This window comes from Pedococcus sp. 2YAF34, assembly GCF_052114585.1.
In the GTDB taxonomy this organism is placed as follows: Bacteria; Actinomycetota; Actinomycetes; order Actinomycetales; family Dermatophilaceae; genus Pedococcus.
In genome coordinates, this window is the sequence record NZ_JBFRFA010000024.1 from 1 (window position 1) to 55,658 (window position 55,658).

A 55,658-nucleotide genomic window follows, 5' to 3' on the forward strand; every position below is an offset into this window, starting at 1 on the left:
CGACGGGGCGCGCACCGCTGACCGCGCGCTGGGCCGCCCGCGTCGGGCGCCGCCCGCTCCCGTGGGCGGTCGGGGCGGCCGTGCTCATGCTGACCCTCGCCGTCCCCGCGCTCGACATGCGCACCTGGCCGCAGGACGCGAGCAGCGCCTCGACCGACCTCACCACCCGGCGCGCCTACGACCTCGTCGCGGCGGAGTACGGCGCCGGTGCCAACGGGCCCCTCACGTTCGTCGTGGACCGCACCGTGGTCGACGACGACGAGCTCGCCTCGGTGAGGACCTCCGTGCGGACCCACGCTTTCGTCAGCGCACTCACCCCGACCACGGTCTCGCCGGACGGCGCCCTCGCCGTCTTCGACGCCATACCGAGCCTGGCGCCCACCGACGAGCGCACCGGCACCCTCGTGGCCGCCCTGCGCGCGGACCTCCCGAAGGGTGTCGAGCTCACCGGCGGCACCGCCTTCTTCTCCGACATCGCCGACATGCTCGCGGCCAGGCTCTGGGTCGTCATCGTGTTCGTGGTGGCAGTGTCGGTCCTCCTGCTCGCGATGGTGTTCCGGTCGGTCGTGGTCCCGCTCAAGGCGGCAGCCATGAACCTGCTGAGCATCGGCGCCGCGTATGGCGTGCTGACGGCGGTCTTCCAGTGGGGTTGGGGCGCCTCGGCGCTCGGTCTCGACCACCCCGTGGCCGTCTCGAGCTGGGTCCCGATCCTCATGTTCGCGATCCTGTTCGGGCTCTCGATGGACTACGAGGTGTTCCTGCTCTCGCGGGTCCGGGAGGACTGGCTCCGCACCGGCGACTCCAAGGGATCGGTCGTCCGGGGACTCTCCTCCACCGGCCGGGTCATCTCCAGCGCAGCCGCGATCATGGTGGCCGTCTTCCTGGGGTTCGCCACCGAGGTCGACGCCGTCGTGAAGATGCTCGGGGTCGGCATGGCCGCGGCGATCCTGCTCGACGCCACCGTGATCCGCATGGTCCTCGTGCCGGCCACCATGTCGCTGCTCGGCGACCGCAACTGGTGGGTTCCCGGCTGGCTGGACCGGCTGCTCCCCGTCGTCCGCGCCGAGCTCGAGGACGACGACGTCGTCGCGGTTCCCACCGCGCCGGCGGACGGCTCCCCGACCCCGCTCGGCGCCCCCACCAAGGCCGTGAACCCGGCCCCGACCCACGACGACGAGCGCACGCCCGTCGGCACCTTCTGAGAGGAACCACCATGACGACGACGACCGACCCGACCACCCCTACCGCCACGAGTATCCACGACGTCCTGCCAGCCTGGCCCGAGCAGCTGCGCTTCCCGGGACAGACGGCAGCCCACCCCGGCCCGGTGGACATGACGATGATGTACGTGATGCACCACGCGTTCCGGCGCGACCTCACGGCCTTCGCGGCCGCGGCGACGGCCACCCCGGCCGGGGCGCGGACGACCTGGCGGGCGCTCGCCGCACGCTGGGACGCCTTCGCCGCGGCGCTGCACCACCACCAGAGCGGCGAGGACGCCGGGCTCTGGCCCCTCCTCCTCGACCGCACCGACGACGAAGGCCGCGAGACCCTCGAGGCGATGGAGGCCGAGCACGCCGAGATCGACCCGATCCTGCAGGCGTGCGCGGCAGGCTTCGCCCGGCTGTCGACGCACGCGGACGACGACGCCCGTTCGGCGCTGGCCATCCGGCTCACGGCGGCGAAGAGCAGCCTGGGCCGCCACCTCGAGCACGAGGAGACGCTGGCTATCGCCATCGTGCAGGAGGTCATGACCAACGAGGAGTGGCAGGAGCTGGAGGAGGTGCACTTCCGGTCCGGCCTGCGCCCCGCCCAGGTGCTGGCGCTCGTGCCGTGGGCGATGCACCAGGTGCCGGCTCCCTTGCGCCGCACCGTGTTCGGGCGGTCGGGACGTCCTCACCACCTGATGTGGCTGCTGACGCGGCGCCGCTTCGAGCAGCGCGAGCGGGTGGCGTTCGCCTATGTCGACCGCCCCTGAGGCCCGGTCCTCAGAACCGTCCTCAGAACCCGAACAGGTCCCGCTGGTCGCGCAACCACTGCGCCGCCAGCGGGACCTGCCAGTTCTCGCACAGCTCCAGCGCGCGCTCGGCATGCCGAGCGGCCACGTCCTTCTCCCCGCCCGCGGCAGCGGCGAGGGCGAGGAAGGCGTCCACCGGCCCCAGGGCCACCCCCGACCCGGCACAGCACGAGAAGTCCTCGTACGGCGCGAGCAGCTCGTAGGCCCGCACCCCGAGCTCGCGGTCGTCGAGCCCGAGGGCGACCTCGGCCGCCGAGCACCACGTGAGCATCGCGAACCAGTCATCGTGGCCGAGGTCGAGAGGGTGCCCGGCGACGTACTCCTCGGCCAGGTCCCTGCGCCCGCTGCGCAGGAGGAACATCGCCACGACGGCCGCCAGGGGCAGGGGGCTCTGGGCCTCGGCTGCCATGAGCCCGTCGGCCATCTCCGAGGCCCGGCCCTGCCAGACGCGCAGTGCCATCATCGCCCCGAGCGTCGCGTCGTCGGTCTGGTGCAACGACATCCGCTGGTCGAGCAGCCGGATGTTGGCCAGCCGCTCCTCGCACTCCTCGAAGTGCCCGGCCATGGCCAGCCACGGCAGCTCGAGGCTGTCGAGCACGATGATCCCGTAGGGGAGCCGCTGCCGCTCCGCCGCGTCACGGGCGACCGCGGCGTGCTCCCACATCTCGGCCGGGAGCCCGAGCTCGCCCGAGACGACGGCCCGCAGCGTCGTCGTCACGACGTAGGCGCGGTCGTCGCCGAGCTGGTGGGCCAGGAGCATGGCCTCGCTGACGTAGCGCAGCCGCTGGGGCGCGGTCCGCGGGCACCACAGGGCCACGAACGCGAGCTGGTAGCCGTCCAGGAGCAGGGCAGGGTCCCCGACCCGGTCGGCCATAGCCAGCCCCTCCTCGACCAGGGCGGTGCGCTCGTCGTACCCCGAGCCGTAGTACGTCTCGAGGGCCAGGCTGAGCATCACCCGACAGCGCAACGGGCTGTCCTGCTCCGGCAGCGCGGCGAGCACCCGACGCAGGGCGGAGACCACGACCTCGTTGACGGTGCCGTGCGGGCCCGACTGCCACAGCGCGCCCACGGCGGTCATCGTGGCGGCGCGGCCGACCAGCTCGACGTCCCCGATCTCGTCGGCGACCCCGATCGCCTCCTCGACCGCCTCGACCAGACCGGCCCAGTCGCCGGCCCAGCGACGCGCGTCGGCGAGGTCGCACAGCAGGTCGAAGCGCTCCCGCGGGGTGCCGTCCGGGTCGAGCGGGTGGGTGTCGAGCGCCGACACGAGCAGGTCCGTCGCCTCGTCGTACGCGTGCAGGCGCCGCGCCACCACGGCGGCGGACACGGCGGCGAGCCAGCCCCGGGCGGCATACGAGGGCCCGGCGGCGAGCCAGTGCCTGGCCAGCTCGGTCTCGCGCCCGGGCCTGCCCTGCAGCGCCGCGGCGACGCGCGCGTGGGCCCGCGCGCGGCGGGTGGCGGACAGGGAGCCGTAGATGGTGTCGCGCACCAGGGCGTGCCCGAAGAGGTAGAGCTCGATACCGTCCTCACGCAGCAGGCCGGCGTCCAGCGCAGGGTCCAGGCGGTCGAGGAGCTCCTCCTCCGGCGACCCCAAGACCTCGGCCAGGGTCGGCAGGTCGAACTGGCGACCGAGCACCGCGGCCCAGCGCAGCGCCGTGAGCGACTCCTCGGGGAGGCGCTGCAGGCGCCGTACGAGCACGTCGTGGACCGCCGCGGGCGGGTGCGCCTCACCCTCGAGCACGGCGAGGCCGCCCCCGTCACGGGCCAGCCGCGCATACTCCACGAGGAAGAACGGGTTGCCGTCGGTGCGGTGTGCCAGCTCCACGGCCTGCGTCGCCGTGGGCTCCGACCCGGCGACCGCCTCGACGACCCGGCCCACCTCGTGGGGGGCGAGCCCGTGCAGGTCCACCCGGAGCGCGTGCCGCCGTGCGAGGGCCTCGGCGACGTCGGCGAGCGCACCGGTGGGTTCGGGGCGGTTGCGCCAGGTCGACAGGACGAGCAGCCGCGCGTCGGTCGCGCTCTCCACGAGCAGCCGCAGCACCCGCAGCGAGGCGACGTCGGCCCAGTGCAGGTCGTCGAGGACCACGACCACCGCGCGGCCCCGCGCGGCCTCGACGACGTCAGCGACGATCTGCTCCCAGACCCCGAACGGTGCACTGCCGTCGTCCGGGAGCTCTGGCAGGTCGCGCCCGAGCCCGCGCAGGACCTGCAGCCACGGCCACAGCGGTGGTGCGCCGTCGTCCTGCGAGCACCGTCCCAGCAGCACCGCCGCGCCCCGTTCGCCGGCGCGCGTGGCCAGCTCGGCGGCGAGCCGGCTCTTGCCGATGCCCGGCTCCCCGACGAGGGCCACGAAGGCCGGTGACCCTGTCTCGGCCTGGTCCAGCTGCTCGAGGACCGCTCCCAGCTGGGACTCGCGCCCGACCATCGGCCAGGGCGGCAGGCTGGGCACGACCGACTCGATCTGGCCTAGCCGCACCGAGGACCGGGCGGAGGACCGTCCCGTGGCCAGACCAGGCGCCGGGGGAGAAGGGGCTGGTGCGGCTGCCGTGGCGCCGCCCGGTGCCCGCCACTCGAGGCTCGGGTCTTGGCGCAGCACGGCACCCTGCAGCTCGCGCAGGTCGGCGCTGGGTTCGAGCCCGAGCTCGTCCGCGAGCACCTCCCGCACCTGGCGCAGGGCCTCGAGGGCGTCGGCCTGCCGACCGGCGCGGGTCAGGGCCAGGGCCCGCAGTGCCCAGAGCCGTTCGCGCAGCGGGTGCGCGGTGGTGAGCGCCTCGAGCTCCCCAGCCACGGTGCCGTGGTGCCCGAGCTCGAGCGCGGCCACGGCGCGGTCCTCGAGGGCGACGAGGCGCAGCTCCTGCAAGCGCGCTCGCTCGGCCACCGCGGACGGAGCGTCCTCGAGGTCGGCGTACGGCTCACCGCGCCACTGCGCCAGCGCCGTGTCGAGCTCCGCCGTGATCTCGGCCAGCTCGGAGGCGGTGAGCCCGCGGCTGTCCTGCACCCGATCCGCGTGGCCGAGCCGCCGGTGGGCGCGGCTGACGGCGCGGTCGAAGCGGTGCGCGTCGACGTCGTCCTCGCCCAGGCGCAGCGCGTACCCGGGCGTGACGGTGACGAGCACGGTGGAGGGTGCCCGAGCGGCTCGGTCGGGTTCGAGGGCGCGGCGCAGCCCCGCGACGTACGCCTGGAGCGTGCCGGTCACGCCCGGTGGTGCGCCGACGGGCCAGAGCAGGTCGACCAGGGCGTCCACCGAGACAGGCCGGCCGCGGTTCATCGCGAGGGCGGCGACGAGCGCGCGCTGCTTGCGGGTGCCGAGGTCCACGGGCACGCCGTCCAGCTGGGCTTCAGCAGTGCCGAGGACACCCACTCTCACCCGGCCGAGGATAGGGCCGGGCAGGGCCGTGCCACTCGTCCTTTCGACGGATGCGAGACCGGTCCCGGCCCGTACGGCGCCTCGGCCCAGGTCGGTCCGGACAGCTGGTACGGCGCCCCGGCCCAGGTCGGTCCGGACAGCTGGTACGGCGCCCCGGCCGGACAGCTCGTACGGCGCCCCACCCAGATGGGGCGGGGCGCCGTACGCGCGTGCGGGCTCAGTCGGTGACGCGCTGGTTCTCCACGAGCCGCGGGATGCGGTGGTTGCCGACGAAGGTGCCGTGCGGGTCGACCGCGGACCGGATGCCCTTGAGCTGCAGCCAGGTCCGCTCCTCATAGCCGGACCTCGGGTCCACCGGGTTCTCCGCGAAGTTGAGGTAGCTGCGGCCGTTCGCCCACGGAGACAGGGCCTTGGTGAGCCGGTGGGCGTCCTGCTCGCCCTGCGCTGCCATCTCCGGCGTCGCGGCGATGGCGGCGGCGAAGGCGACGAAGGCACCGTCGAGGCGCTTCAGCGCACCGCCGCCCTCGTGGTCCCGACCGAGCGCACCGCCCAGCTGCCGCAGCTCGGCCAGCAGCAGCGACGAGCTCGCGCCGGGACCGACCTCGGACAGGAACGCGTCGACCCCGGCGTCGGGGAGGCTGCCGAGCATCGCCGAGTCGGAGACCGCCGGCGTCGGCCCCTCCGGGTCCATGTGCAGGCGCACCAGCGAGCGAGCCGGGACCCGGCCGAACGTGTCGATCTCCGGGGTCAGCGACCGCAGGTCCGTCAGGACCGCCTGCGCCTCGTGGTCCGCCGCGAGCACGGCACCGTCGATGACGACGACGGAGCGTCCGCGCAGCGGGGCCGGGATGTCAGGCAACGGCGGGAGGTTGAGGACACGGAACGCCGTCGTGACCTCGTCGGGCGCCCCGGCCGACCAGTCGACCCACCGGCGCAGGACGGGCTCGGCCTGCGCGACGTCCCAGACGAGCATGCCCGCGTAGGCCGAGGCGATGTCGTAGAGCCGGAACTCGAGGGCGGTGACCACACCGAAGCTGCCGCCGCCACCCCGCAGGGCCCAGAACAGCTCAGGGTTCTGCGTCGCGTCGGCGCGGACGTGCTCGCCGTCGGCGGTGACGAGCTCGACCGCGAGCAGGCTGTTGGTGGCCAGCCCGAGCTTGCGGGCGTACCACCCGATGCCGCCGCCGAGGGAGTACCCGGCGATTCCCACGTCGGGCGAGCTGCCGTGCAGGGCCGCCAGGCCGTGGTCGCCGGCCGGCTCGGTGGCGTGCAGCCACAGGGCCCCGCCCTCGACGCGCGCCACCCGGCGCTGCGGGTCGATGTGGACCCCCGTCATGGCCGAGGTGCGCAGCACGACGACGTCGTCGAGGCCCTGGGCGACGAGCGGGCCGGCGTTGTGCCCGGTGCTCTGCGGCGCGACCCGCAGGCCGGCGGCCACTGCGCGCCGGACGACCTCCTGGACCTCGGCGACGGTGCGGGGTGTCGCCACCGCGGCCGGGCGCTGGTCCAGCGCCACGTTCCACGGCAACCTGGCCGCGTCGTACGCCGCGTCGCCGGGCAGGTGGACCCCGTCAGGACAGGCGCCCCGCAGGGACGCGGCGCGCTGCTCGGAGAGGGTGGTGGTGATGCTCATGGTGCGTGCTCCTTGGTCTGCTGTGACTGTGTGAGCAGCCTGCGGCGGCGCGCTTGAGCAGGACTTGGGACCGACTTGGGGTCGGGATTCGGGCGGGTCCGCCGTCGGGTCGGGCGGAGGGTCGCGGGTCGGTCCGCCAGAGGGTCGCGGGTCGGTCCGCCGGAGGGTTCCGGGCCGGTCCGCGGCCCGGGGCAGGACGCCCGCCGTGGGCATACGATCCGGGGATGACGCCTCCCCGCGATGTCGCCCTGGTCACCGGAACGTCCAGCGGGATGGGCCTCGCAGCGGCCGTGGGCCTCGCCCGGGCGGGGCTGACCGTGGTGGCGACGATGCGCGACACGGGCCGGGTGGACGCGCTCCGCGACGCGGCCTCGCGAGCCGGCGTCGACGTCGACGTCCGGTCGCTCGACGTCACCGACCCCGAGAGCGCGGAGGCTGCGGTGCAGGGCGTCCTCGCCGACCACGGACGCATCGACGTGCTGGTCAACAACGCCGGCCGTGGTGCGGTGGCGACCCTCGAGCAGCTCACCGACGCCCAGCTCCAGGAGCAGCTCGACGTCAACTACCTCGGGGTCGCCCGCCTCACCCGGCTGGTGCTGCCCTCCATGCGGGCGGCGGGTCGCGGCCGGGTCGTGACGGTCACCAGCGTGGGCGGTGCCGTGGGGCAACCGTTCGCTGACGCCTACTGCGCGTCGAAGTTCGCCGTCGAGGGACTCATGCAGTCACTCGCCCCCGTAGCGGCCACGTTCGGCGTGGTCGTCAGCGTCGTCGAACCCGGTCCAGTGGCAAGCGAGTTCGTCGGCAACGTCCACCACGCGGATGCAGACGCACCGACCGACGACCCGTATGCCGCGCTCCTCGGCGCCAACCTGCGGCGCACCGCCGGCGCGTTCGACAACGCCCAGACCTCGGAGCAGGCGGCGGAGGTGATCGTCGAGGCGGCCACCACGGCCGAACCGAGGTTCCGCTGGCAGACCTCGGCCCAGGCCGCGGGGTTCGTCGGGATGTCGTTGAAGGACCTCGACGGCGCGGGTGTCCTCGGCGTCACCTCGACCTGGATCGCCTGACCAGCATCGCCCGTCGAGCGCTACCGCCGCGACGCGGCCGCCGGCGGTGGTCCAGCGTTGATCGAGACCTCACTGCGCGTTTCGGTGGAGTCGATCGCCGGCTCCGACTCCGCCTCGGTCAGGGTGCCGTCGTCGCGTTCGGTGTAGCGATCGTGCGTCTGGGGGCAGACCCACGTGCCGGACGCCTCCTGCTCGAGCGGCACGCCTGCCTTGCCGACCCAGCGGATCCGCCTGGCCGGGACCCCCGCCACGAGCGCAAAGTCCGGGACGTCCTTGGTGACCACGGAGCCCGCGGCGACCATGGCCCAGCGCCCGATGGTCACCGGGGCCACGCAGACGCTGCGGGCACCGATGGAGGCGCCCGTGCGGCAGGCGACGCCGACGGCCCGCCAGTCGTCACCGGTCTTCAGCGTCCCGTCGGGGCGGACCGCGCGCGGGAAGTAGTCGTTGGTGAACACCACCGCCGGCCCCACGAACACACCGTCCTCGAGGACGGCCGGCTCGTAGACCAGGGCGTAGTTCTGCAGCTTGCAGTTGTCGCCGATGCGGACGGCGGGGCCGACATAGGCGCCGCGTCCGATGATGCAGTTCTCGCCCAGCAGGGCGTCCTCCCGCACCTGTGCGAGGTGCCACACGACGGTGCCGTCGCCGATCCTGGCAGTGGGGGAGACGTCGGCGGAAGCGGTGATGCGAGGACCCATGGGTCATCCTCCTGGGGTCGGGTGCAGCGTTGGTGGGGTGCCGCCGGTCGGGCGGCCGGTTCCGGGCCGTGCCTGCTGGAGCAGGTGGGCGCGGTACCCGGCCCCGGCTCCGCTGGGGGTGCCGTCGTAGCGGCTCACCAAGGCGGGTTCCTTGGCGCAGTCGCCAGCGATCCATGACCATGCGAGGTAGCTCAGGTCGTGGGCGTCGGCCCAGTTCAGCAGCGGCATGAGCAGCCCCGAGGCACAGTCGTGCTCGCCCACCTCGCCGATGACGACGGGAGTAGTCGCAGCCAGCGGCTCGAGCGTCTGGGCCCAGCATTCGCTGGCGTAGCAGGGCGACCACTCCGGGTCGCTCGTGGTGTTGTAGTAGATGTGCACCGAGGCGGCCAGTTGTCCGGCGGGGTCGTGCGGCCGGTACTGCGCCCACCTCGTCAGGGAGCCGGCGTACTGGGGGCCGCCCACGAGCACGACGTTGGTCGCGCCTGCCCCCCGGACGGCGTCGAGCAGCTCCTGGGACCCGGCGGCGGTGAAGTCGACGCCAGGGCAGGCGCCGCCGTCCCGGACGCAGGTCCACGCAGCCTCGGTGTCGCGGTTGTCGTCGGGGTAGGGCTCGTTGTAGAGGTCGAACATCACCGCAGGGTGGTCCTTGAAGGCGGCGGCGACGCTCGACCAGAACGCCGGCGCGTGGTCGCGGTCGGCCATGGGCTGCTGGTCCATCGCCCTGGTGCCACCCGGAGCGTTCCAGTGGAGGTCGAGCACGACGTACATCCCGGCCCGGATGAGCAGGTCCACATAGCCGGTCACGGCCGACCGGTAGGCCTCGGCCGTGGTGGACGCGGGCAGGCCGTTGAGGCCCAGCCAGCACTGCTCGTTGAGGCTGACCCGTACCGCCGTCACTCCCCATGACGCGATGGCGTCGACGGAGGCCTGGTCGGACGGCCCGTCGAAGACGCCGTATCCCTCTACGCAGGCGTACTGCGTGCCAGACCGGTTCACCCCCAGCAGCCGCACGACTGCGCCGCCGGCGTCGACGAGGCGGTTGCCGGCTACCCGGACGGCGAGCGGCCTGGAGGGGGCCGCGGACGGTGGGTTCGGGGCGGGCGGAGTGGTCGCGGAGCCGGAGTCGGCCGTGGTGGCGGTGACCATCCCGGTGCGCGCGGTGCCGGCAGCCGGGGCCGGGGTCGCCCACAACCGTCCCACGCACGCGCCGAGGAGCACCGCGGCGAGGGCGGTCGCAACGACGATGTACCTCGAGCGCATGGGCCTCCTCTACCCGAGCAGCAGGATGACGTCGTCGGCGAAGAACGCGGTGGACCGCGCCGGGACGGCAGCGACCGAGGGGGTCAGGTCCAGCGCGGTGTTGCCGGGTTGCTTGACCGTGTAGCTGACCGTGACCAGCTGCCAGGACGTGGACAGCGTGACCGTCGCGGTGGCGGTGCCGACCACCGTGGTGCCCGACAGCTCCTTCACGCTCAGGACGAGCGGCTTGCCTGCGACGGCACCTTTGACCCACATGGACGCCGTGTAGGTGCCGGCCGAAGTCTTGCTGACCCGGTTCGGGGAGTCCGTCATCGAGGCCGTGGCCGAGATCCGGGCCGAGTTGTTGACTCTCGCCGACCAGCTGCCGGAGTGGCCGCCCGTCACCCTGGCGAGGGTGCTGTTGCTGCCAGCTGCCCACCCGCTGGTGTTGCTCTCGAAGGTGGCGTTGTTGATGATGTTCTGCTTGGACACCACTTGCGCGGTCGCGCTGCCGGTGAGGCCGGCAGAGTCCTTGGCCGTCACCGTCACGGTGAAGGTGCCTGCCGCCGAGTACGTGTGTGTGGCGGTCGCGCCGGCCTGGGTGACCGCGGCCGTCCCGTCGCCCCAGCTGAACGTGTAGGACACGATCGGCGTCGGGTCGGTGTCGGTCGACCCCGAGGCGTTGGCGGTCACCCCGAAGGGGGCGACGCCGCTCGTCGCGGACAGGGAGAGGGCCGCGACCGGCGGTGCGTCCGCGGCGACGGTGACGGTGACGAGCTGGCTCTTCGTGGCCTCCACGTTGCCTGCCTTGTCCCAGGAGCGGAACTTCACGGTCGTGGTCGCCCCGACGGACAGCGCCGTCGTGTAGGTCGGGCTGGCGAGGGACGGGTCGGTTCCATCGGTCGTGTAGTGCGTGCTGGACAGGCCCGAACTACCCGTCCCGTCCGAGGCCGCCAGCGTCACCGTGACGGCGCTGGAGTAGCTGCCGCTCTGGCAGGCGGTGCCGTTGCACGTGATCGTCGTGACCGGCGCGGTCTGGTCGACGAGGACGACCTGGCTCTGAGTTGCCTCGACGTTGCCCGCGTTGTCCCAGGAGCGGAACTTCACCGTGGTCGTCGTCGCGACAGGGAACGGCTGCGTGTAGGTCGGGCTGGTCAGCGTCGGGTCCGTGCCGTCGGTGGTGTAGTGCGTGCTGGCGACACCGAGGCCGTTGATGTCGGCGCTGGTGAACGACACGGAGGGCGGTGCCGCATACCCGGTTGCGCTGCAGGGGTTCCCGTTGCACAGGATCGAGGTCACCGGGGCGGCGTTGTCCACCGAGACCAGCTGGGTCTTGGTCGCCTCTGCGTTGCCCGCGACGTCCCACGACCTGTACTTCACGGTGGTCGTGGCCGAGATGGGGATGGGTCCCGAGTACAGCGTGCTCGTGGTGCTCGGGTCCGTCCCGTCGGTGGTGTAGCGCGTGCTGGCGACACCCGAGCCCCCGGTGTTGTCGGTCGCGGCCAGGGAGACCGAGGCCGGCGGAGCGTACGGGCCGGTGCCGCAGGGTGCGCTGTTGCAGGCGATGGTCGTCGTCGGGGCGACCGTGTCCGGGGCGGGCGGGGCCGCGTGGCACCCGCCGGTGCCCGAGTCAGTGAACGTGCCCTCGTCGGGGACGAACGACCAGTCGTACGAGCCGTTTCGGAGCGTCATCCGGATCACGCCGTGCGTCTGGGCGTTGAGCGCCTCGCTCGTGGGTTGCTGCGCGCCAGGGGTGCTGAGGCCGGCGCCACCGGTCCCGACGATGAACTCCCGCATGCCGTAGGTGTTGTCGCGCACCCCGCTCGCGTTCAGCGGCGCGAACCGCTCGTACCAGTGCGAGTCGCCGTTGAGCACCACGTCGACGCCACCCTTGTAGAGGGTGTTCCACAGCGCCTGGAAGGTCGGGTCGCCGCCCGATCCCGACTCCGTCGAGGCCCAGCGCGGGTTCTGGTAGTAGGCCAGCGTGCAGGAGGAGCTGTTGGCTGCCAGGTCCTGCTGGAGCCAGGTGTCCTGCGCGGATCCGGCGGCGCAGGTGGCGTCGTTGTCCGGGCAGGGTGCGGTGTTGAGCGCCACGACGTGCCAGCTGCCGAGGTCGTAGCTGTAGTAGCCTTTGGCCGGGTCACCGGCGGCGCTGCCGAAGTAGGAGTAGTAGCCCGCGCCGGGTGTGGTCGGGCAGCCCGCGCCACCGGTCAGGGAGTAGTCCTTGTCGCCAGGCACCGGGCGGGTGATCGACTTCTTGGTGCCCCATGTGGGGCCGTAGGACTGCTCGAAGGCCGACGGTGCGCCGCACTCGTACTGGATGTCGCCGAGTGGCAGCACCGCGTCGACGCCGTCGAGCAGGCCGACCGTGTGGGAGGCGCGGCAGTCGGTGTCGGTCCCGAGCCCGTTGTTGAAGGCCGGGGCAGCGGGGTCACAGGCGATGTCGCCCGCGGCGCCGATCACTGGGTCGGTGTTCGGTTGCACCTGGACCTGGACGCTCTGCACCGGCTCGGTGTTGCCGGCGTTGTCGACCGAGAAGAACGTGAACGTCGTGTTCTGCCCGAGGGTGAACGAGCGCGTGAACGTCGGGCTCGAGGTCGTCGGTGTGGAACCGTCGGTCGTGTAGTAGGTCGCCTTGACACCCGAGCCGCCCGGGTCGGTCGCGGACACGTCGACGGTCACCGAGCCGCGGTAGGTGGTGTTGGTGCAGGGCGACTCGTTGCATATGAGCTTGGTGACCGGGTTCAGCTGGTCGGGTCCGACCAGGACGTCCGACACGGTCTGGACCGTGGTCCGGGCCGGTGCGCCGCCGGGCTGCCCTGCGGCGCCGAGCCAGTCCAGGAACGCGTTGAGCGTGTCGAGCTCGATGGGTCCGTAGTCGCTGATGCAGCCGCTGTAGTTGTCCGGGTCGTAGGCCTGCGAGCAGACCTGGTGGAAGACCAGCGGCACCCAGCCGCCACCGTGCTGCGACGCGGCGATCACCGAGTCCTGCAGGTGGGAGAGGCTGATCGGCGGCAGGTTGGGCGGGTTGCCCGACGGCGGGTCGTACACCGTGCGTGTGGCGAACATGTCCTTCGGTGGCACGGTCTCGCTGTAGACCGGTCCTGCTCCGGTGCCCGCCACGTCGATGCCACCGGCTGCCCGGGCGGTCGAGTAGCCACAGCCCTGGACGATGGACTCGGCCGTCGCGTCGTAGGCGCCCTCGGGGTAGGCGAAGCTGCTCGGGTAGAAGCCGTGGGCCAGCAGGGCCTGCCGGTCGTCACAGACCTCCTTGACCTTGGTGTTGTAGTCCGTGGTCGTCTTGAGGTTGGTGTGGTGGGCGGTGTGGCCGCCGACCTCGTTGCCCCCGTTGTTGACCGCGGTCAGCTCGGCCCACGTCATGTGCTGTGGGTCCACGTCCTGCAGCCCGCTCACGTCGTAGAAGGTGCCATGCATGCCCCGCGGCTGCAGGGCCTTCCGGAACGCGAGGTCGTAGTGCGACTTCAGGCCGTCGTCGAAGGTCAGCGACACCATGGTCTTGGGCGCCAGCACCTGGACGTCGACGCTGTTGACGGGCTCGGTGTTGCCGGCGAGGTCCGTCGAGAAGAACTTCACGGTGTAGGTCGCCGGGGTGGAGAGCGTGAAGGGGCTGCTGTAGACGCTGCTCGACGTGGTCGGGGTCGACCCGTCGGTCGTGTAGTAGGTCTTGTCGACACCCCAGCCGCCGCCGTCCGCAGCGGCGAGCGTGATGGTCGTCGCACCGTTGTATCCCGTTGCGGTGCAGGGAGACCCGTTGCATGCGATGGTGGTCGTCGGCGGGGTCTGGTCCGGCGGCAGGAAGACCGGGATGGAGACGCTGCCCGCCGACTCGACGTTGCCGGCGTTGTCCCAGGAACGGTACTTCACGGTGGTGTCCGAGGTGAGCTTGACCGGAGCCGAGTACGTGGGGCTGCTCAGCGAGGGGTCGCTGCCGTCGAGCGTGTAGTGGGTGCTCGACACCGCCGAGCCGCTGTCGGTCGCGGCCAGCGTCATCGAGACCGTGCTGGTGTAGGCGGTCGAGCTGCACGGCGCGCCGTTGCAGGCGACGGTGGTCACCGGCGTGGTGGTGTCGGCGGCGGTCGCCGCGGCCCGCACGGTGGTGAGGATGGCGCCCGCCGGGGCCCCACCGGTGGAGCCGGCGTTGCCCATCCAGTCGAGGAAGGCGTTGAGGTCAGCGAGCTGGACCCACCCGGCGGAGGCGGTGCACGCGGCGTACGGGGTGGGCTCGAGGGTCTGGTCGCACACGCGGCCGATGACTACCTGGCTGAGGCCACCGCCGTGCGTGGCCGCGCCGTTCACCAGGGCCTGGAGGTTCGCCAGGGTCACCTGTCCGGTGGGGGCGTAGGCACGCGTCGCGTACCAGTCCCTCGGTGGCAGGGTCTCGGCCCAGGTCGGGCCGGTCGGCGAGACGGAGCCCGCCGTGCGGCCGCTGCCGTAGCCGCAGTTCTTCACGATGTCTTTGACGGTCGTGTTGAGGGCGCCGCCGGGGTAGGCGAAGGCGACCGGCTTCAGGCCGTGCTGCACGAGATTGGCTCGATCCGTGCAGACCTGGGTCGTCGGGTCCGGGTCGGTCGTCAGGTTGGTGGCGTTGACCGACTTGCCGCCGACGTCCTGGGCGTCGGTGTCGAGGGCGCCCACCTGGGTCCAGGTCATGGTGTTCGCCGAGGCGCCGATCGTGCCGGAGTTGACGAAGAAGGTCGCCTGGGCGCTGTGGGGCTTCAGGGCCTTGGTCCAGCCGAGCGTGTACTGGCTCACGGTGCCGTTGTCGAAGGTGAGTGCCACCTTGGTCGTCACCGGTGCGACCTTCACGGCCTGGGTCTGCACCGCCTCGGCGTTGCCGGCCTTGTCGGTGGAGAAGTACTTGACGGCGTAGGTCCCTGGGCCGAGCTGGATCGGGACCGAGTACACCGGGCTCGTCGTCGTCGGCGTCGTGCCGTCCGTCGTGACGTAGGTCTTGTCGACTCCGGAGCCACCGGTGTCCGTGGTCGCGAGCGTCACCGTCACCGTGGCGACGTAGGCGGACGCGCTGCACGCGCTCGAGTTGCACGCGATGGTGGTCGTCGGCGCGGTGGTGTCACTGGGCGCCTCGATGACCTGTGTCTGCGTCGCCTCCTGGTTGCCTGCGTAGTCCCAGGTCGCGAACTTCACGGTCGTGGACGTCGAGGACCCGTTGACGGTGAACGGCGCCGAGTAGAGCGGGCTGGAGAGCGTGGGCTCGGTGCCATCGGTCGTGTAGTGCGTGCTCGAGACGCCCGAGCCCACGTCGGTCGGGGACAGCTTGACGGTGACCACGCCCGTGTACGGCGTGGACGTGCAGGTGGCGTCGTTGCAGGAGATCGCGGTGGCCGGCGCAGCGGTGTCGCTCGAGGACAGCACCGAGCGCACGGTGTTCAGCGTGGCCCCTGTCGGTGCTCCGCCGGTCTGGCCGGCCGCGGCCATCCAGTCGAGGAACGCGTTGAGGTCGGCCAGCTCGATGTGGCCGCTGGCCGCGCTGCAGCTCGTGTAGTTGGCCGGGTCGCGGGTCTGGTCGCAGATGCGGCCGATGACGATCTGGCTCCACGCGCCGTTGGAGGTCGAGGCCCCGGTGACGAGTGACTTCATGTTCGCGAGGGTCACCGCGGACGGTGCGTAGGCGCGCGTGGCGAACCAGTCGGTCGGCGGGAGGGCCTCGGCGTACGTCGCGCCGGTGGCCGACAGGCCACCCGCCGTGCGGGCGTTGCCGTAGCCGCAGCCCTTGACGACGGCCTTGACTGTGGCGTTGTTGGCGCCGCCGGGGTAGGCGAAGGCGACCGGCGTGAGCCCGTGCTGCAGCAGTGCCGCCCGGTCGTTGCAGACCTGGGCGGTGGGGTTCGGGTCGGTGGTGAGGTTGGTGGCGTTGACCGTCTTGCCGCCGATGTCGATCCCGGCGGAGGCGAGCGTGCCCAGCTGCGCCCAGCTCATGAAGTTGGCGCCGCTGCCTACGGTGCCGGAGTTGACGAGGAACGTCGCCTTGGCGCCGTGCGGCTGCAGCGCCTGCTGGTACCCCAGCGTGTAGTGGGTGATCGAGCCGTTGTCGAACACCAGGGAGACCTTCACCGCGGACGCGGCGGCAACGGGCGTGGTCACCAGCGCGGAGACCCCCAGTGCGAGGGCACAGGTCATCACCACACCGCGGAACCAGCGCCGCCGGTTGGCGGACGGGCGTCTCCTTGCGCCGGTGATGAGGCCGGCGCGGTGCGCTCGCCCGGGAACTGAACCATCTCGCCACTGAGCCACGGTGACCCCTCTGTGTCTCGGAAAACGCCGGCAAGTCGACAGGGAACGCCCTGGAGCGGGCAGCGACCGGCGCCTTCGGCAGCGTATGGCTGCCCGCTCGAGGAAGGCCTCATTCCCTTTGCTCGCAACGCCTGCGACGAATGGCCTCGCGGACTCTGCGACGAATGTCGTAGTTCTGCCGAGTGGTCAGGGGACAGGGCAACTGCGTGGCTCCGCCGGCGTAGTCCGTTACCACGTCGAGGACTACGTCCATGGGGTGACGCCGATTTCATGCATGGGGTGACGCCGATTTCATGCGCATTGGTGGAGTGCTGGCCCGCGAGGCTGGTCCAAGGTGAAAAGAGTTCACGGGGATGCCTCGTGCGGGGCCACTATGGGAGGACATCGAATGACTGAAGCACGCGGACTGAGGGTTGGCATCGTCGGCTGCGGCTACTGGGGATCGAAGCACGTGCGCGTGATGCAGTCGCTGGCGAACGTCGACGAGGTCGTCCTCATCGACGGCCGGGCAGACCGGATCGACAGCCTGCGCCGTGGACTGCCCGGCGCTCGTACCTTCGAGGACCTCCCCTCGGCGCTGCCTGCGGTGGACGCGGTGGTGCTGGCGACACCGCCGACCACGCACGCGCCGCTCGCGCTCGCCGCGATGGCCGCCGGCAAGCACGTCCTCGTGGAGAAGCCGATGGCCACCACGAGTGCAGACGGTCGCCGGCTGGTCGCCGCAGCGGGCGAGGCGGGCGTCACCCTTATGGTCGGCCACACGTTCGAGCACAACGCCGCTGTGGCCAAGCTGCGGCAGCTGATCCTGCAGGGCGACCTCGGCGACCTCTACAACATCGACACGGCGCGGCTGAACCTCGGGCTGTACCAGAGCGACGTCAACGTCATCTTCGACCTTGCGCCGCATGACATCTCGATCATCATCAACCTGCTCGGCCAGGCACCGGAGTCGGTCCAGGCGTGGGCTGCCTGCCATGCCCATCGACGGTTGGAGGACATGGCCTACCTGCGCCTGTTCTACCCGTCCCTCAACCTGACGGCGAACATCCACGTCAGCTGGCTCGACCCGTGCAAGGTCCGCCGGGTCACCGTCGTCGGTAGCAAGAAGATGGCGGTGTACGACGACCTCGCGGCGGACGAGCGGATTCGCGTCTTCGACCGAGGGGTCACCTCGCCGGTGGATGACGAGGACCTCACCCAGCCCCCGATGGCTTACCGCTACGGCGACATCACCGTGCCCTACCTCGACTTCGAGGAGCCGCTGATGGTGCAGGACAAGCACTTCGTCGACTGCATCCTCACCGGTGGTCGCCCTGCCACCCACGGCGACAACGGTCTGGCGGTCGTCGAGGTGCTCGAGGCCCTGCAGATCTCGCTGAGTGAGGGCCGTGCGGTGGCCCTCGACGAGCTGCGGCTGGGGGTCGGCCAGGACCAGTCCGGTCCCGACGAGCGGGGCGTACTGATCGGCAGCTCCCGGTGACCACGGTCGAGAGCGCCCTCACCGACGCCGGCCTCGACCCCGACCACGGGCGCGAACCCAGCCGCGGTCTTTCTGGTGGGGGGCTCCGGGTCCCGTTCGCCGACCTCGCCATGCAAACGGCGGAGGTGCGGGCCGAGCTGGACGAGGTGTGGACCGACCTCCTCGACAGTCACCGCTTCATCGGCGGCGACGTCGTCGAGGCATTCGAGCGCGACTGGGCTGCATACTGCGACACCGACTTCGCCGTCTCGGTCGCCAACGGGACGGACTCCCTGCACCTCATCCTGCGGGCGCTCGGCATCGGCAGCGGCGACGAGGTGGTCGTGCCGGCCAACACCTTCGTGGCGACAGCTGAGGCCGTCGTCCTGTCCGGGGCCGTGCCTGTGTTTGTGGACGTCCTCCCCGAAACCCTCCTCATCGACCCGGCGCAGGTGGAGGCGGCCCTCACGCCGCGCACGGCCGCCATCGTGCCGGTGCACCTCTTCGGACAGATGGCTGACATGACCCGGCTGAGCGAGATCGCGCAGCGGGCAGGCGTCGCCCTGGTCGAGGACGCAGCCCAGGCCCACGGCGCCTTCCACGAGGAGCGGCAGGCAGGGTCGCTCGGCGTCGCCGGTAGCTTCTCGTTCTACCCCGGGAAGAACCTCGGTGCCTTCGGTGACGGTGGCGCCGTGACGACCTCGGACCCCGCGCTGGCTGCCAGGCTGCGCTCCCTGCGCGACCATGGCCGCGGCCTGTCGGACCGCTACGTCCACGACCACGTCGGCATGAACAGCCGGCTGGACGCCCTCCAGGCCGGCATCCTGTCCGTCAAGCTCCGACACCTCGACGGGTGGACAGCCGCCCGGCGAGTGCACGCCGCGGCCTATCGCGCGCAGCTGCCGAGGGAGGTGCAGATGGTGCAGGAGGCGGTGCGGACGCCCAGCGTGCACCACCTCGCCGTGGTCCGGACAGACCGGCGGCAGCAGGCCATGGAGGGACTGGCCCGCTTCGGCGTCGACACGGGCATCCACTACCCCGTCCCCTGCCATCTGCAGGAGCCGTACGCCGTCTACGGGCGCGGTCCGCTTCCCGTCGCGGAGGCCGCTGCAGCCGAGATCCTCTCCCTGCCCATGTTCCCGCACCTCACTCCGGACCAGGTCAGCCACGTGTGCCGGAGCTTGGGCGCGGTCCTCGCGTAGGTCCTGCAACGTCACGAGGGGAGGGGCGGGATGGAGGTTTCCACGGCACGGGCGGCGCGCAGGTCGCACGCCGACCTCGCACGGCGGCTTCGCTACGCCATACCGAAGCGGATGCTGGACCTGGTCGGTGCGGCGGTCCTGGTCGTCCTGCTGTCGCCTCTCCTGGGCCTGGTGGCGCTGTTGGTCAGGACCGGCTCGCCGGGTCCTGCCCTGTTCCGCCAAACGCGCGTCGGGCGCGGTGGCACGCCCTTCACGATGGTGAAGTTCCGCACGATGAAGACCGGCTGCAGCGACGTCCTGCACCGCGAGTACGTCAAGCGCCTGCTCGAGGACGACACTGCCGTCCACCCCACCGATGGGGTGTCTCCTGCCTCGGCCGTCTTCAAGCTGGATGAGGACCCGAGGCTGACCTCATTGGGAAAGTTGTTGCGCCGCACCAGCATCGACGAGCTCCCACAGCTCTTCAACGTCCTACGCGGGGACATGTCGCTGGTTGGGCCGCGTCCGGTCCTGCCTTGGGAGCGCGAGCTCTTGCGGGGTGAGTACGACGACCGGTTCGCCGTCCCGCCGGGGATGACCGGGCTGTGGCAGACCAGTGGCAGGAGCACGTTGACCATGCGGCAGGCGCTCGAGCTCGACCTGCAGTACGTGCAGCGGTGCGGCTTCCTGTTCGACCTGCGTCTGCTGCTCTTGACCGTGCGCACAGTCCTGAGGGTCTGGGATGCGGGGTGACCAGTATCGACCGCCCCACTGTGGTGTCCGGCGGAGGAGCCGACAGTCCCACACCGGCGGCCACCGACGTGTCGGTGGCCGCTGCCGACAGCATGACCGTGGCCGCCTGGACCGTGGTCAGCCGGGTCACGGGCCTCCTCAGGATCGCGGCCATCGGTGCGGTGCTCGGACCCACCATGCTGGGCAACACCTTCCAGTTCACCAACGCACTGCCCAACCTCCTCTACTACGGACTGTTGGCGGGGTCGTTGTTCCCCTCCCTCCTCGTCCCGGCGCTGGTCCACCACGCCGACATCGCCGACCGACGGGCCTGCGAACGCCTTGCCGGCGGCTTCCTCGGCGCCACCGCCGTCGCCCTGGCGGTCGTCGTGCCGTTGGCCGTCCTCACGGCGCCACAGCTGCTCGGCCTCACGGCTCCGCGTGGGCAGGGGCTCGCCGCGGAACAGGTGGACACGGCACGGCTGCTGTTCCTCATGTTCGCCCCGCAGGTCTTCTGCTACGCCGTCGTCGGCACGGCCACCGCGACCATGAACTCCCATCAGCGGTTTGGGCTCGCCGCGGCCGCGCCGGCCCTGGAGAACGTCGGCATCATTGCGGTCCTTGGTGTGACGGCACTGGTCCACCACGGCGCGGTGGGAGGCCGGGTACCCGTCGGAGAGCTCCTCCTGCTGGGTCTGGGCACGACCGGAGCCGTGGCCGCACACGCAGCCGTGCAGTGGTGGGGGGCCTGCCGCGTCGGTGTCGTCCTGGTCCCGCGCGCCGGCTGGCGGGACCCGGAGGTGCGAACCATCATCCGGCGCGCGCTGCCGTCCCTGGGGCAGGCGGGCGTCCTCGCCGTGCAGGTGGTGGCGCTGCTCGCCGCGGCCAACGCCGCCCGCGGCGGCGTCGTCGGGTTCCAGATGGCCTTGAGCTTCGTCTACCTCGTCGTCGCCGTGGCGGTGACGCCGCTGGCCTTGGGTTCGCTGCCGTGGCTGGCGCGGGCGTTCACCCGGGGGGAGTACGACAGCTTCCACGACACCTTCGTGCGGTCGCTCGCGCTCGCGCTCTTCGTGGCGGTGCCGGCCGCGGTGGGGTGTGTCCTGCTGTCCACTCCCCTTGCGCGCCTCGTGGCCGTGGGGAGGATGGCCGAGGGTGACGGCGTACGGGTCATCGCCGCCTCCCTCGCCGCGCTGGCGACCGCGGTGGTCGGCCAGGCCGTCTTCAGCATGTGCAGCTACGCCTTCTACGCCCGCCGCGACACGCACACCCCGCTCGTGGCCGCGCTGGTGCAGGTGGGCGTGTGCCTCGCGGGGGTCGGCTTGTCCCTGCACCTGCTCGACGGGGCTCGGCTGCTGCTCGGGCTGGGGGCGTCCTACAGCGCGGGCACCCTCGCCGGCGCGGCATGCATGGCCGTCATGCTCCGCGGGCGTCTCCACCGGGGGCCGGTGCGACTCGCCCCGGCGGTGGCCCGGACGGCAGTGGCGACCGCGGCGATGGGGGCGTCGGTGTGGTTGCTGGAGCGCACGGCGTCCACATGGCAGGGCAGAGGCGGCGCAGCCGCCGCCGTCGCCCTGGCGGTCGCTGCCGGGACCGCAGTCTACGCAGCCGTCTCCAGGCTGCTGGGTGCGCCGGAGCTGGCCTTGCTCATCGGCGCCCGTCGCCGCTCGGCGTCCACGGATCGTGTTGCGCCGCAGAGGGTAGAGCCGTGAGCGCGCCCGGGCGCGCGGCAGCACCTGCCAGGCCTCCCGTCTTCGCCGTCCATCCGGCGCTCGCCCCCACCACGGCAACGGCCGTCCTCGCGGCACCGCTGGCCATCTGGCTGAGCACCCACCACCCCGGTGTCGCGCTGGGTCTGGTCCTCGTCGGCGCGCTGGCGGCCTGCGTGGTCGCCAAGCCGGCCCTCGCCGCGTACTCGATCATCGTCGTGACGCCGCTGACCGCCGGCATCGACCGCGGCTCGGCCATCCCGATGATGCGCCCCAACGAGGCGTTGGCGGCGGTGGTCGGCGGGGCGCTCGCGGCGCGGGCGATCCTCGGAGCCCGGGCAGGCAGGCGGCCCGCCATCCGGCTGAGCCAGGTCGAGTGGGGGATGCTCGCCATGGCCGTCGCCAGCTCGGTGCTCCCACTGGCGTGGATGGCGGTGCGGCAGAAGCCGATCGGCATGGACGACCTGCTCTACGCCCTGGTGCTGTGGAAGCTCGGCGGGGTCTACCTCATCGTGCGCGCGAGCATCCGTACGGTCGAGGAGGTCAGGCGCGCCCTCTATCTGTCCGTCGGCGTGGCGGTCCTGGTCGGGGCCATCGCCATCCTGCAGGCGCTCAACCTGTTCGGCGTGCGTGCCCTGCTGTCGGGGTACTTCCTGCCGAACGGCAACGTCGGCGCCCTCGCCAACCCTCGGGGCGGCTCGACCCTCGCGCTGCCAGCCGCCGTGGCGGATCTCATGATCTGCAACCTCGCCCTGGTGGTCGGGCTGATCGCGCGGCGGGCCCGCCACGCCGTCATCCTGTCCGGGGCGTCCCTGTGCATGGTGCTGGCAGCGGTGTCGGCGGGTGAGTTCTCCAGCGCCCTCGGACTGGTGATCGCCGCCGGCCTGCTCGCCTACGTCATCCGCCGGCCGCGCCTCCTGCTGCTCGCGCTTCCGCTCTCAGCCGTCGTGGCCGTCGTCGCGTGGCCGGTCATCTCCGAGCGGCTGTCCGGCTTCCAGGGCACCTCCGGCATCCCCGTCAGCTGGGTCGGGCGGCTCCGCAACCTCAACAGCTACTTCTGGCCGCAGCTGGTCGACCAGGCCAACTTCCTGCTCGGGGTCCGCCCCAGCGCCCGGGTCGTGGTCTCCAGCCAGGCGACCGGATACGTCTGGATCGAGAGCGGTTACACGTGGCTGCTCTGGGGCGGTGGGCTCCCGCTGCTCTTCGCGTTCGCCTGGTTCGTCCGGGCCTCGGTGCGCCACAGCTTCCAGCTGGCCCGGTGGCGCCCGGACGCCGTGGGCGCCGCAGCCCTCGGCTACCTCGTGGGCATCGTCGTGATGGCCGTGCTCATGCTCTTCGACCCCCACCTGACCTACCGCGGGGCCGGCGACGCCCTGTTCATCCTCGCGGCGCTGGCCAGGTGGCCGGCGGGCGGACCAGAGACCGCGCCGGACACCATGACCGAGGGAGCCGTGAACCGATGACCACGTCCATACCGCGCGAGCTGGAAGGCACCCCTGGGTTCGCCCGTGGCTTCCTGCGAGCACACCTCAAGCTCATCCTCGCCTTCGCCGCGCTGGTTACCCTGGGAGCGGGGATGGCGAGCTACGCCCAGCCTGACGCCTACACCGCGGTGGCGCGGGTCGTCGTGGAGCCCAAGCTCCTGCCGTCCGGAGGCGTCCCACCGTTGCCCGACATGGGCACGGAGAAGGCGCTTGCGCTCTCCGGGACCGTCACCGGACCGGCCGCGCAGGCGCTCGGCCTGACCGAGGACCAAGCGTTGCAAGGGATCTCGGTGTCGGTGCCCGTGGACACGCACGTGCTCGAGTTCAAGGCCACCACGACGACGCCGGGCGATGCTGCCCGCCGGGCCAAGGTGTTCTCTGAGGCCTACGTCGAGGTCCGCTCCAAGGCGCCCGACGCGACGGTGCCCCGCTCGGTGGAGGTGATCACTCCGGCGACCGTGCCCACATCGCCGTCCGGGCCCAACCACCAGCTGCACCTCGCGGTCGCGCTCGTGCTCGGCCTCGCCCTCGGCACCGCGCTCGCGGCGGCGTGGGACCGCTGGGACCACCACGTGCGCGCGCCGGGCGAGCTGGTGGAGCTAACCCTCTCGCCGGTCCTGGCCGTCGTCCCGCGACCCCGGCTACGCGGCTCGGCCCGGCTCGTCGTCGCTGACCACCCGCATTCCTCGGTGGCTGAGGACTACCGCTTCCTGGCCACCCACCTGCTCGGCCTCGGCCGCCCCGACGGGCCCCGGACGCTGGTCGTCACCTGCGCCGGAGACATCGACCTGGAGGCGCGTGACGTGGTCGCGGCCAACCTCGCGGCTGCGGCCGCCGAGGCCGGTCACTCCGTCGTGGTCGTGCCGGAGGAGCAGGACGTCGAGGAGGCACAGGAGCTCCTGGGCTGGGTGCAGCTGCCCGTCGAGGTCTCCTCGGAGGGGACAGGAGCGGCGGCCGTCGGCTACCACCGCCTCATGAAGACCCACGACCTGGTCATCGTCCAGGCGGCCGCGGTCACCAAGTCGGCATCCACGCTCGAGGTCGTGCAGCGGTGCGACGTGGCCGTTCTCGTGGTCGACACCGAGCTGTCCGACCGGCGCACCGTCCGCGAGGCCCACCGGCTGGCGAAGAACTTCTCCAAGGGACCCGTCTGCTCGGTCCTCACCCACCGCAGCAGCCTGCGCAGCGCGGGCCTGCCGTCGTGGGCGCGACGCGTGCGGGGCGGGTCACCGCTGGACAGCCACGCCGTGGCCGGCACGCCGACGGCCAACGGAGACCTGGTGTGAGGCGGGCGGGGGAGCGTCCGGCCGGGGTCGGCCGGGGGGCGCACGTCGTCCTGGTCGTTGAGAACGTCTCGCTCGCGCACGACCACCGGCTGCGCAAGCAGGCAGCCTCGCTGGCCGCCGCGGGGTACGAGGTCACCGTCATCTGCCGCCGCGACCCGGGCAACCGCCGGCTGCCCGGCGTGCGGGTGCTGGACTACCCCGCCCCGCGTGACGCCGACGGGCGGCTCGCGTTCGTGTGGGAGTACGCGTACTCGTGGGTGATGGCCGCAGTGCTCATGTGGCGCTCTTGGCTCATCCGTCCGTTCGCCCTCATCCAGATCTCCGGGATGCCGGACGTCTACGCGCCACTCGCGGTCCCCTTCCGGTGGATGGGGGCGGTCATCGTCCTGGACCAGCGTGATCTGGCCCCGGAGGTCTACCTCGCCAGGTTCGGCGGGCGCGGCGGGCTCGTGCACCGGATCCTGCTCGCCTGCGAGCGCACCAGCTTCCGCACCGCCGACCACGTCGTCACGGTGAACGAGTCCTGTCGTGCGGTTGTCCGCGACCGCGGCGGCCTCCCCGAGGAGCGGATTACGGTGGTCGGCAACGGTCCGCACCTCGCCCGGGTGCGACCCGCTCCCCGGGACCGCCACACCGACATCGTCCCGGCGGGTGGCGTCGTCTGCTGGGTCGGGGTCATGGGCCCGCAGGACAGTGTGGAGCTGGCCCTGCGTGCCGCGGCGCACCTCGTGCACGACTGCGGCCGCACCCGACTCGAGGCGGTCCTCATCGGTGACGGTGACCAGCGACCCTCCCTTCAGCGGTTGGCCGACGACCTCGGCATCGCGGCCAACGTCCGGTTCACCGGGTGGCTCGACGAGGAGGACGTCTTCGCGCAGCTGGCGGCGGCGGACGTGGGCCTGGAGCCCAACCTCGAGGCGGTCGTGAGTCCAGTCAAGGTCATGGAGTACATGGCGTGCGGACTTCCTTTCGTGGCCTTCGACCTCCCGCAGACCCGGTCGCTCGGTGGCGCGGGGGGCTTGTACGCGGAGCCGGGCGATGTGCCTGCGTTCGCCGATGCGGTGCGGCGTCTGCTCGAGGACGCGGACCTGCGTGCCGCCTCCGGCGACCAGGGCCGCAGACGCGTTCTCGACACCGTGGCCTGGGAGCACCAGGAGGCCGTCTACCTCGAGCTGTTCGCCTATCTGCTGCCTGCCCGAGAGCTCGAGAGGAGCCTGTGATGACCCGTCCGGCCACCACCTCACCCGCCCGGCGCGCGCGCCACCTCGCCCGGATCTACCTTTCCGAGAGCCCGACCCTGTACCTCCCGCTCGCGCGCCGGCGTTACCCCGGGCCGAGCCCTGAGGTCATCGGCCGCGACACCGAGCTCGTCATCGACGGCTACACCCGATGCGCGAGCACGTTCGTCGTCCACGCCTTCCAGCTCGCGCAACCCCGCCCCGTACGCCTCGCCCACCACCTGCACGCCAGCTCCCAGATCGTCGAAGCCGTGCGCAGGGGCGTACCCACTCTCACGGTCATCAGGGAGCCGCGGGGGGCGGTGCTCTCCCAGCTCGTGCGCGAGCCCGACGTCGACCTGCGCGATGCGATGCTCGCCTACGCCCGCTTCTACGAGCAGCTGATGCCCCACCGGGACGCCATGGTGGTCAGCGACTTCCCTGAGTCGACGCACGACCTCGCCACGGTCGTCCGGCGGCTCAACGGCCGGTTCGGCACCACTTTCGCCACGCCGTCGCTCGACGCCGACATGCGGGAGGAGGTCGCCGAGCTCGTGCGCGCCCGGCCAACGTTGTCACCCGTGGTGCTCGGGTTCGAGTCGGGCCTGGTCAGCCACGACGAGCTGCTGGCCTCGCGGGGGGTCGTGGGCGGGGCGGTCACCTACGGCGGCGTCAGCCCCGCAGGCAGCCCCGAGCTGTGGGCGCCGTCCGCGCAGCGGGACCAGGAGAAGGCGGCGCTCGCCGGTGCCTGGACCGCGGCGCCAAGGCGGCTGCGCGAACGTGCTCTGTGCGCGTACGCCGCCTTCACGGTCGCCCCGGGGGCCCAGGCGCCGCGAGAGTCGCACCGATGAAGCCTGCTGCTGCGCGGAAGCCGCGGGGCGCACGATCCCCGCCCCCTGTGCCATCCAGGTGTCCCCGCGAGCCTGCGCAGCGCCGCCTCGGCTGGGACACTGGAGGCGATGAGAAACGAGCCCAGCGGCCGCCCCGGCCCGCGCCGACCTGCGTTCTTCAGCCCTGCCGCCATGGAGTCGCAGGGCGGCACCGTGCCCGACCCCGCCGAGGTGACCGAGGTCGCGCACGAGACGGCGGCCGTGCTCGTGGGCACCGGGCGTGCCTCCGACGACCCCCAGGTCACCGCGCGCCTCGTCGCCCTTGTGGACGACCTGGGCCTCTCGACGGTGGCCGAGCTCTGGGCCGACCGCCCACCGCGCAGCCTCCCGGGTGCGCTGTGGCGCCTCTACGCGCTGCGCGAGTGGGTGCAGCGCAGCCCCGAGGAGGCGGCCGCCGACTACGCCGCCGGTATGCGGTTCACGGACGTCAACCACGCGGTGGCGGGCGTGGCCGAACCCCCGGGGCCGTCGGAGCTGCGCCAGCTCACCGACGCGATCCTGCGCGGGGTCTTCGAGGGCGACCTGGCCGTCGCCCTGCAGCGCGCAGCGGCGTTCTGCCGCGTCGTGGCTGCCGGCCGGGCCGACCGGGCGCACACGACGGACGCCCAGGACCGCGACGCCGCCGGGCGGCAGACCGAGCGCGCCGCGTCGATGCTGTCGACCGCAGGTGACCTGGAGGCCTGTGCTGCGTTGTGGCGCGCCGGGGAGCTGCTCTGAGGTCGGCTCGGACCACCGCGGATTTCTTGTCCACAAGGGGCCGAACGGGGGAACAGACCCCGGGCCCGCGGGGTTAGAGTCTGGTGTGCGCCGGGCTGCGGTAGCCCCGGGTCCCAACTGAAGCCGCTACGAGCGGCCACGCGCCGTGAGGCGCTCCCAGCCCGGCGTACGACCCTCCACCGAGGTCACTCCTCCGGTGCCCCCGGGCAGCTGTCCGCATGGGTCGCCGCGTCCCGGTGCGAGGTGCTGCGCGCCCGGCGACCCGGGCCCAGCCAGCCGCACACGCGGCATACGCCATGGGTGAAGGACCCACGGTCCTCGACCTCTGTCGGAGCGACCCCCGGGCCTTCAGGGCCGTCCACCGCGCCACCACCGACCTCGAGCGCCATGGCCCCATCATCGGGCATAGGTGAAAGTGACTAGTCCTGATGGTGGGCACATGACCCATTCGGGTGGTTCGTGCGTGCCACTGGTCAAGACATCGCAAACTGGTGACGCGAACAGGTCACCCCTCCGTTAGCGTTTTGCCATGACCACCGATCCGCACGCCGGTGCAGAGCTCACCGACGACGCGCTCCAGGACGAGATCGAGCTCGTCGGGGACCTCGTGGTGGCCGCCTCCGCCAGCGAACGACCGCTCACCGACGACGAGATCGACCGTGCCCTCGGCATCCACCGCGGACACTGCGAGCCCGCCGGCGACCTCACCGAGCGTCCCCACCGGTCGGTCCGGCGCCTCAACGCCTGAAACACCGGGTGAACATCCGACCCCTACCGGGTTGCGCTTTCGAGCCGGGTTGCCCGTAGCATCGTCCCCGGCCATCCCCCCGCATGACCGGAGAGAACCGTGGGCTTTCGCCTCACCCCCCAGGAGAACAGCTTCTACGACCTGTTCGCCAAGTCGGCTTCGTACCTCATCGACGGATCCCGTGAGCTGACCACCATCCTGGGTGTCGCACACGCCGAGCGTGAAGCCGTGGCGACCCGGATGCGGGAGATCGAGCACGCCGCCGACGAGGCGACCCACGAGATCATCCGCAAGGTCAACAGCTCGTTCATCACCCCGTTCGACCGTGAGGACATCCACGGCCTGGCGTCCACGCTCGACGACTGCATGGACCTCATGGACGCGGCGGTCGACCTGATCGTGCTCTACCGCATCGGTGACCTCCCGGCCGGCGTGTCAGACCAGGTCGAGGTGCTGTCGCGGATGTCCGAGCTGACCGCCGAGGCGATGCCGCGGCTGCGCTCGATGAGGGACCTCTCCGAGTACTGGATCGAGATCAACCGCCTCGAGAACCAGGCCGACCAGATCTACCGCGGCCTGCTCGCGGCGCTCTTCAACGGCGAGTACGGCACCGACGCCATCACCGTGATGAAGCTCAAGGAGGTCATCGAGGAGCTCGAGGCCGCCGCCGACGCCTTCGAGGCCGTCGCGCACAAGGTCGAGAGCATCGCGGTCAAGGAGTCCTGAGCCCTCCCATGGAATGGCTTCCGGTCGGAATCGTCATCGCCCTGGCGATGGGCTTCAACTACACCAACGGTTTCCACGACGCGGCGAACGCCATCGCGACCTCGGTCTCGACGCGCGCGCTCACCCCCCGCGTCGCCCTCGCGATGGCCGCCGTCGCCAACCTGTTCGGCGCGTTCTTCGGCAAGAAGGTCGCTGACACCGTCGGCAAGGGCATCATCGACGCCCCGGTCGGCTCGGTCGGCCTGGGCATCTGCGCCGCCGCCCTCATCGGCGCGATCGGCTGGAACCTCCTCACCTGGTGGTACGGCCTGCCCTCGTCGTCGTCCCACGCCCTCATCGGCGGCCTCGGCGGTGCGGCGCTCGCTGCCGGCGCGACCGTGAAGTGGCAGGGGATCTTCGAGAAGGTCGTCATCCCGATGGTGCTGTCGCCGGTCGTCGGCGTCATCCTCGGCTACCTCGTCATGACAGCGATCCTGTGGCTGTTCCGCGGCGCCCAGCCGGGCCGCGTGTCGCGTGGTTTCCGTTACGCCCAGACCGCTTCCGCGGCCGCCATGGCGTTCGGCCACGGCCTGCAGGACGCCTCGAAGACGGCCGGTGTGGTCGTGCTCGCACTGACCGTGGGTGGCTACCACTCCGGCTCTGGTGTCCCGTGGTGGGTGCTGCTGATCTCCGCCATCGTCATCTCCCTCGGCACGTATGCCGGTGGCTGGCGGATCATGCGCACGCTGGGCCGGCGCATCATCCACCTCGACCCGCCGCAGGGCTTCGCCGCCGAGACGACCGCAGCGTCGATCCTCTACGTCGCGGGCCTCGCGTTCGGCGCCCCGATCTCGACGACCCACACCATCACCTCCGCGATCATGGGCGTGGGCGCCACGAAGCGCCTGTCCGCGGTCCGCTGGGGTGTCGCCGGCAACATCGTCGGCGCCTGGGTCCTCACCTTCCCCGGAGCCGGCATCGTCGCCGCCATCAGCTTCTGGATCATCCACCTCTTCCTCTGACCCGCGCACCCCCTCTCCCCGGCTTGTTGCCAGTGGGTGGTCACGGAAGGGTTGATTCGGCCGCGGCGTGACGAGCCATCGGCAACAAGTGGGTCGTGGACTGTCCACAGGTGGCGTGTGTGGTGACGGGTGTCCACAGCTGGTGCCCCATCGCCGCCGCAGCCACCGGATGCCCGTCACCGTGACCTGGTGCGCACCACACCCGTCGACGCATGGCTCAGGCTGCCGCAGCCGTTCCTGTCGCGCGAGGCCCACGCCGCGGGACTGAGCAGCACTGCGATCGCCGGTGGTGTCCGGCGCGGTGAGCTGGCGGTCCTTGCCCGCCATCTGTATGCCGCGCGTTCGTGTTGGTCACTCCTCTCGGCTACCGAGGCGCACACGGCCCTCGCGCGTGCCGCCCAGCTGTCCGTAGCAGGGTCCGTCGTGAGCCATACATCGGCCGCGCTCCTCCATGGGCCCCCGCGGCCGTGGGGTCCCACGGGTGCCGTATGCCTGACGGCCCGCGACTCGACGCGCACGGCGGCGCACGACGACTGGCGTCGTGTGCTCGACGGAGCCCTTCCGGGCGATCACATCACGGTGGTCGAGGGGGTGCCGGTCACGACGGTTGACCGGACGGTTGTCGACTGTCTGCGCACGCTCCGGCTCCGCGACGGACTGGCAATCGCCGACGCGGCCCTGGGCGCCGGAGCGACCGTCGTCCGGGCGCTGGAGCGGGTACGCAGGCAGCAGCGCGGGTGGCCGGGGGTCCGAACCGCGGACCTGGGGATCTCCTTGGCCGATGGACGGCGTGAGTCGTGGCTGGAATCGGCCTCAGTGGGCACAGCAGTGGCGCTGGGGTGGCCGGTGCCGCTGAGCCAGGTCGCCATCCACCGGCTCGACGGCGCCTTCGTCGGACGTGTCGACCTGCTCTGGGCGGACCTCGGCGTCGTGGGTGAGGCCGATGGGCGCAGCAAGTACCTGGGCCAGTTCGACGAGGCGTGGGACGCCGAGCGGGCGGCGGCCTTCATGGTTCGGGAGCGTGACCGCGAGCGCGAGCTGGAGTCCGTGGGCCTGGCCGTGGCGCGGTGGGGCAGCTCGGCCCTGCGTGCCGGAGGTGGCGGTCTCGAGGTTGCACTGCGCGCGGCCAGCCATCGCGCTCGGGCCGATCGGGTTCGGTGCCTCTGGCGGGACGAGGCGCAAGGCGAGCTGAGGGAGTGGTGCGAACTGCCGCCAGCGCCCCGTATCCCACGCCACTTGTTGCCGGTGAATCGTCACCCAGGGCGCCGAAGACCCGTTTGGTGACCAGCTGCTGGCAACAAGCGGGGTCTGAGTCGGGGAGAGAGGGGGGAGGGCCCCGGGGTCAGCCGAAGCGGCCGGAGATGTAGTCCTCGGTCGCCTTCACGCTGGGGTTGTTGAAGATGCGCTGGGTGTCGTCGATCTCCACGAGCTTGCCGGGCTTGCCGGTCGCGGCGAGGTTGAAGAACGCCGTCCGGTCCGAGACGCGGGCCGCCTGCTGCATGTTGTGGGTGACGATGACGATCGTGTACTTGCTCTTCAGCTCGCCGATCAGGTCCTCGATGGCCAGCGTCGAGATCGGGTCGAGGGCCGAGCAGGGCTCGTCCATGAGGAGCACCTGCGGCTCGACGGCGATGGCGCGCGCGATGCACAGCCGCTGCTGCTGCCCACCGGAGAGGCCGGCGCCGGGCTTGCCGAGCCGGTCCTTGACCTCCTTCCACAGGTTGGCGCCCTGGAGCGACTTCTCCACGACCTCGTCGAGCTTCTTCCTGCCCTTGACGCCGTTGAGCCGCAGGCCGGCGGCGACGTTGTCGTAGATGGACATCGTCGGGAACGGGTTGGGTCGCTGGAACACCATGCCGACCGTCCGGCGCACCGCCACCGGGTCGACGCTGGAGGCGTACAGGTCCTGGTCGTCGAGCATGACCTTGCCCTCGACGCGACCGCCAGGGGTGACCTCGTGCATGCGGTTGAGCGTGCGCAGGAACGTCGACTTGCCGCAGCCGGACGGCCCGATGAACGCCGTCACCGAGCGCGGTTCCACGGTCATCGTGACGCCTTCGACGGCCTTGAACCCGCCGTAGTAGACGTTCAGGTCGCTGACGTCGATTCGCTTGGCCATGAGGGGTGTTCGTCCTTCGCTTGCAGGGAGCTGGGGGAGGTTCGGGGAGGCGGTGAGGCGCGGGCGCCGCTACCGCTTGACGGAGCCGAAGCGGGCGACGACCCGGCCGGCGACGTTGAGCAGGAGCACGATGAGGATGAGGGTGAGCGCGGACGCCCACATGCGGTCGACGGCGGGCTGCAGCACCTCGGTGCGGTCCTGGTTGATCATCGTCGGCAGCGTGGGCATGAGGCCACCGAACAGGTCCGTCGCGATCGACTTCGTGTAGGGCCCGAGGATCAGCAGCGGGGCGGTCTCGCCCATGACGCGAGCCAGGCCGAGCAGCACGCCGGTGACGATGCCGGAGAACGCAGTCGGCAGCACCACCTTCATGATCGTCTTCCACTTCGGCACACCGAGGGCGTAGGAGGCCTCGCGCAGCTCGTTCGGCACGAGCTTGAGCATCTCCTCGGTCGAGCGCACCACCACGGGGATCATGAGGAGCACGAGGGCGAGGCAGACCGCGAAGCCGACGCGCTGCAGCCCGAACGTCGTCACCCAGAGCGCGTAGACGAACAGGCCGGCGACGATCGACGGGACGCCGGTGAGGATGTCGACCATGAACGACACGGCCTTGGCGAGCCGGCCGCGGCCGTACTCGACGAGGTAGATCGCGGTGAGGATGCCGATGGGCACGGAGATCGCCGCGGTGGTCAGGCCTTGGATCAGGGTCCCTTGGATGGCGTGGACGGCGCCCCCGCCCTCACGCCGGGAGGTGATCCCGCGCTGGGAGTTGGTCCACCACTGCGCGTCGAGGAGCAGGTGGTAGCCCTTGGAGCCGACGGTCCACAGGATCCACACGAGCGGGACGAGGGCGAGCAGGAACGCCGCCCACATCACCACCCGCGCGAGCTGGTCCTTGACCGCCCGCCCGCGGGCCTTGTGGCCGAGCTCGGTGGGCGCCGTACCGCGCGTGGACGGTGGCGTGGCAGCCGCACCGGTCGTCGCAGCGGAGGTCGCGCCGGCCCTGGAGGTGCCGGACGCGGAGGCACCGGCGGACCCGGCCGAGGGGCCGGGCGAAGCAGTGGTCGAGGTCGTCATTCGCTGAAGGCCTTCCTGCGCTCGATCACGACGCGCGCGATCGCGTTGACCACGAAGGTCAGGACGAAGAGCACGAGCCCGGCGGCGATGAAGGCGCCCGCCTTCTGCGGCGTGTCGAACTCGGCTGCGTTGTTGGCGATCCGCGAGGCGAAGGTCTCGCCACCGTTGAGCAGCGACCAGGTCCACTTCGCACCGTCGGGCAGCGTGGAGAGGATGATCGTCACGGCGATGGTCTCGCCGAGGGCCCGGCCGAGGCCGAGCATCGAGGCGGAGATGATGCCGGGCTTGCCGAAGGGCAGCACCGCGGTGCGGATCATCTCCCAGCGGGTGGCGCCGAGGGCCAGCGCCCCCTCCTTGTGCGTCACCGGCGTCTGCGCGAAGACCTCGCGCGACAGGGCGGTGACGATGGGCAGCACCATGATGGCCAGCACGATGCCGACGAACAGGATCGTGCTGCCGCCGCTGATGCCGGCGCCGGTGAACAGCGGGATCCAGCCGAGCGTGTGCTGCAGGAACCCCTGGACGGGCTCGAACACCGGCCCGAACGTCCGCAGGCCCCAGATGCCGTAGACGATCGAGGGGACCGCGGCGAGCAGGTCGATGAGGCTGGCCGCGGGGCGGGAGAGCCAGGCCGGCGCGTACTGCGTGATGAACAGGGCCACCGCCACCCCTACCGGCACGGCGATGAGCATCGCGATGGCGCTCACCGTGACGGTCGTCCAGAGCAGCTCGACGATGCCGAAACGCGGGTGCGCCCCGTCGACCGACCACTCGCGCGAGGTGAGGAAGTTGGCGTCGTTGCGGGCCAGGGCCGGGATGGCCTGCCACAGCAGGAAGACGCCCACGAGGGTGACGAGGGCGATGACGAGCAGGCCTGCGCCCTTGGCGGCGCCGCCGAAGAGGCGGTCGCCGAGGCGGCCCGTGCCGGCGCCGTCGCCGCTGAGCGGTGCGCTGCCGTGGGGTCCGGGGGTCTCGTCGGCCAGGGATACGCCGGTCACTGATGACACGTGATGCCTATCGCGGTTGGGGGAGGGAAGTGCAACAGCGTGCCGGGGGCCCGGTCAGCGGGCCCCCGACACGCTCGGTGGTCAGGACAGCGCGTCGATCGCCGCGTCGACCTTGGTGCGGACCTCGTCGGGGAGCGGCGCGTAGCCGATCTCCTCGAGGGACTTCTGGGTCTGCTCGGAGGCGAAGCTCTTGAGGAAGGACTTGACGAGCTTGGCCTTGGCCGGGTCCTTGCTCTTGGAGCAGACGATCTCGTAGGTCACCAGGTTGATCGGGTAGGCCCCGGCCTCCTTGGTGGCGTAGTCGAGCTTGAGGCGCAGGTCGTTGCCCTGGCCGTCGGACTTCGCGGTGGCAACGGCCTTCCCGACGGTCTCACCGGTGAGCTCGACCGGGCCGGCGCCGTTGTCGATCTGGGCGATGCCGAGCTTGTTGTCCTTGGCGTAGGACCACTCGGCGTAGGTGATGCCACCCTCGGTGGACTGCACCGCGCCGGCCACACCCGCCGACTTCTCCTTGCCCTCGCCCTTGCCGGTCCAGCTCTTGGCCGGCTCGGCGGTCCAGGCGGACGGCGCCGCCCCGTTGAGGTACTTGGTGAAGTTCTCGGTGGTGCCGGACTCGTCCGAGCGGAAGAAGACCTTGATGGGCTCGGAGGGGAGCGTGACGCCGGAGTTGATCTTGGCGATCGAGGCGTCGTTCCAGGTGGTCACCTTGCCGTTGAAGATGTTGGCGATGACCTCGGGGGTCAGGACGAGCTTGTCGACGCCCTTGACGTGGTAGGCGACGGCGATGGGGCCGGTCACCATGGGCAGGTTCCAGGCGGGGGAACCGCAGTACTTGGCGGCCTCGTCGGCCTCGACCTTGCCGTCCTTCTCCGTCGTCTTGAGCGCGGAGTCGGAGCCGGCGAAGTCGACCTGGCCGGCGAGGAACTGCTTGATGCCCGCGCCCGAGCCGGTCGGGTTGTAGTTGACGGTCGCCCCGGAGCAGGTGTCCTGGAAGGCCGAGATGGCCTCGTCGATCGCGTTCTTCTGGGCGGAGGAGCCCTCGGCGTTCAGGGTGCCCGTCGGGCAGTCGGACGAGCTGGAGCTCGACGAGCCGCCGGCGGCGGCGTCGGAGCCGTTGTTGTTGTCGGAGCCGCACGCCGTCAGGGCGATGGACCCGACCACGGCGACGCTGGCCAGCAGGCCGAGACGCTGGATCTTCACGGTGTTCAAACCTCTCAACAAGGGAACTCGGGTGGAAACTCGTGGCGGGCGTGGGTGCCCGACGTCAGCGAAGGTAGGCAGGGCGAATGACGCCGCGGCCCGTCGTGGGTGAACGCAGGGTGAACACCAGCCAGACATTGGAGGGCGTCACACCGACCCGTGGGCGGGTTCCACGTGAACGGCCGGTCAGCACCCGGTCAGCAACGGCCTGTCGGCTGGACGAAGCCGCTGGTCAGGGCACTGCGGTGCCGCCGGGGCAGGGGGCCACGGTTCAGGGCAGGTGGCGCTCCACGGCCACGACCCGGGCCGCCTCGCCCTGGCCGACGAGGTGCACCACGAGCGCCTCGCCCTTGCCCATGGCGTCCTCCCGGGCGGCTTGGAGGTTCGCCGCGACGGCGGCTGCATCCGGCTCGCCCGGGTGGACGCGCTCCAGGAGGCAGGCCAGCAGGTCGGGCAGCACCGGCCCGTGGCTGCACAGGGCCGACGGCGTACCGCGCTCGACGAGCCGGTGCAGGTGGCGCACCGCCCGCGTGGGGTCGGCTGCATACCCCTCCTCGCTGAGCCCGTCCTTGGTGCGCAGCGGGAGGCCGCGCTCCGCGGCGTACGGCGCGAGGGTGCGGGCGCAGCGCACCGACGGTGAGCTGACCAGCCGCCGCACCCCGTAGGCGCCGAGCAGGGAGGCGATCGCGGCGGCCCGGCCCTCGCCGACCTGGTCGAGCGGGCGCTGCGTGTCCTCGCCCTGCCAGGAGCCCCGGCCCACCGCACGAGCGTGCCGCACCAGCACGAGGGGCCAGGTCGTGAGGGTGCCCGCCTTGTCGGCGCGGACCAGGGCGCGCAGCTGTTCGCGGTCGCGCGCGTAGTCCAGCCGGTCGGACGCGGCAACCACGTCGAGCCACCGGACCTCGTCGATCTCGTTCTGCAGCGGGCCCGCCGGCTGCGTCGCCTCGGCGGCCCAGTAGTGCACGGTCTTGGTCGCCGGGGCGCCGTCGCCGTCGAGGACGACGTACTCCGCGGTCGGCAGCGGGCGGCCGAGGCCCACCGGCAGGGACGTCTCCTCGAGGGTCTCCCGGACCGCCGCGACGGGCCACGGCTCACCGGGGTCGAGCTTGCCCTTCGCCCACGACCAGTCGTCGTACTTGGGCCGGTGCACCAGCGCCACCTCGAGCTGGCCGCGCCGTCGGCGCCACGGGACGGTGCCCGCGGCGGGGATGGGGGCAGTCAACGCCGGCGGGCCTTGCGGCGGCGCTTCGCGTGGGCCTCGATCATGGCTGCCTGGAGGTCGGGGAGCGGTTCGCCGTCGGCGTCGAGCGTCACGCGCGTCCAGCGCCCGTCGCCGCCGAGCTCCCAGTGGGCGTACTCGTCGCTCATCCCACGGGCGAGCAGTGCCTGGAGGTCCTCGACGTGTCGGGGCTCGGCGAGGCGCACCAGCGCCTCGACGCGGCGGTCGAGGTTGCGGTGCATCATGTCGGCGCTGCCGATGTAGACCTCGGGGTCGCCGGCGTTGCCGAAGAGGAAGACGCGCGAGTGCTCGAGGAAGCGGCCCAGCACCGAGCGCACCCGGATGTTGTCGGACAGGCCCTCGACCCCGGGGCGCAGCGCACAGATCCCGCGCACCCAGACGTCGACCTGCACGCCGGTCTGCGAGGCGCGGTAGAGGGCGTCGATCACCTGCTCGTCGACGATCGAGTTGACCTTGATCTGCACGAGGCCGCCCTCACCCGCCTCGGCGTGGTCCATCTCGGCCTCGATGCGGTCGACGAGGCCGGAGCGGACCGAGCGCGGCGCCACGAGCAGGCGCTTGAACTTGCTGCGGGGAGCGAACCCCGACAGCTGGTTGAACAGCCGGGCCAGGTCGTCGCCGACCTGGGGGTCGGAGGTCAGGAGGCCGAGGTCCTCGTAGATGCGGGCCGTCTTGCCGTTGTAGTTGCCGGTGCCGATGTGGCAGAACCGCCGCAGCGTGCCGTCGGTCTCCTGGCGGACCACCATGCAGAGCTTGGCGTGCGTCTTGAGCCCCACGATGCCGTAGACCACGTGGACGCCGGCGTGCTCGAGCTTGCGGGCCCAGGAGATGTTGTTCTGCTCGTCGAAGCGGGCCTTGATCTCCACGATCGCCAGCACCTGCTTGCCGGCCTCGGCGGCGTCGATGAGGGCGTCGATGATGGGGGAGTCGCCGCTGGTGCGGTAGAGGGTCTGCTTGATCGCCAGGACGTTGGGGTCGGCGGCGGCCTGCTCGATGAACGACTGCACCGACGTGGAGAAGGAGTCGTAGGGGTGGTGCAGCAGGACGTCCTTGTCGCGCACCACGGACAGGATGTCGGCGGCCTTGGAGCTCTCGGCGGGCGACAGGTCGGGGTGGGACTGGCCACGGAACGGCTCGTAGCGCAGGTCGGACCGCTCGAGGTCGGCGATGAGGTTGAGGCCACGCAGGTCGAGCGGCGCCGGCAGCCGGTAGACCTCGCTCTCGCTGACCCCCAGCTCGCGCACCAGCATGTCGAGCACGTGGTCGTCGATTGTCTCGTCGACCTCGAGCCGCACGGGCGGCCCGAACCGGCGGCGTGTGAGCTCGCGCTCCAGGGCCGTGAGGATGTTCTCGGCGTCGTCCTCCTCGACCTCGAGGTCCTCGTTGCGGGTGACGCGGAAGGTGAAGTGCTCCTGCACCTCCATCCCGGGGAACAGCATGTCGAGGTGGGCCGCGATGACGTCCTCGAGCGGCACGAACCGCGTCGAGAAGAGGTCGGAGGTCACCGGGTCCCCGGCCTCGGGCTCGATGTGCAGGAGCCGTGGCAGCAGCGGCGGCACCTTGACGCGGGCGAAGTGCTCCTTGCCGGTCTTGGGGTTGACCAGCACCACGGCGAGGTTGAGGGACAGGCCGGAGATGTAGGGGAACGGGTGGGCCGGGTCGACGGCCAGCGGCGTGAGCACGGGGAAGACGCGGTCGGCGAAGAGCTCGCTCTGGAGCTCGCGCTCGGCGTCGCTCAGCTCGTCCCAGCGGACCACCGAGATGCCCTCGTCCTCCAGGGCCGGCTGCACCTTGTCCTTGTAGACCACGCTCTGCATCGCCTGCAGCTCGTGGGCGACCAGTGAGATCTGCTCGAGCACCTCGCGCGGCTCGAGGCCCGAGGCCGAGCGCACGGCCAGCCCGGTCGCGATACGGCGTTTGAGGCCGGCGACGCGCACCATGAAGAACTCGTCGAGGTTCGAGGTGAAGATGGCCAGGAAACGGGCCCGCTCGAGCAGGGGCACCGAGTCGTCCGCCGCGAGCTGGAGGACCCGCTCGTTGAACTGCAGCCACGAGATCTCGCGGTCGAGGAACCGGTCACTGGGCAGGCCGCTGGCGTCCGTCTGGCTGGGGCCGTGCACCACGCGCATGAACCGGCCGTTGGAGGCGCGCGGCTGGGCGCTCGCGATCGACACCTCCTGGCCGGCGACGTCCGCGGGCCCGCCGTCGAGGGCCTCGGCCTGCTCGGCGGTGCGGCTGGTCACGCTCATGCGCTCATCCTGACAGTGGTTCGTGAACTGCGTGCGAATACATGACGTCCACCATGATGCTGCGGAACCCGAGCGCCGTGTAGGTGTGTATCGCCGCGTGGTTGTCGCCGTCGACGTACAGGTCCACCTCTTCCAGCCCGAGGGAGGCGAGGTGCGCGAGCCCGAGCGCCGTGAGCGGACGGCCCAGCCCACGTCCCTGGTACCGCGGGTGCACGCCCACCACGTACACCTCCCCGGCGCTGTGGCTCGCTTCGCGACCCTCGCCGCCGTGGGCCCGCCCGACCGTCGGGGTGTCAGGGTCGACCTTGGTCCAGTGAAACGCGGCCACCTCGTCAGGTGCGTCGTCGGGTGCGTCGTCTGCGGTGACGATGACGAAGCCGGCCGCGTCGAACCACGGCTGCGCCATCCGGTCCTGCAGGTCCGCCAGCGTCATCCGGCCCTGCTCCGGGTGCTGGGCGAAGGCGGCGGCGTTGGTGGCCAGCCAGGGCTCCTCGTCGCGGCCGGGCTCGAACGTCCTGGCGCGGAACCCCTCTGGCAGGGCGACGGCCGCCGGGTCCAGGTCGGCAGGTGTGAGCGGCCGCGCCATCTTGTGCAGCTCCCGGACGGCTTGCAGCCGGAGGCGGTGCGCCAGGGCGGTGGCACCGGGGAGCTGCCCGTGCGACCACAGCCGGGCCGCGGGGGCGTCGGCCAGGACCGCCTCCGCGAGGGCGGTGCCCAGCCCGCGGCGGCGGGCTGCCGGGTCGACGACGAGCTCGCCCGAGGCGTCCGGCGCGGCGGCGTCGTCGAGCTGCGCGTAGGCCTGCACGGTCGCCTGGCCGCCGGCGCCGTCCTCGACCACGAGGTAGTGGCGCACCTCGCCCGGCCCTGCCGCGAGGGCGAGCTCGGTCTGCTCGGACAGCGGCCGCACCCCGTCCTCGGACGTCGCGCGACGCTGCAGCTCACGCACCTGCGCGCGCTCCGGGTCCGTCAACGTGTCGCTGCGGCAGATCTGTGATGAAGGCACGGAAAGCATTGCACCACGCATCTTCCTTTCCCGCGGTCGCGCCGTTAGCGTGCACGGGTCCGGCTACCGCCGGGGACACCCTTTCCGCACAAGGATGCATTCATGACCTCTCCCCGCCCCAGGCGCTTGTCGGGCGTCGTGGCCGTCGCTGCGCTCGCCGCGTCGGGCGCCGCCTTCGTCAGCGGCAGCTCGCAGGCCGCCTCGAACGGCCCGACCATCGACATCCAGCTCCTGTCCTTCAACGACTTCCACGGCAACCTCGAGCCCCCGGCGGGCTCCAGTGGCCGGATCATCACGTCGGACACCTACACCGAGACGTCCTCGACGAACCCGAGCACGGGTGTGACCTCCTACGCCGTGACGCCGACCACGGTCAACGCCGGTGGGGTGGAGTACCTGGCGGGCCACCTCAAGGCCCTGCGTGCGGGACACCCGTACACCGCCACCGTCGCGGCCGGTGACATCGTCGGTGCGTCCCCGCTGCTGTCGGCCGCCTTCCACGACGAGCCCAGCATCGAGGCCATGAACAGCCTCGGGCTCGACGTCACGGCCGTGGGCAACCACGAGTTCGACGAGGGCTACAAGGAGCTCCAGCGCCTCGCGAACGGCGGCTGCATCGACGACGGCGCGGGTGCGGCCAACCAGGACTCCTGCCCCGGCGGCAAGACCTTCACCGGCGCGAACTTCCCGATCCTCGCGGCCAACGTCAAGTACAAGGCCAACGGCCAGACCATCCTCCCGGCCACCTGGGTGAAGAACTTCAAGGGTGCCAAGGTCGGCTTCATCGGCATGACCCTCAAGGACACCCCCAACATCGTGACCGCCTCCGGCATCGAGGGCCTGGAGTTCACCGACGAGGTGGAGACCGCCAACGCGCTCGTGCCGCAGCTCGAGGCGAAGGGCGTCAAGGCCATCGTCGTCCTCATCCACCAGGGCGGCGTGCCGGCCCGCACGGCCACCTACCCCGGCGGCCCGCACACCAACCCGGCGACCGGCCTCGAGAACAAGTACGACTCGGCCTGCCCGACGGGCACCAGCGACGGCCTGAACGTCCCGGCCAGCCCGATCATCCCGATCGCGCAGAAGCTGTCGCCCCAGATCGACGTGATCATCAGCGGCCACACCCACACGCCGTACGTGTGCAGCATCCCCGACCCGGCCGGCCAGCCCCGACTGGTCACCTCCGCGTCGTCGTTCGGCCGGCTCGTCACCGAGACCGACCTGACCTTCGACCGGCGCACCCAGGACATCGTGCGCAGTGCCGTGTCGGGCAGCAACGTCGTCGTCACCCGTGACCCCGAGTTCAAGGACGCCGCCCAGACCAAGCTCATCGCCGACTACAAGACGCTCATCCGTCCGGTCGCGAGCAAGGTCCTCGGCAGCATCAGTGGCGACATCACGACCGCCTCGAACGCCGGTGGGGAGTCCAAGCTCGGCGACCTCATCGCGGACGCCCAGCTCGCCGACCCGTCGACCACGACCGGCGGCCAGCCCCCGGTCATCGCCTTCATGAACCCGGGCGGCATCCGGACCAACCTCACCTACAGCAACTCCCCGTGGGGTGAGGCGCCCGGCGACGTGACCTACGACGAGGCCTTCCAGGTCCAGCCGTTCAACAACTACCTCGTCTCCGTCTCGCTCACCGGCGCCCAGATCAAGGAGATCCTGCTCGAGCAGTGGGGTGGCGGTGCGAAGACCTCGCCCAACTCCACGGCCCGCCCGGTCATCCTCCAGGTCTCCAACGGGTTCGCCTACAGCTACAGCGACGCCTCCGGCAGCCGGGTCCTCGGCCCGGTGACGCTCGGCGGGTCCCCGATCAGCGACACCGCGACCTACCGGGTGGTGACGAACAACTTCGTCGCCGACGGTGGCGACGGCCTGCCCGGGTTCCGCGATGGCACCGGCCGGTTCTTCGGCGGGCTCGACATCGACGCGTTCGCCAACTACCTGCAGGCGCACTCGCCCTACAGCCCGACGACGGACACGCGCATCACGAAGAACTGACCGACCCGCTGTACGACGAAGGCGCCCCTCCCGGACGGGAGGGGCGCCTTCTCGCGTGTCGCGCGGTCGCGCGGCCGGACGCGGCCGCAGCCGCCACACGACGGCAGGAGCTGCCGGTGCTCAGGCGTCGGCGGCGACGTCCTCGGCAGGCACGAAGCGGTAGCCGACGTTGCGCACCGTGCCGATGAGCACCTCGTGCTCGGAACCGAGCTTGGCGCGCAGCCGGCGGACGTGGACGTCGACGGTGCGCGTGCCGCCGTAGTAGTCGTAGCCCCAGACCTCCTGCAGGAGCTGGGCACGGCTGAAGACGCGGCCCGGGTGCTGCGCGAGGTACTTGAGGAGCTCGAACTCCTTGTAGGTGAGGTCGAGCAGCCGTCCGCGCACGCGTGCCGAGTAGGTGGCCTCGTCGATGGTGACGTCACCGGAGGTGATCTGGACCTCCTCCGGCTCCTGGAGGTCCTGCAGGCGGCCGGCCGCGAGCCGGAGCCGCGCCTCCACCTCGGCGGGGCCCGCGGACTCCAGCAGCACCTCGTCGACACCCCACTCCGCGGTGATGCCGGCGAGGCCGCCCTCGGTCAGGACGGCGATGAGCGGCACGGACATCCCGGTGGCGCGCAGCACCCGGCACAGCGAGCGGGAGACCGCGAGGTCGCGGCGGGCGTCCAGCAGCACCGCGTCAGCGGGCGGGGCGTCCACGAGGGCGGTGGGCTCGGCCGGGAGGATCCGCACCTGGTGCGACAGCAGCCCCAGTGCCGGCAGCACCTCGGCGCTGGGCGCCAGGGCGTTGGTCAGCAGCAGCAGACGGGCCATGCCAGAGAAGGATACGGTGCCGGGGGTGCCGCCGAGATGGCGCACACATGCTGAGACCCCCGTCTCAGCATCAGGTCGAGGAGGGGAGAGCAGTGGGTACGCCGTCCGACCGCGCCGTGGGTGCGGTGACCATCCGCTACTGGGCCGGGGCGCGTGCCGCCGCCGGTGTGGAGCAGGACGAGCTGACCGACGTCACGACCGTGGGGGCAGCCCTCGCCGCCGTCGTGGCACTGCACCCGCCGCTCGAGCCCGTGGCCGCCGTCAGCACCCTGCTGCTCGACGGCAGGTCCGTGGACCGGGAGGCACCCCTCACCGGTGGGTCCGTCCTCGAGGTCCTGCCGCCCTTCGCCGGTGGGTGATGCGAGGATGCGGGCTGTGTCCGACGTTCCCGAGCAGCAGGCCCCCGAGGGTGCGGTGCCGCTGACCCGTCGTGAGCGTCGCGCCAGCAGCCGTCGCGGTCCGCAGGTGCTGCCCCGGCGAGCCCTGCTCGCCCGGCCGCTCACCATGGTCACGACCATGGCGTTCGCGGCCCTGGTCGGCCTGACCGCGTACGCCAGCCCGGGCTTCGTCGCCGTGTCCGTCGCGCTCGCAGGACTCGTCCTCGCCTGGGGCTGGCCCCAGCTGCTGAGCCTACCGAGCCCTCGGGGCACGAGCACCGTGCTGGCCGTCGGCACCGTGCTCATGACTGCCGCGGTCCTGCTCACCGACGAGGCGCCCTACCTCCAGTGGATGCCGGCCGCGATGGCCGTGTCGGTGATCGTGGCGTTCCTGCACCAGCTCATGCGCCGGGACGGCCGGCCACGGCTCGCCGAGTCGGTGTCGGCGAGCGTCACCGGGCTGGCGGTGATCTCGGCGGGGATCGCCCTGGCACCCATCCCCGAGGTGCTGCACGGCGACCACGCCCTGGCCGCCGCGATGGCGGGGCTCGGCCTCGGCGTCCTCGCGGACCCGCTCATCAAGGTGCCGAGGCTGCGGCAGTGGGCGCTGTTCATCTCGATGGTGCTCGGCGGCCTCGCCGGCATGCTGGTCTCGGTGGTTGCCGACCACCCGCGCCTGTGGCCGGCTGCCCTGCTGGGCCTGTTCTCGGCAGCGGTGTCGCACGCGGCGCGCCGCGTCATGGCCGTGCTCCCGGCAACCGCGATGGCGCGTGCCCAGCTGGCGGTCGGGGCGTCGTCGTCGCTGCTGGTGGGGGTCGTCGCCTACGTCGTGGTGCGCTACTTCGTCGCCTGAGCGACCTTTCCTGACGCGCCGTCCCCCGTGGACCGGGCGCCGGCACCGTGAAGGGGGCCGGCTCAGTACACCAGCGCCTGGGTGGCCGGCGCCATGACCTCCTCGACGAACGCCGCAGCGCCTCGCACCACTGCACCAGGGACGAGGTCGGCCTCGGTGAGCTCACGGCGGGCAGCGCACTGGCCGCAGACGGTGACCCGGCCTGCCGCCAGCACGGCGGCCATGAGGTCCGCAGCGGCTGCGGCGTGGGGCAGCTCGAACTCCTCGGCCCGGCCGGGCACGGCCATCCACGTGGCGTCGCCGGTGAGCCACAGGCTGACGTCGACGCCGCTGGCCGCCGCGGTCGCCGCGACGGTGAGGGCCTGGTTGAGGCGCTCGGGTGCGTCGGTGCCGCAGGTGGCCTTCACCACCAGGCGCGTGCTCGGGGTTGCCGGAGCTGTGGGGACGGTCATGGGCCACAGGCTACGATCTGGCTCGTGCACACCTTCTACATCGGCCTGCTCGTCGCCTCCGCCGTCGTCATCACCTGGTTCGCCGGGTTCGTCGTCTACCGCCTGGTCAAGACGCCCCGCTGATGGTGTTCCACCTCGACACCGACCTGCCGCGTGAGCTCGCGCCGCTGGCCTGGATGATCGGCCGCTGGGAGGGCGCCGGCGTCGTCGGCTACCCCACCATCGAGTCGGCGAACTTCGGCCAGGAGATCGAGGTCAGCCATGACGGCCGGCCCTTCCTGACCTGGCGCAGCCAGACCTGGCTGCTCAACGAGGCCGGGGAGCAGGTGCGCCCGCTGGCGACCGAGCTCGGCTTCTGGCGCCCCGTGGAGGGCGGCGAGGTCGAGCTGCTGCTGACCCACCCCACGGGCATCGTCGAGCTCTACTTCGGCAAGGCCGAGCCGGCCAAGATCGAGCTGCGCACCGACGGTGTCCTGCGCAGCCCGCACGCCAAGGAGTACAACGCCGCTACACGCCTCTACGGCCTGGTCAACTCCAACCTGCTGTGGGCCATGGACATGGCCGCCGCCGGCCAGAAGCTGCAGAGCCACGTGTCGGCCGAGCTCAAGCGCGTTGGTTGAGAGCTGGTGACGGCCACCGCGCAGATCCTCACGGTCTGCACCGGCAACATCTGCCGTTCACCCTTCCTCGAGCGTGCCCTTCAGGCTGAGCTGGATGGCTCCTGGGGGACCGGGGCGGCGCTGGTCAGCAGCGCGGGTACGGGTGCGCTGGCCGGCCACGGCATGGACGCGCGCGCCCAGGTTCGCCTCGAGGATGCCGGGTACGCCGCTCACGGCTTCGTCGCTCGTCAGCTCACGGCGTCGATGGTCGCCGAGTCGGACCTGGTGCTGACCGCGACCCGCGCCCACCGCGCCGAGGTCGCCCGGCTGCACCCCCGAGCCCTGCGCTACGTGTTCTCCTTCCGCGAGTTCGCGGAGCTCGTCGCTGGGGTCCCCGCCGAGCGGCTCCACGCCGCCACCGGGTCCGCCCGGGAACAGGTCGTGCGTGCCGTGGGACTGGCGGTCGCCCAGCGAGGGGCGCGCGCACCCCTGAGCGACCTCGATGCCGACATCGTCGACCCCTTCCGTCGCGCAGACGAGGTCTTCGACGAGATGAGCCGGCAGATCATGGAATCGCTGCCGAGCGTTGCCCACGCACTGGGCAGGGCCTGATGGGACGTCTCTCGGAGCGGATGGGCACCGTCGGCCTCGCCGTGCTGCTGGTCGTCGACGTCGTCCTGGTCGGGACCGCGCTCACCACCACCCATGAGCCGGTGACGGGCGGGGGAGCGCCGGTCGTGGCCACGCCCGTCGGGACCGGAGACGGCGCGGCTGCGCCGGGAGCGTCGGCAACCATCTCCTCCTCTTCGGCGGCCGAGGCTGTCCCGCTCGTGGTCGGGCTGACCGTGGTCAACCCGACCACCGCCGTCCGCTTCACGACCGGGACCTGCGCCGACGGGGGAGCAACGATGGCCCTGACGACGGACGGGGGCCGGTCCTGGAAAGCGCAGACGGCGCCGTTCGACGTGCTGACGAGGGTCAGGGTGCGGGCCAACGGGTCGGCCTTCGCCGTCGGAGCCGACTCCGGGGCTCGGTGCGCCGCCCGGATCCGGCAGGCCGACTCCTACTCGGGGAGCTTCGGGACCCCTCGCGCGGTGCAGGACGCGTGGTTCCGCGACCCGCACAGCGCCGGCTCCATAGGTCTTCCGACGGGTCACCTGGGGCGCCCGTGCGGCGGCGAGGCCGTCGTCGACCTCTCCGTGGTGGACGCCGGTGCGGTGGTGCTGTGCTCCGACGGGCGGGTCCTGTCCAGCGCCAGCGGTGACCACTGGAAGACCCGGGCGACGCTCGACGGCGCCCTGGCGGTCGCCCAGACGAACGGGGGGCGCGTGCTGGTGGCCGCCCCCGGCCTCGGTGGCTGTGCGGGAGTGGCGGTGGTCGACGCCGCGAGCCCCGACACCGTCCTGGGGTGCGCGGCGCTGGACACCGCGAAGGTCGAGCCCGGGACCGTTGCCCTGGCGGTCACCACCGATGGTGGATGGCTGGCCGTGGGCGACGACACCTACCGTTCCGACAAGGCCTACTCCACCTGGAAGAGCTGACGCTCGACCGGTGTGCCGGGTGCGGACGTGCCGGCGTGCCGCTGTGCCGCATACGGGCAGCCGGCTGCACGCCCGGCCGTCGCTGTCGGGTCCCGAGGCCTCCGAGGTCGGGTACCTCGCCGACCGTAGAGTGGGACCGTGTACGACGCAGGTGAGCGGTTGCGAGCCCACGGACTCAGGATGACCTCCCAACGCCAACGGGTGCTGGACGCGGTCGCGACCCTCGGGCACGCCACCCCGGACGACGTCGTGGCCCGGGTCTCGGCAGACGGGGGGACGCCGCTGGCCACCTCGACGGTGTACAGGGCCCTGGAGGCGTTGGAGTCCCTGGGTATCGTCGGCCACACCCACCTCGACCACCATGCACCGAGCTACCACCTAGCGGACCACGCCGACCACGTCCACCTCGTCTGCCGGTCGTGCGGCCGCGTGCAGCAGTGCGACCGGCAGGCGGCAGATGCCTTCATCGGGAATGTTCTCAGGGCCACGGGCTTTGTCGCTGACGTGACGCACATGGCGGTGCACGGCGAGTGCGCAGAGTGCGCGAGCGGCCCCGATGGCCACCAGAGCGCGAAGGAGCCCCAGCGTGGACCCACGCACGACCACTGACCCTGCGGACGAGACGACCCGCGAGCGCCTCCCCAGCGAGGCCCGCCCTGCAGCTGGCCCGACGGACGACCGCCGTCGCTCGGCGCTGTTGTCGCGACCGGGAGCGGTCGAGGGGGACGGGGCTGACGCGGGCGTCGCGGCCCACTACGGCAACCCCATGCGGGAGCAGCGCCTCCTGGTGGACGGCCTGGCGGTGGTCGACCTGTCCCACCGTGGCGTGGTCACGGTCTCCGGCCCCGACAGGCTGTCCTGGCTGCACTCGATCACGACCCAGCACCTCACTGGCCTGCCGCCGCTGCAGTCCCGGGAGTCGCTCGTCCTCAGTCCCAAGGGGCACATCGAGCACGACCTCCACCTGGTCGACGACGGCGAGACCACCTGGATCACGACCGAGCCGGGTACCGCGCCGGCCCTCACCGGGTGGCTGGCCTCGATGCGCTTCATGCTGCGCGTCGACGTCAACGACGTCAGTGACGACTGGGCCGTGGTGGGCGAGTCCTCCTCCGCCGAGGCCCTCCCGGGTGAGCACCTGGCGTGGCGCGACCCCTGGCCCGGGCTCGTCGGCGACACCGCCGCCTACGGCCCCGACGAGGGTCACCCGGCCCGGGGCCGCGCGTGGCGCGAGGTGATCGTGCCGATGGCAGACCTCGCGTCGGCAGTCGGCGACCGGGATCTTGCGGGCACGTGGGCGGCGGAGGCGCTGCGCGTGGCTGCCTGGCGCCCGCGGCTGGGCTTCGAGACGGACCACCGCACCATCCCCCACGAGACCGACTGGCTGCGTACCGCCGTCCACCTGCACAAGGGCTGCTACCGGGGGCAGGAGACGGTGGCGCGGGTCCACAACCTGGGGCGGCCACCGCGGCGCCTGACCTTCCTGCACCTCGACGGCTCCGGGCACGGCCTCCCCGAACGGGGCGGGGCCGTCCTGCTCGAAGATCGTCAGGTCGGGTGGGTCACCTCGGTGGCGAGACACTTCGAGGACGGCCCGATCGGGCTCGCCCTCCTGAAGCGCAACACCCCCGTCGACGCGACGTTGGAGGTCGACGGGGTGACGGCCAGCCAGACCGAGGTCGTGGCCCCCTGAGCGGAGGTGGCGAGGGTCAGAGCGGAGGTGCCGAGGGTCAGACGCTGGCGCTCTGGCGGTCCTTGGCGCGCTGCTTGCGGCTGCGGTCAGCCGTGAGCGGCGCGTAGCCGTTGCCGTAGTAGTAGGTGCCGGCGTCGGCCCCGCGGGTGGGGATGCGGTTGACCACGATGCCGAGCAGGTTGCCGCCGACGGTCTCCAGCGACTCGAGTGCCCGGTTGAGCTGTTCCTTCTTCACGACTCCGCAGCCGGCCACCATGACCACGCCGCCGGTGATGGTGCTCAACACCGTCGAGTCGGTCGCAGGCAGGACGGGGGGAGCGTCGATGATGACGTAGTCGAACATCTGCTCGAGCTGGCGGATGGTGCGCGACATGGTGTCCGAGCCCAGGAGCTCGCTCGGGTTGGGCGGGATCTGACCTGCGCCCAGCACCTGGATGCCGGTGTCCCCGTAGGGCTGCAGGACGTCGGCGAGGTCTGCCTGACCGATCAGCACGTTGGTCAGCCCGACCGCACCCTCCATGCCCATGTAGCGCAGGAGGCGGGGACGGCGGAGGTCACCCTCGATCACGCAGACGCGCGCACCTGCCGCGGCCATGCTGATGGCGAGGTTGGCGGTCGTGGTGGTCTTGCCCTCTCCAGGGAGGGAGGACGTGAAGACGATCGACCGCGGGTGCTTGGCGGCGTCGACGAACTGCAGGTTGGTACGCAGCGCCCGGAACGCCTCCGCGCGCGTGCTGTGGGGGTCCGACTGGACGATGAGCGGGTGCTTGGGCGCATCAGGGTCGAAGAGGATCCCGCCGATGACGGTCTCGTCCGTGGCGTCCTTGACGTCGCGCTCGCTCCGCACGGAGGTGTCGAAGGTGTCCCGCAGGAGCGCGGTGCCGAGTCCGAGCACGATGCCGAGGACGACCCCCAGGCCGATGTTGCGCACCGGGTTGGGGCTGATGGGCGCGGTGGGCACCGAGGGCGGGCGCACGACCGACACCTTGACCGGGCTGGGGGAGGTGTCGGACACCCGCTCCAGGTCGAGGATGCTCGCCGAGAACTGCTTGCCCACGGCGTCGGCGATGTTCGCCGCCGACTGGGGGTTGCGGTCGGTGACCAGCACGTCGATCAGGACCGTCTCGATCGGGACGCTCGCGGTGATCTTCTGCCCGAGGCTGTCGGCCGACATGTCGAGGCCCAGTTCCTTGATCACCGGGTCGAGCACGGCGGGCGTCGTGATCAGGTCGGCGTAGGACTTCACCCGCTGCTGGCTGAAGGTGTTGCCCTGGAGCAGCTGGGTGGAGTCGGCGCCCGCCGAGGTGGAGACGAACAGCTGGGTGCGCGCCTGGTACACCTTCGGACTGGTCAGCGTGAAGAGGGCGGCGAGCGCGACGACGAGGAGCGTCACGGCGGTGATGAGGCGCCAGCGCTTGCTGACCACTCGGTAGTAGTCGCGGAGGTCCACGGTCCTGCTTTCGTTGTGTTGCCGGTCGCCGGTTGTCGCCGCTTGTTCGAGTTTGCGGTCGGGCGCCCGCCAGTCTCCCACACCCACTTGCAGGGACGGTGCGCTAGAGGCGGCCGCAATGGCACGGCACTGCTGCCAAGATGTCCGCCATGGCCACGACCCCCGGCACCCTGATCACCGTCGCACCCACCGGCGCCGAGCTGTCCAAGGGTGACTTCCCGCAGCTGCCGACCACGCTCGAGGAGCTGGTCGAGACCGCCGTCTCGTGCGAGGCCGCCGGCGCGTCGATGATCCACCTGCACATCCGCGACGCCGAGCACCGCCCGACGCTCGACCACGGCCACCTCAAGGCCGCGGTCGACGCCCTTCGGGAGCAGACGACCCTGGTGGTGCAGCTGTCGACCGGTGGCAGCGTCCATGACCCGCTCGAGCAGCGGCTGACGGTCCTCGACGCCGAGCCCGACTCCTGCTCGCTCACCTGCGGCACCACCAACTTCGGGGACGACGTCTTCCTCAACCCCTACGGCTTCATGTCCGACCTCTACGTGCAGGCGCAGGAGCGCGAGGTCGTGCCGGAGTTCGAGCTGTTCGACCTCGGCCACGTCGCCGCCCTCGCCCGCCTCATCGACACCCACGGGCTGCCCTTCGGCGGCAAGGTGCACGTCGACTTCGTGACCGGTGTCCCGGGCGGCATGCCGGGGACGCCGGCCGCCCTCGTCGCCGGCGTCTCGATGCTGCCCGCCGAGGTCACCTCCTGGTCGGCGACCGGTATCGGGCGCACCCACCTGCCCATCGCTGCCGCGGCCCTCGCGGCAGGCGGCCACCTGCGCGTCGGGATGGAGGACAACGTGGTGTTCTCGCGCGGAGTCCAGGTCCAGCACAACCGTGAGCTCGTCGAGCGCGCGGCGCACCTCGCCGAGGTGATGCAGCGTCCTGCGATGTCGACGGATGACGCCCGCGCCCTGCTGGGCGTCAAGGACCGCCGCACCGCCTGACACCGGACGGGATGTGGTCACCGTCACGCTGCCTGCAGTTTGCATTTTGCTAACTAGAGCAAGCACACTGGAGGCATGAGCCGGATTCCGCTGGGACCCCTGGGAGGTGAGAGCCTCGGTGACTACCTGCGCGAGCAGCGCCAGACCGCCAGGCTCTCGCTGCGCCAGCTGTCCGAGCTGGCCGGGGTCTCCAACCCCTACCTGTCGCAGATCGAGCGGGGCCTGAAGAAGCCCAGCGCCGAGATCCTCCAGCAGCTCGCCAAGGGCCTCGAGGTCTCCGCCGAGTCGCTCTACGTGCGGGCCGGCATCCTCGACGAGCGCCAGGGCCACCAGGCCGAGGCGCCGGACACCCGGGCCGTCATCGGCGCCGACCCGCGACTCAACGCCCGTCAGAAGTCCGCCCTGCTGGACATCTACGACTCGTTCGTCGGTGGCGATGCCGCCCCGAGGAGCACCCGCACCCGCAAGGCCGCCTCCGGCACTACGCGCAAGCCCACGACCCGGGCAGCCAAGACCTCCACCACCCGCACCGAAGGAGAATGACATGGCACTCGTTGCCGACATCCGCAAGAACGTCATCGACACGACCCCGGTGTTCGCCGCCGTGGGCCTGACCGACCTGGCCGTCGAGAAGGTCCGCGAGGCCCGCACCCGCGCCGCGGCCCGCACCGAGGCGCTGCGCGCCGAGCTCGCCGCAGACCTCGACCCGGCCGCCCTCCAGACCCGCGCGCAGACCCGCGTCCTCGGTGTAGCCGAGCAGGCGCAGGAGCTGCCGGCCCTGGCGCTCAACCGCAGCCTCGTGCTGGCCGGCAAGGCGCAGGAGTCCTACGAGTCCGTCGCCGCCCGCGGCGAGCAGCTCGTCAAGCGCGTCCGCACCCAGAAGGCCACCCAGGACCTGATCGCCCAGGCCGGCACCACCGTCGCCCTCGGCAAGGGTGCGGTCACCACCGTGCGCAAGTCGGCCACCGACATCCAGCGCTCCGCCAAGGCCACGCTGACCACCGGTCGCAAGGAGGCCGCCACGGTCGCCGACGTCGTCGCGGGCTCGGTCGCCGTGGAGACCGCCGAGGTGGCCACGGCCGCCAAGGAGTCCGCCAAGCGCACCCGTACGGCTGCCAAGCGCACCTCGACCACCACCAAGAAGTCCGCCACCGCCACCAAGTCCGCCACCAAGCGCGCGACCACCGGTGCGAAGAAGACCGCGTCGACCGCGAAGAAGGCCAGCACCACCGCCGCCGCCAAGGTCGGCGACTGACCAGCGACTGACCAGCGACTCACCAGCGGGTGACCGGCGACTGAGCCGGGCCCTGCCCTACAGCGCCGCGAACGGCCCCCACCCCACACGGGGTGGGGGTCGTCCGTCGTCCGCTGACCGTGGCTAGGCTCGGTCGGGTGAGCACGCCGCATACCGCCACCCCGCCCGCCCTCGACGACGCCCCCGTCCTCGCGCACTACGTGCGTGGCGGGTTCGTGGAGTCCGCCCACCGTGCCTCCGTGGTCGCGACCGGGCCGGACGGTGCGCACCTGCTCGCGCTGGGCGCCGTCGACGACCCGGTGTTCCCGCGGTCGTCCAACAAGCCGGTGCAGACGCTGGCCATGGTGCGTGCGGGGCTCCGTATGCCCGCCCACCACCTCGCCATCGCGTCGGCGAGCCACTCTGGTGAGGACTTCCACCTCACGGCGGTGCGCGAGATGCTCGCCTCCGTCGGGCTCACCGAGGGCGCCCTGCAGAACACCCCCGACTACCCCGTGAACGACGACGCGCGCGAGGCGGTCCTGCGCAGCGGGGGCAGCAAGCTGCCCATCACCCAGAACTGCTCCGGCAAGCACGCCGCGATGCTCGCCACCTGCGTGGTCAACGGCTGGGACACCGCGACCTACCGCGACCCCTCGCACCCGCTGCAGCAGGCCATCGCGCAGACGCTGGCCGAGCTCACCGGCGACGAGATCACCTCCACCGCGGTCGACGGCTGTGGGGCCCCGGTGATGGCCGTGACGCTCGCCGGCCTGGCCCGCGCGTTCGGCGCCATGGCCTCGGCCCCGGCCGGCACCCACGAGGCCGAGGTGGCCGACGCGATCCGCGCCAACCCCGCCTACCTCGGCGGCACCGGCCGCGACGTCACCGCCCTCATCGAGCACACTCCCGGCCTCATCGCCAAGGACGGTGCCGAGTCCGTGTACGCCGTGGGGCTGGCTGACGGTCGCGGCGTCGCCCTCAAGGTCGCCGACGGCTACCCCCGCGCCAAGCCGGTCATCCTCGCTGCCGCCCTGCGGCGCCTCGGCGTCGACTCCCCGGCCCTCGCCCAGCTGGAGCACTCGCCGGTGCTCGGGCACGGCGAGCCGGTCGGCGCCATCGTCGCCGTCAACATCTGAGCCGGGGCCGACCCCAGCCGTGCGTGCCGTCCTGCAGCGCGTGAGCAGTGCCTCGGTGACCGTCGACGGGGTCGTCGTCGGCGCCATCGACGGTCCCGGGCTGGTGGCCCTGGTCGGCGTGACCCACGACGACGGGCCCGACCAGGTCGCCACGATGGCCCGCAAGATCAGCGAGCTGAGGATCCTGCGCGACGAGCGCTCGGTCGCCGACGTGGGCGCCCCGGTGCTCGTCGTCAGCCAGTTCACGCTCTACGCCGACACCCGCAAGGGGCGGCGCCCGTCGTGGAGCAACGCCGCCCCCGGGCCGGTCGCCGAACCCCTGGTCGACGCGGTCGTGCAGGCGCTGCGGGCCCGTGGGGTCGAGGTCGCCACAGGGCGGTTCGGCGCGATGATGGACGTCTCCCTGGTCAACGACGGGCCGGTGACCCTGGTCGTCGACGTCTGACGTCTAGGCTGTCGTCCATGTTCGGGACACTCGGAAGCCTGCAGGCCGTGGTGACGCTGCTGCTCAGCCTCGTGGCGTTCGCCGCCGAGGTCTTCGCCCTGGTCGACGCGCTGCGCTACCGGCCGGAGGTCTACGTCGCGGCGGGCAAGCGCACCAAGCAGTTCTGGACGATCATCCTGGCCGTCGCCGTCCTCCTGGGCTTCGTCTCGCTGGGGTCCTCCGGGCGGATCTTCTCGATCGGCCTCATCGCGTTCGTCGGCGCCGCGATCTACCTGGCCGACGTGAGGCCGGCCCTGAGGCAGATGGTGGGACGAGGGGGCGGGAGCCAGCACATGGGCCCCTACGGACCGTGGTGACCGCCGTGGCAGGTCAGGGGGAGGCCATGCGCGACCCGCGCGAGGAGATCTTCGTCCAGGAGCGCCCGTGGGGGCAGTTCGAGCAGTTCGTCTCCAACGAGCGCGTGACGGTCAAGATCATCACGGTCGAGCCGGGCCACCGGCTGTCGCTGCAGACGCACGAGCACCGCGGTGAGTTCTGGCAGGTGCTCGACGGGCCCATCGAGGTCACCGTGGGTGAGCGCACGTGGAGCGCCCAGCCGGGGGAGAAGGTCTGGGTCCCGCAGGGCGCCGTCCACCGGATGGCCAACCGGGGCGACGCCCCGGGGCGGCTGCTCGAGGTGGCGTTCGGCGACTTCGACGAGGCCGACATCGTGCGCCTCGAGGACGACTACGCCCGCTGACGCGACGCCCCACTGAAGCGACGCGCCTGCTGGCCCGACGCTCACCGGTGGACGCGCCACCGGCTGACCTACGCCGCCGGCGCCACCGCGTCCCAGGCGACGGTGACCTCGCCGAGCCTCCATCGGCTCGGGCCGTCGAGCACCGGCCAGCCCTCGTCGCGCAGGGCCTGCACCGTCGCGAGGAAGCGCTGTCGCCGGCCGAAGCTCCCGTGGTGGGCGGCGTGCGACCACGAGCGGTCCAGCGCCGAGAGCCACCCGTGCACGGCCTCGCCCGCGACGTTGCGGTGGATGAGCGCCTTGGGCAGGCGCTCGGCGACGTCCGACGGTGTGTGCAGCCCGCGCAGCCGCCACGACAGGGTCAGCGACAGCGGACCGTGGCGGTCGACCGCGACCCAGGTGCTGCGCCGTCCGAGCTCGTCGCAGGTGCCGTCGACGAGCAGGCCGTCGGGCGTCAGCCGGTCCTGCACGGTGGCCCACGCCTCGGCGACCTGCGACTCGTCGTACTGGCGAAGCACGTTGAACGCGCGGACCACCGTCGCCTGTCCTCCCCGGGGGAGCGGCACCTCGAACCCGCCGAGGGCGAAAGAGAGCCCGTCGCGCGCCAGGGCCTGGCCCAGGGCCACGCGCTCCGGCTCGATCTCGATGCCGACCACCTCGACGTCGGGGCGCACCCGGCGGAGGCGGTCGTGCAGCTCGACAGCGGTGACCGGCGAGGCGCCGTACCCGAGGTCGACGACGACGGGCGGCGGACCGGGGCGGCGCAGGCGCCAGGCCTGGGGGCCGGCGAGCCAGCGGTCCACGCGCCGCAGGCGGTTGGGGTTGGTGGTGCCCCGGGTGACCGTCCCGACCGGTCGCTGTCGCACCACGCGGGGCAGCCTACGGGCAGGCGCCACCAGGCCACGCCCCTAGGGTGATCCCGTGCCCGGGCGCCAGATCGACATCAGCCGCAGCATGGTCGCGCTGGTGGCCTCGCTCACGGCACTGGCGCTGCTCGGCCTCTCGACCCACCTCCCCGGGTGGCTGGGGCGCGACGAGGGGTTCGACGACATCTCCCCGGGGCTGCTCACCGTGGCTGCGGACGCCAAGGGCGTCGCCACCCTGGGTGGCGGGGTCTCGGTCTCGCTGTACCCCGACGGGTTGCGGATCCTGCGCGGCGAGGACCTGCTCACGCAGACGGTGATCGGCGGGTCGATGCTCTCGGCCCTCGAGGGGCGGGCGACGGGACGCGGGGTCGACACCGAGGAGAAGGTGACCCGGGTGCTCAGCAACGTCACCATCGACGAGCTCACCTTCCTGCCGGGTCGGGCCACCTACTTCGGGCACGTCTCCGACGGCGAGGTGACGATGCCCCTCGTGATGCGGGTGGAGCTCGCCGGCTCGGTGATCCGGCTCGGCGTCGACGTCAACGGTGCCGACGGCGTGGTCTGGCACCTCGACCACCGTCCCCTGACGACGGGGATCCGCCCGGCCCTGCCGTCGGTCAACCTGCGCAGGAAGGCGGCGTGGCTGGCGCCGAGCTCGGCGGAAGGGCAGGCGGCGTTCTCCACCAACCTCGGGACGAACGTCGGCGTCGGGCCGGGGCGCGTGGCGCGAGGGGTGGACGTGCGTGAGGAGGGTCGCATCGACGTCCACGTCTGGTCGAACGCCGCGTTCCTCACCATCTCGTCGTTCGCCCGGCCGCAGCCCGCACCGTCGCCGTCGACCTAGATGTACTGACCTGACAGGTTGGTCAAGCGGGTGATGGGTGGCTTGTTCCCGCAGGCGGTGTGGGGTCGGTGGTGGTTGTACTCGTGGATCCATGCTGGCAGGGCGGCCCGGCGTTCGCTTTCTGAGGTRTAGGCGCGGGCGTAGCCCCACCCGTCGGCCAGGGTGCGGTGAAAGCGTTCGATCTTGCCGTTGGTCTGTGGCCGTCGGGGCCTGGTGCGGGTGTGGCGGATGCCGAGTTCGGCGCAGGTGTCGCGCCACAGGTGGGACACGTACGGGGA

49 protein-coding genes are annotated in these 55,658 nt (G+C 71.8%); 32 read left to right on the forward strand and 17 right to left on the reverse strand.

The features are described 5' to 3' along the window. Both AB4Z02_RS13055 and AB4Z02_RS13060 read left to right on the forward strand, forming a co-directional pair. Positions 1 to 1,202: MMPL family transporter (locus tag AB4Z02_RS13055; protein WP_441971415.1), on the forward strand; the 1,202-nt coding region annotated here is incomplete at its 5' end. 11 nt (positions 1,203 to 1,213) lie between these two features. Beyond that, complete coding sequence (locus tag AB4Z02_RS13060) at positions 1,214 to 1,978, forward strand: hemerythrin domain-containing protein (RefSeq protein WP_441971417.1); 765 nt, start codon at positions 1,214 to 1,216, stop codon at positions 1,976 to 1,978. A gap of 22 nt (positions 1,979 to 2,000) precedes the next feature. Here the strand turns inward: AB4Z02_RS13060 and AB4Z02_RS13065 are convergent, their stop codons facing one another. Further along, positions 2,001 to 5,384 (reverse strand): BTAD domain-containing putative transcriptional regulator, encoded by a 3,384-nt coding sequence (locus AB4Z02_RS13065; RefSeq protein ID WP_441971419.1) that lies wholly within the window; start codon positions 5,382 to 5,384, stop codon positions 2,001 to 2,003. Positions 5,385 to 5,601: 217 nt separating this feature from the next. Then, positions 5,602 to 7,017: an FAD-binding oxidoreductase gene (locus AB4Z02_RS13070; RefSeq protein WP_441971421.1), complete on the reverse strand. Its 1,416-nt coding sequence runs from the start codon at positions 7,015 to 7,017 to the stop codon at positions 5,602 to 5,604. Between the two features lie 224 nt (positions 7,018 to 7,241). On the opposite strand from AB4Z02_RS13070, the gene AB4Z02_RS13075 reads away from it, so the two are divergent. After that, entirely contained in the window at positions 7,242 to 8,084 is an 843-nt protein-coding gene (locus tag AB4Z02_RS13075) for an SDR family oxidoreductase (protein WP_441971423.1), read from the forward strand. Positions 8,085 to 8,104: 20 nt separating this feature from the next. On the opposite strand, the gene AB4Z02_RS13080 is transcribed toward AB4Z02_RS13075, so the two are convergent. Genes AB4Z02_RS13080 through AB4Z02_RS13090 form a run of 3 tightly spaced genes read right to left on the reverse strand, consistent with a single transcriptional unit; the run spans position 8,105 to position 16,183 of the window. Beyond that, positions 8,105 to 8,785 (reverse strand): acyltransferase, encoded by a 681-nt coding sequence (locus tag AB4Z02_RS13080; protein ID WP_441971425.1) that lies wholly within the window; start codon positions 8,783 to 8,785, stop codon positions 8,105 to 8,107. 3 nt (positions 8,786 to 8,788) lie between these two features. Then, positions 8,789 to 10,045, reverse strand: a complete 1,257-nt coding sequence (locus tag AB4Z02_RS13085) for a glycoside hydrolase family 5 protein (protein WP_441971427.1) — start codon at positions 10,043 to 10,045, stop codon at positions 8,789 to 8,791. Positions 10,046 to 10,054: 9 nt separating this feature from the next. Further along, a complete protein-coding gene (locus AB4Z02_RS13090) occupies positions 10,055 to 16,183 on the reverse strand; it encodes a chitobiase/beta-hexosaminidase C-terminal domain-containing protein (protein WP_441971429.1) in 6,129 nt (2,042 codons plus the stop codon). Positions 16,184 to 16,685: 502 nt separating this feature from the next. On the opposite strand from AB4Z02_RS13090, the gene AB4Z02_RS13095 reads away from it, so the two are divergent. The 13 genes from AB4Z02_RS13095 to AB4Z02_RS13155 all read left to right on the forward strand — a co-directional run bounded on the left by AB4Z02_RS13095 (position 16,686) and on the right by AB4Z02_RS13155 (position 30,728). Beyond that, on the forward strand, positions 16,686 to 17,777 hold the full coding sequence (locus AB4Z02_RS13095) for a Gfo/Idh/MocA family protein (protein WP_441971431.1): 1,092 nt from the start codon (positions 16,686 to 16,688) through the stop codon (positions 17,775 to 17,777). After that, positions 17,774 to 18,958: a DegT/DnrJ/EryC1/StrS family aminotransferase gene (locus tag AB4Z02_RS13100; RefSeq protein WP_441971433.1), complete on the forward strand. Its 1,185-nt coding sequence runs from the start codon at positions 17,774 to 17,776 to the stop codon at positions 18,956 to 18,958. The genes AB4Z02_RS13095 and AB4Z02_RS13100 overlap by 4 nt, the downstream gene beginning before the upstream one ends. Before the next feature lie 30 nt (positions 18,959 to 18,988). Beyond that, entirely contained in the window at positions 18,989 to 19,690 is a 702-nt protein-coding gene (locus AB4Z02_RS13105; RefSeq protein WP_441971435.1) for a sugar transferase, read from the forward strand. Then, entirely contained in the window at positions 19,687 to 21,378 is a 1,692-nt protein-coding gene (murJ, locus tag AB4Z02_RS13110; protein ID WP_441971437.1) for a murein biosynthesis integral membrane protein MurJ, read from the forward strand. The genes AB4Z02_RS13105 and murJ overlap by 4 nt, the downstream gene beginning before the upstream one ends. Continuing rightward, complete coding sequence (locus AB4Z02_RS13115) at positions 21,375 to 22,838, forward strand: hypothetical protein (protein WP_441971439.1); 1,464 nt, start codon at positions 21,375 to 21,377, stop codon at positions 22,836 to 22,838. Before murJ ends, AB4Z02_RS13115 begins: the two co-directional genes overlap by 4 nt. Next, the gene (locus AB4Z02_RS13120) at positions 22,835 to 24,145 is read left to right on the forward strand and encodes a YveK family protein (protein WP_441971441.1); all 1,311 of its coding nucleotides are present in this window, start codon (positions 22,835 to 22,837) and stop codon (positions 24,143 to 24,145) included. The genes AB4Z02_RS13115 and AB4Z02_RS13120 overlap by 4 nt, the downstream gene beginning before the upstream one ends. After that, positions 24,142 to 25,365, forward strand: a complete 1,224-nt coding sequence (locus AB4Z02_RS13125) for a glycosyltransferase family 4 protein (protein WP_441971442.1) — start codon at positions 24,142 to 24,144, stop codon at positions 25,363 to 25,365. The genes AB4Z02_RS13120 and AB4Z02_RS13125 overlap by 4 nt, the downstream gene beginning before the upstream one ends. Then, positions 25,365 to 26,213, forward strand: coding sequence for a hypothetical protein (locus tag AB4Z02_RS13130; protein ID WP_441971444.1), 849 nt, complete (start codon positions 25,365 to 25,367; stop codon positions 26,211 to 26,213). The genes AB4Z02_RS13125 and AB4Z02_RS13130 overlap by 1 nt, the downstream gene beginning before the upstream one ends. 108 nt (positions 26,214 to 26,321) lie before the next feature. Then, entirely contained in the window at positions 26,322 to 26,969 is a 648-nt protein-coding gene (locus AB4Z02_RS13135) for a hypothetical protein (RefSeq protein ID WP_056884416.1), read from the forward strand. Positions 26,970 to 27,498: 529 nt separating this feature from the next. After that, positions 27,499 to 27,717 (forward strand): hypothetical protein, encoded by a 219-nt coding sequence (locus tag AB4Z02_RS13140; protein WP_056884417.1) that lies wholly within the window; start codon positions 27,499 to 27,501, stop codon positions 27,715 to 27,717. A gap of 99 nt (positions 27,718 to 27,816) precedes the next feature. Continuing rightward, the gene (locus AB4Z02_RS13145) at positions 27,817 to 28,443 is read left to right on the forward strand and encodes a DUF47 domain-containing protein (protein ID WP_056884418.1); all 627 of its coding nucleotides are present in this window, start codon (positions 27,817 to 27,819) and stop codon (positions 28,441 to 28,443) included. Positions 28,444 to 28,451: 8 nt separating this feature from the next. Then, the gene (locus AB4Z02_RS13150) at positions 28,452 to 29,444 is read left to right on the forward strand and encodes an inorganic phosphate transporter (RefSeq protein WP_056884419.1); all 993 of its coding nucleotides are present in this window, start codon (positions 28,452 to 28,454) and stop codon (positions 29,442 to 29,444) included. A gap of 189 nt (positions 29,445 to 29,633) precedes the next feature. Then, complete coding sequence (locus AB4Z02_RS13155; protein WP_441971447.1) at positions 29,634 to 30,728, forward strand: hypothetical protein; 1,095 nt, start codon at positions 29,634 to 29,636, stop codon at positions 30,726 to 30,728. 58 nt (positions 30,729 to 30,786) lie between these two features. On the opposite strand, the gene pstB is transcribed toward AB4Z02_RS13155, so the two are convergent. From pstB to mshD, 7 genes are all read right to left on the reverse strand, one after another. Then, positions 30,787 to 31,563, reverse strand: coding sequence for a phosphate ABC transporter ATP-binding protein PstB (gene pstB / locus AB4Z02_RS13160; protein ID WP_056884421.1), 777 nt, complete (start codon positions 31,561 to 31,563; stop codon positions 30,787 to 30,789). 69 nt (positions 31,564 to 31,632) lie between these two features. After that, positions 31,633 to 32,643, reverse strand: a complete 1,011-nt coding sequence (gene pstA, locus AB4Z02_RS13165) for a phosphate ABC transporter permease PstA (RefSeq protein ID WP_082590779.1) — start codon at positions 32,641 to 32,643, stop codon at positions 31,633 to 31,635. Continuing rightward, the gene (gene pstC, locus AB4Z02_RS13170; RefSeq protein ID WP_056884422.1) at positions 32,640 to 33,650 is read right to left on the reverse strand and encodes a phosphate ABC transporter permease subunit PstC; all 1,011 of its coding nucleotides are present in this window, start codon (positions 33,648 to 33,650) and stop codon (positions 32,640 to 32,642) included. The genes pstA and pstC overlap by 4 nt, the downstream gene beginning before the upstream one ends. A gap of 81 nt (positions 33,651 to 33,731) precedes the next feature. Continuing rightward, positions 33,732 to 34,850: a phosphate ABC transporter substrate-binding protein PstS gene (gene pstS, locus AB4Z02_RS13175; RefSeq protein ID WP_441971451.1), complete on the reverse strand. Its 1,119-nt coding sequence runs from the start codon at positions 34,848 to 34,850 to the stop codon at positions 33,732 to 33,734. Between the two features lie 271 nt (positions 34,851 to 35,121). After that, complete coding sequence (locus tag AB4Z02_RS13180) at positions 35,122 to 36,072, reverse strand: NUDIX hydrolase (protein ID WP_056884424.1); 951 nt, start codon at positions 36,070 to 36,072, stop codon at positions 35,122 to 35,124. Continuing rightward, a complete protein-coding gene (locus AB4Z02_RS13185) occupies positions 36,069 to 38,339 on the reverse strand; it encodes an RNA degradosome polyphosphate kinase (RefSeq protein WP_441971453.1) in 2,271 nt (756 codons plus the stop codon). The genes AB4Z02_RS13180 and AB4Z02_RS13185 overlap by 4 nt, the downstream gene beginning before the upstream one ends. A gap of 4 nt (positions 38,340 to 38,343) precedes the next feature. Next, on the reverse strand, positions 38,344 to 39,342 hold the full coding sequence (mshD, locus tag AB4Z02_RS13190; protein WP_235531503.1) for a mycothiol synthase: 999 nt from the start codon (positions 39,340 to 39,342) through the stop codon (positions 38,344 to 38,346). 102 nt (positions 39,343 to 39,444) lie between these two features. Between mshD and AB4Z02_RS13195 the strand changes: the two genes are divergently transcribed. Next, positions 39,445 to 41,346 carry a bifunctional metallophosphatase/5'-nucleotidase gene (locus AB4Z02_RS13195; RefSeq protein ID WP_441971456.1) on the forward strand — a complete coding sequence of 634 codons (1,902 nt, stop codon included), beginning with the start codon at positions 39,445 to 39,447 and terminating at the stop codon, positions 41,344 to 41,346. A 120-nt stretch (positions 41,347 to 41,466) separates the two neighbouring features. On the opposite strand, the gene AB4Z02_RS13200 is transcribed toward AB4Z02_RS13195, so the two are convergent. Beyond that, positions 41,467 to 42,156 (reverse strand): winged helix-turn-helix transcriptional regulator, encoded by a 690-nt coding sequence (locus tag AB4Z02_RS13200; RefSeq protein WP_056884428.1) that lies wholly within the window; start codon positions 42,154 to 42,156, stop codon positions 41,467 to 41,469. A gap of 92 nt (positions 42,157 to 42,248) precedes the next feature. Here AB4Z02_RS13200 and AB4Z02_RS13205 point away from each other — a divergent pair, with 92 nt between their 5' ends. Together AB4Z02_RS13205 and AB4Z02_RS13210 are read left to right on the forward strand one after the other, a co-directional pair. Beyond that, positions 42,249 to 42,515, forward strand: coding sequence for a MoaD/ThiS family protein (locus AB4Z02_RS13205; RefSeq protein WP_235531504.1), 267 nt, complete (start codon positions 42,249 to 42,251; stop codon positions 42,513 to 42,515). Positions 42,516 to 42,531: 16 nt separating this feature from the next. Next, positions 42,532 to 43,386 (forward strand): hypothetical protein, encoded by an 855-nt coding sequence (locus tag AB4Z02_RS13210; RefSeq protein ID WP_056884429.1) that lies wholly within the window; start codon positions 42,532 to 42,534, stop codon positions 43,384 to 43,386. A 62-nt stretch (positions 43,387 to 43,448) separates the two neighbouring features. Here the strand turns inward: AB4Z02_RS13210 and AB4Z02_RS13215 are convergent, their stop codons facing one another. Continuing rightward, positions 43,449 to 43,838, reverse strand: coding sequence for a DsrE family protein (locus tag AB4Z02_RS13215; RefSeq protein WP_056884430.1), 390 nt, complete (start codon positions 43,836 to 43,838; stop codon positions 43,449 to 43,451). Between the two features lie 122 nt (positions 43,839 to 43,960). Here AB4Z02_RS13215 and AB4Z02_RS13220 point away from each other — a divergent pair, with 122 nt between their 5' ends. The 5 genes from AB4Z02_RS13220 (at position 43,961) to ygfZ (ending at position 47,671) form a co-directional block, all read left to right on the forward strand. Next, positions 43,961 to 44,458 carry an FABP family protein gene (locus tag AB4Z02_RS13220; protein WP_056884431.1) on the forward strand — a complete coding sequence of 166 codons (498 nt, stop codon included), beginning with the start codon at positions 43,961 to 43,963 and terminating at the stop codon, positions 44,456 to 44,458. Between the two features lie 6 nt (positions 44,459 to 44,464). After that, on the forward strand, positions 44,465 to 45,049 hold the full coding sequence (locus AB4Z02_RS13225; RefSeq protein ID WP_441971460.1) for an arsenate reductase/protein-tyrosine-phosphatase family protein: 585 nt from the start codon (positions 44,465 to 44,467) through the stop codon (positions 45,047 to 45,049). Next, a complete protein-coding gene (locus tag AB4Z02_RS13230; RefSeq protein ID WP_441971462.1) occupies positions 45,049 to 45,978 on the forward strand; it encodes a hypothetical protein in 930 nt (309 codons plus the stop codon). The genes AB4Z02_RS13225 and AB4Z02_RS13230 overlap by 1 nt, the downstream gene beginning before the upstream one ends. 180 nt (positions 45,979 to 46,158) lie before the next feature. Continuing rightward, positions 46,159 to 46,587, forward strand: a complete 429-nt coding sequence (locus tag AB4Z02_RS13235) for a Fur family transcriptional regulator (RefSeq protein WP_441971481.1) — start codon at positions 46,159 to 46,161, stop codon at positions 46,585 to 46,587. Next, positions 46,565 to 47,671 (forward strand): CAF17-like 4Fe-4S cluster assembly/insertion protein YgfZ, encoded by a 1,107-nt coding sequence (gene ygfZ, locus AB4Z02_RS13240; protein WP_441971464.1) that lies wholly within the window; start codon positions 46,565 to 46,567, stop codon positions 47,669 to 47,671. Before AB4Z02_RS13235 ends, ygfZ begins: the two co-directional genes overlap by 23 nt. Before the next feature lie 37 nt (positions 47,672 to 47,708). Here the strand turns inward: ygfZ and AB4Z02_RS13245 are convergent, their stop codons facing one another. Then, complete coding sequence (locus AB4Z02_RS13245; protein ID WP_441971466.1) at positions 47,709 to 49,121, reverse strand: polysaccharide biosynthesis tyrosine autokinase; 1,413 nt, start codon at positions 49,119 to 49,121, stop codon at positions 47,709 to 47,711. A gap of 149 nt (positions 49,122 to 49,270) precedes the next feature. On the opposite strand from AB4Z02_RS13245, the gene AB4Z02_RS13250 reads away from it, so the two are divergent. From AB4Z02_RS13250 to AB4Z02_RS13280, 7 genes are all read left to right on the forward strand, one after another. Continuing rightward, positions 49,271 to 50,116, forward strand: a complete 846-nt coding sequence (locus tag AB4Z02_RS13250; protein WP_056884436.1) for a 3-keto-5-aminohexanoate cleavage protein — start codon at positions 49,271 to 49,273, stop codon at positions 50,114 to 50,116. Positions 50,117 to 50,191: 75 nt separating this feature from the next. Next, positions 50,192 to 50,659 (forward strand): helix-turn-helix domain-containing protein, encoded by a 468-nt coding sequence (locus tag AB4Z02_RS13255; RefSeq protein WP_441971469.1) that lies wholly within the window; start codon positions 50,192 to 50,194, stop codon positions 50,657 to 50,659. 1 nt (position 50,660) lies between these two features. Then, the gene (locus tag AB4Z02_RS13260) at positions 50,661 to 51,371 is read left to right on the forward strand and encodes a hypothetical protein (RefSeq protein ID WP_056884438.1); all 711 of its coding nucleotides are present in this window, start codon (positions 50,661 to 50,663) and stop codon (positions 51,369 to 51,371) included. A gap of 137 nt (positions 51,372 to 51,508) precedes the next feature. Continuing rightward, a complete protein-coding gene (locus tag AB4Z02_RS13265) occupies positions 51,509 to 52,489 on the forward strand; it encodes an asparaginase (RefSeq protein ID WP_441971471.1) in 981 nt (326 codons plus the stop codon). A 19-nt stretch (positions 52,490 to 52,508) separates the two neighbouring features. Continuing rightward, positions 52,509 to 52,934 carry a D-aminoacyl-tRNA deacylase gene (gene dtd, locus AB4Z02_RS13270; protein ID WP_441971473.1) on the forward strand — a complete coding sequence of 142 codons (426 nt, stop codon included), beginning with the start codon at positions 52,509 to 52,511 and terminating at the stop codon, positions 52,932 to 52,934. A gap of 17 nt (positions 52,935 to 52,951) precedes the next feature. Then, positions 52,952 to 53,290, forward strand: a complete 339-nt coding sequence (locus AB4Z02_RS13275) for a DUF2516 family protein (protein ID WP_056884441.1) — start codon at positions 52,952 to 52,954, stop codon at positions 53,288 to 53,290. A 26-nt stretch (positions 53,291 to 53,316) separates the two neighbouring features. Then, entirely contained in the window at positions 53,317 to 53,673 is a 357-nt protein-coding gene (locus AB4Z02_RS13280) for a phosphomannose isomerase type II C-terminal cupin domain (protein ID WP_441971475.1), read from the forward strand. 68 nt (positions 53,674 to 53,741) lie between these two features. On the opposite strand, the gene AB4Z02_RS13285 is transcribed toward AB4Z02_RS13280, so the two are convergent. Continuing rightward, complete coding sequence (locus AB4Z02_RS13285; protein ID WP_441971482.1) at positions 53,742 to 54,536, reverse strand: class I SAM-dependent methyltransferase; 795 nt, start codon at positions 54,534 to 54,536, stop codon at positions 53,742 to 53,744. Positions 54,537 to 54,591: 55 nt separating this feature from the next. Here AB4Z02_RS13285 and AB4Z02_RS13290 point away from each other — a divergent pair, with 55 nt between their 5' ends. Further along, positions 54,592 to 55,380 (forward strand): hypothetical protein, encoded by a 789-nt coding sequence (locus AB4Z02_RS13290; protein WP_441971477.1) that lies wholly within the window; start codon positions 54,592 to 54,594, stop codon positions 55,378 to 55,380. Here the strand turns inward: AB4Z02_RS13290 and AB4Z02_RS13295 are convergent. Further along, the coding region (locus AB4Z02_RS13295; protein WP_441971479.1) for an integrase core domain-containing protein at positions 55,377 to 55,658 on the reverse strand (282 nt) is incomplete at its 5' end. The genes AB4Z02_RS13290 and AB4Z02_RS13295 overlap by 4 nt on opposite strands.

Bases quoted from the DNA above. Each gene is read 5' to 3' on its own strand.
- AB4Z02_RS13060 (WP_441971417.1), top strand. From the start codon at position 1,214: ATGACGACGACGACCGACCCGACCACCCCTACCGCCACGAGTATCCAC.
- AB4Z02_RS13070 (WP_441971421.1), bottom strand. From the start codon at position 7,017: ATGAGCATCACCACCACCCTCTCCGAGCAGCGCGCCGCGTCCCTGCGG.
- AB4Z02_RS13075 (WP_441971423.1), top strand. From the start codon at position 7,242: ATGACGCCTCCCCGCGATGTCGCCCTGGTCACCGGAACGTCCAGCGGG.
- AB4Z02_RS13080 (WP_441971425.1), bottom strand. From the start codon at position 8,785: ATGGGTCCTCGCATCACCGCTTCCGCCGACGTCTCCCCCACTGCCAGG.
- AB4Z02_RS13085 (WP_441971427.1), bottom strand. From the start codon at position 10,045: ATGCGCTCGAGGTACATCGTCGTTGCGACCGCCCTCGCCGCGGTGCTC.
- AB4Z02_RS13090 (WP_441971429.1), bottom strand. From the start codon at position 16,183: ATGACCTGTGCCCTCGCACTGGGGGTCTCCGCGCTGGTGACCACGCCC.
- AB4Z02_RS13095 (WP_441971431.1), top strand. From the start codon at position 16,686: ATGACTGAAGCACGCGGACTGAGGGTTGGCATCGTCGGCTGCGGCTAC.
- AB4Z02_RS13105 (WP_441971435.1), top strand. From the start codon at position 18,989: ATGGAGGTTTCCACGGCACGGGCGGCGCGCAGGTCGCACGCCGACCTC.
- AB4Z02_RS13120 (WP_441971441.1), top strand. From the start codon at position 22,835: ATGACCACGTCCATACCGCGCGAGCTGGAAGGCACCCCTGGGTTCGCC.
- AB4Z02_RS13130 (WP_441971444.1), top strand. From the start codon at position 25,365: ATGACCCGTCCGGCCACCACCTCACCCGCCCGGCGCGCGCGCCACCTC.
- AB4Z02_RS13135 (WP_056884416.1), top strand. From the start codon at position 26,322: ATGAGAAACGAGCCCAGCGGCCGCCCCGGCCCGCGCCGACCTGCGTTC.
- AB4Z02_RS13140 (WP_056884417.1), top strand. From the start codon at position 27,499: ATGACCACCGATCCGCACGCCGGTGCAGAGCTCACCGACGACGCGCTC.
- AB4Z02_RS13150 (WP_056884419.1), top strand. From the start codon at position 28,452: ATGGAATGGCTTCCGGTCGGAATCGTCATCGCCCTGGCGATGGGCTTC.
- pstB (WP_056884421.1), bottom strand. From the start codon at position 31,563: ATGGCCAAGCGAATCGACGTCAGCGACCTGAACGTCTACTACGGCGGG.
- pstA (WP_082590779.1), bottom strand. From the start codon at position 32,643: ATGACGACCTCGACCACTGCTTCGCCCGGCCCCTCGGCCGGGTCCGCC.
- AB4Z02_RS13185 (WP_441971453.1), bottom strand. From the start codon at position 38,339: ATGAGCGTGACCAGCCGCACCGCCGAGCAGGCCGAGGCCCTCGACGGC.
- AB4Z02_RS13195 (WP_441971456.1), top strand. From the start codon at position 39,445: ATGACCTCTCCCCGCCCCAGGCGCTTGTCGGGCGTCGTGGCCGTCGCT.
- AB4Z02_RS13200 (WP_056884428.1), bottom strand. From the start codon at position 42,156: ATGGCCCGTCTGCTGCTGCTGACCAACGCCCTGGCGCCCAGCGCCGAG.
- AB4Z02_RS13215 (WP_056884430.1), bottom strand. From the start codon at position 43,838: ATGACCGTCCCCACAGCTCCGGCAACCCCGAGCACGCGCCTGGTGGTG.
- AB4Z02_RS13220 (WP_056884431.1), top strand. From the start codon at position 43,961: ATGGTGTTCCACCTCGACACCGACCTGCCGCGTGAGCTCGCGCCGCTG.
- AB4Z02_RS13230 (WP_441971462.1), top strand. From the start codon at position 45,049: ATGGGACGTCTCTCGGAGCGGATGGGCACCGTCGGCCTCGCCGTGCTG.
- AB4Z02_RS13235 (WP_441971481.1), top strand. From the start codon at position 46,159: ATGACCTCCCAACGCCAACGGGTGCTGGACGCGGTCGCGACCCTCGGG.
- AB4Z02_RS13250 (WP_056884436.1), top strand. From the start codon at position 49,271: ATGGCCACGACCCCCGGCACCCTGATCACCGTCGCACCCACCGGCGCC.
- AB4Z02_RS13255 (WP_441971469.1), top strand. From the start codon at position 50,192: ATGAGCCGGATTCCGCTGGGACCCCTGGGAGGTGAGAGCCTCGGTGAC.
- AB4Z02_RS13260 (WP_056884438.1), top strand. From the start codon at position 50,661: ATGGCACTCGTTGCCGACATCCGCAAGAACGTCATCGACACGACCCCG.
- AB4Z02_RS13275 (WP_056884441.1), top strand. From the start codon at position 52,952: ATGTTCGGGACACTCGGAAGCCTGCAGGCCGTGGTGACGCTGCTGCTC.
- AB4Z02_RS13280 (WP_441971475.1), top strand. From the start codon at position 53,317: ATGCGCGACCCGCGCGAGGAGATCTTCGTCCAGGAGCGCCCGTGGGGG.